We start from the raw sequence: 54,043 nt of genomic DNA, 5'->3' as shown, positions 1-54,043 counted from the left end.
CCGAGGTCCAGAAGGTGCTCTCCGTCTTCTCCGCCGTCGCAGGCCCCGTCGGAGCCGCAGCCGCGACATACGCCTATACCCGCTGAAACAGCACCCGGAAGAAGAGCCGCCTTCGACCAAATCCCCCTTGCCAAGCTGCGTGGCCTTGCCGTTTCCTCTGTGCTTCCGGACAGGGACGAGGCCGCGGGCTTTGTGCCGGCAGGGGCGTAACGTCTAGAAGGGGCCCGATGAACATCAGACGTGTCGCCCCCCTGCTCGCCCTGGCAGCCGGTCTCTGCGCGCTCGCGCGCCCGGCCGCGGCCGAGATCGTGATCGGGGTGGCGGTGCCGCGCTCCGGGGCCTACGTGGCGGTGGGCGAGCAGGTGCTGCGCGGGGTCGAGGCGGCGGCGCGCGATGCCAACGCCCGCGGCGGCCTCGACGGCGAGACCATCGTGCTCGACGTGCAGGACGATGCCTGCGATTCCAACAAGGCGACGGCCGTGGCCAACCACTTCGTCCAGGCGAAAGTCGGACTCGTGGTCGGCCATGTCTGCTCGAACGCCTCGATCGCGGCCTCCGAGGTCTATGCCCAGAACGGCGTCCTGATGATCACGGCGGCGTCCGTCGCGGCGCGGCTCACCGATCGCGGCCTGCCCACGATCTTCCGGGTCTGCGGCCGCGACGACGACCAGGCCCGGCTCTCGGCCACCGTGCTGGCCGAGCGCTTCCGCGACCGCAAGATCGCGCTGATCCAGGACCTCACCCCCGCCTCGCGCACCCTCGCGGCCGCCACCAAGGACAACCTCAACCGCATCGGCATCAACGAGACCATGTCGGTGGCCTTCTCGCCGAGCGACGCCGACGACGCGGCGCTGGCCGACCGGCTCAAGGCGGCGGGCATCGACGTGGTCTATTACGGGGGCGACGCCGCCGAGATGGGGCGCCTCGTGCGCATCGCGGCCGAGCGGGGCTTCCGGCCGCAATGGTTCGGCACCTCGGCCATCGCCACCCAGGACTTCGCCAGGATCGCCGGGCCGGCGAGCAACGGCGTCCTGATGACCTTCTACCTCGACCCGAGCCGCCAGCCCGCCGCGGCGAGCGTGGTCCAGGCCTTCAAGGGCGAGGGCGTCGACCCGACGGGCTCGACGATCTACGGCTACGCCGCCCTCCAGGCGCTGGTCGCGGCGGGCGACTTCGCCCGCTCGACCGACCCGAAGACGATCGCCGCGACCCTGCACCGGGAACGCTTCGACCTCGTGCTCGGCCCGGTCGGCTTCGACGCCAAGGGCGACGTCACCGCGCAGGGCTACGTCCTCTACGTCTGGAAGGACGGGGCCTTCACGCCGGCGGGGAAGTGACGCCCGGAACGCGGGCCCGGAGGCTCGCACCGAGGCTCTCGGCCGCGTCGACCTCGGCGCCCCGGCCGAGCTCGCGCAGGAGGCCGGCGAGGTGGGGACGCACGCCGAGCTGGCGCGCGTGGAGCCGGCGCACCGCCGCGCTGAGGGAGCCGCCGCGGCCAAGCATCCCGTCCGCGAAGGCGACCATCCGCGCGTTCGGCCAGGCGGGCTCGCGCAGGGCGTGGAGCCTGTCCACCAGCGCCTCCGACGCGGCGCCGGGCTCGGCCTGCGCGAACAGGATCAAGAGGGCCGCGGTCGAGCGCGAGAGCCCGTAATGGCAATGGACGAGGAGATGGCCCGCCCCCGCATTCTCCGCCCCGAAGGCCAGGATCGCCGCGATGTGCTCGGGCTCGGGCGGCACCAGGCCCTCGCCCGGCCCCAGGCAATCGTGGAAGCGCAAGGTCGTGCGGTGATGCGCGCCGTAGGCCACGAAGGCGTCGGGCTCGGGCGTGCCGGGATCGAGGAGCGACAGGACGTGGCTGACGTCTCGCCCGGCATGGCCGGCGAGTTCCTCGAGGCCGCAGACGGTATGGAGGGCGATGCTGTCGGGTGTCATGCGAAATCCGGATGATCGCGTCGCGACGCGGATCTCGGCGTCGCTCGGACGCCGCGCGGGCTGCCTGAAACCGCCGCCCCTATCACGCCCCGGCCCCGGTTTCGAGGCCGGGCGCGACGTGCTAGGGGCGCCCCGCCCGCTGGAACCGCGCGCATGTCGAGGATCGTTTCGGCGCCTTCCCCGTTCGTGATCGGCGGTCGCGTGGCCGAGAACCAGCCTGTGAGCGAGATGTGATGGCTTCCACCCTGCAGAGACGTGCCCTGCTCACCGCCGGGCTCGGCGGCGCCGCGGCCGCCTCGCTCGCCGCGCCCGCCATCGCGGAGGGCGCGCCGGAGCTGCGCTGGCGGCTCGCCTCCGCCTATCCGAAGGCCCTCGACATCCTGTTCGGGGCGACCGAGTCGCTCGCCCGGCTCGTCGCCGAGGCCACCGACGGGCGCTTCCAGATCAAGCCGCTCGCGGTCGGCGAGGCGGTGGGGGCCGAGGGCATGATCGACGCGGTCGCGGCCGGGACCGTCGAGATGGGGCACGGGCCCGCGACGCTCGCGACGCAGAAGGACCCGACCTTCGCGCTCGCCACCGCCCTGCCCTTCGGCCTCAACGCCCGCGGCCAGAACGCGTGGTGGCACGCGGGCGGGGCGGCCGACCTCTTCGCCGAGGTCTTCGCCAAGCAGGGGCTGGCCAGCCTGCCGGGCGGCAATACCGGCGCCCAGATGGGCGGCTGGTTCCGCCGCGAGATCAAGTCGGCCGCCGACCTCCAGGGGCTGAAGATCCGCATCGCCGGCCTCGGCGCCCAGGTCCTCGCGAAGTTCGGCGCCCTGCCCCAGGCCACGCCCGGCCCGGAGATCTACGGCGCCCTCGAATCCCGGGCGATCGACGCGGCCGAGTGGATCGGCCCCTACGACGACGAGAAGCTCGGCTTGCAGAAGGTCGCGCCGATCTATCACTATCCGGGCTTCTGGGAGGGCGGCGCCATGCTCCACTTCTGGCTCAACGCCGAGAAGTGGAAGGCCCTGCCCAGGACCTACCGGACCGTCCTGCAGAGCGCCGCCGCGCAGGTGAGCGCCGAGGTGCAGGCCCGCTACGATGCCCGCAATCCCGGCGCGCTGCGCCGCCTCGTCGCGGGCGGCGCGCAGCTGCGGCCCTTCCCCCAGGATCTGATGGAGGCGGCCCTCAAGCAGGCCAACGAGGTCTACGGCGAGATCGCGGGCAAGAATCCCGACTTCAAGCGCATCTACGAGGCGATGAAGACCTTCCGGAACGAGGAATACCTCTGGTTCCAGGTGGCCGAGTACACCTACGACAACTTCATGATCCGGGCGCGCGCCAGGGGCTGACCTCGCGGGGCGCGGTCAGGCTTCCGGCCGACGCGACTCATCCGCCTCGTCGAGCCGGCGGACCACGTCGCGCACCTCCGCGATCGCCGTGAGCGACCGGTTCTCGAGGAGCGTGATGTCGCCGCGGATCGCGTTGAGCGCGCGGTCCACCTGAGAGAAGCGCCCCTCGATCTGCGCGCTCATCGTGTCCAGGCGGTTGCTCACGCGGCCGATAAGCTCGATCACCCGCGCCTCGCGCTCGAACATCTCGTGCACGTCGCGCCGCACGCCCTACATCGTGCGCAGGACGAGATCGTTGTCGGGGTTCGGCGCTTCGCCGGCCATGGCGCCATGCTACGCCGCGCCTGCTGGGGCCGCCAAGCGGACCGCAGGTTGAAGGAAACGGACCGCGAGTCGAAAGAAAAAAGGCCACTCCCGAAGGAGCGGCCCGAAGTCTAGGGAGGAAACGCCCAAGGAGGGCAGCGGAACCGCGACGCCATCGCGATCCCGCAATGCACAATCTGAACCTACCGCGGCGGAATTCAAGGGCATTGGGGCAGCAGGACTGTCGTTTCCGGTGCGGCTGCGCACATTGAACACGGGCTGTGCTCAAAATGTCGCATGCAGTCGGCCCCTGATTTCAGGCGCCGGCCCGCGCGGCACGATCAAGTTCCGGCGGGATAAAGGCCTGATCGCGCAACTATTTCGGGCGCCGGACAGCTGCCCCTCACTTGGCGGGACTTTCCGCCCGCCGCCGACCGCGCCCGCGGACGCCGCCGCGGCGCGCCCTAGCTTGTCATCGCGGACGCCCCGGCCGATGTCTCGGCAGGTCCCGGGGCGAGGACGGGGCCGGTCTCGGGGGCGACGGCGCATCATGGCGATTCAGGCGGGACGGATCCGCATCCTCCACGACGCGGCGCCGCGGCGAGGCGGGGCCTACGTGCTCTATCTCCTGCAGCAGGCGAACCGCGCGCATTTCAACCCGGCCCTCGAATACGCGATCGAGGAGGCGAACCGCCTCGCGCTTCCGGTGGTCGCCTGCTTCGGCCTGCTCGACGGCGCGAGCGGCTTCCCCGAGGCCAATGCCCGGCACTACGCCTTCCTGCTGCAGGGCCTCGCCGACGCGCGGGCGGGGCTCGACGAGCGCGGCATCGGGCTCGTGGTGCGGAAAGCCTCGCCGGCCGAGATCGCCATCGACCTCGCGCGGGACGCGGCGCTCCTCGTCCTCGACCGGGGCTACCTCGCGATCCAGAAGGGCTGGTACGCCGAGATCGCCGGGCGCGTCGATACCCGCATCGTGCAGGTCGAGGGCGACGTCGTGGTGCCGGTCGAGGCCGCCTCGGGCCGGCACGAGTACGGCGCCCGCACGCTGCGGCCGAAGCTGCACCGGGTCTGGGACGAGTACATCCAGCCCCTGCGGCCGCGCCGGGTCGCCCGGCGGGCGGATGGGCTCGGGCTGACGAGCGCGGTCGACGTGTCGGATCCCGACGCCGTGCTCGCCGGGATGAGCCTCGACCGCTCAGTGCCGCCGGTGAAGCGCTTCCGGGGCGGGGAGAGCGCGGCGCGTGCCCGCCTCGCGGCCTATCTCGCGGGGCCCTTCGCCGATTACGGCACGAATCGCGGCAAGCCCGAGGCCGGGGCGGCCTCCCATATGAGCCCCTACCTGCATTTCGGGCAGATCTCGCCCGTCGAGATCGCGCTCGCGGTGCGGGCCGCGAAGGCGGGTGCGGCGGAGGACCGGGCCTCCTACCTGGAGGAGGTCGTCGTCCGGCGCGAGCTCGCGATGAACCATGTCTTCTACACCGAGCGCTACGATGCCTACGCGCAGGCGGTGCCCGACTGGGCCCGCAAGACCCTCGCCGCGCATGAGGGGGACCCGCGCCCGCACCTCTATTCCGAGGCCGAGCTCGCCGAGGGGCGCACGCACGACCGCCACTGGAACGCCGCCCAGGCCGAGATGCGCGAGACCGGCTACATGCACAACCACCTGCGCATGTACTGGGGCAAGAAGATCCTCGAATGGTCCCCCTCCCCCGAGGAGGGCTTCGCCAGGACGCTGCGCCTCAACAACCGCTACTTCCTCGACGGGCGCGACCCCAATTCCTTCACCAACGTCGCCTGGGTCTACGGCCTGCACGATCGTCCCTGGGCCCGCCGCAAGGTGTTCGGCACGGTCCGCTACCAAAGCGAGAACTCGCTCCGGAAAATCGACGCCAAGGCGTATCTGCGGAGCGTCGAGGCGCTCTGCGCGGCGGAGCGCTGAGGCGAGGCCGGCAGACCCCTCCCCGTGCCGGTGATCCCCGCCGCACGGCGACCCGCAACGGCTTGACGCGTGCGACAGGCCCCTTCCCGACCGACGCAGGATCATGGCGCGACGCATCCTCCACCACCGCTCGATGGCGCGCCTGCGCGGGGCCTCCGCCGATGCCTTCGCGATCTGGCGGCGGCGCCTCCTGTTCCTCGTCGGAGGCATCTGCGTCGGGCTCGCCGCCGTGCTGATGGCGAAGCTCGCGGACGCGGCGCAAGCGGTCTTCAAGGGGATCCTGTCCGTGTCGCCCCTGATCGCGCTGGCGATGACCCCGATCGGCTTCGGCCTCGCGGCGCTGCTCGCGCTCACGGTCTTCCCGAACTCGCAAGGCTCCGGCATCCCGCAGGTGATCGCGGCGCGCCACACCCGGGATGCCGGCCTCCGGCACGCCCTGATCTCGCTGCGGGTCGCCGTCGGCAAGATCGCGGTGATGACGCTCGGCCTCCTCTGCGGCGCGGCCGCCGGCCGCGAGGGGCCGACCGTCCAGGTGGGGGCGGCCATCATGGCGGCGGTGGGCCGGCTGACGCCGCAGCGCCTGCCGGGCCTGATCCTGGCGGGCGGCGCGGCCGGCGTGGCGGCGGCCTTCAACACGCCGCTCGCCGGCATCGTCTTCGGCATCGAGGAACTCGGCCGCACCTACGAGGCCCGCACCACCGGCCTGATCGTGGCGGCGATCGTGGCGGCGGGCCTGACCTCGCTCTGGCTCGTGGGCAACTACACCTATTTCGGCACGACCGACGCGACGCTCGCGATCGGGGCGGGCTGGATCCTGGTGCCGCTGATCGGCGGGCTCGGCGGGCTCGCCGGCGGCCTGTTCAGCCGCGTCGTGATTCTGTTCGGGCGCGGCCTGCCGGGCCGGGCGGGCGCCCTGATCGGGCGGCGTCCGGTCGCCTTCGCGATGCTGTGCGGGCTCGGCGTCGCGCTCTGCGGGCTCGCCTCGGGCGGCGCCGTCTACGGCACCGGCTACGAGGAGGCCCGCGCCATCCTGCACGGGGATGCGCCGGCCCGCCCCGACTTCGCGCCGCTGAAGTTCGCCGCCACCGTGCTCTCCTCCATCAGCGGCATCCCGGGCGGCCTGTTCGCCCCCTCGCTGGCGGTCGGGGCCGGCCTCGGCGCCGCGTTCCACGACCTGTTTCCCGGCGTCTCGATCGGCGCGCTCGTGCTGGTCGGCATGGTCTCCTACCTGACGGGCGTCCTGCAGGCGCCGATCACCTCCTTCGTCATCGTCACCGAGATGACCCAGGACCACGCCATGATGATCCCCTTGATGATCGCCGCGCTCATCGCCGACGCGGCCTCGAAGCTCGTCTGCCAGGGCGGGCTCTACCACGCGCTCGCCGACCTCATCCTGGCGCGGGCCGACCCCGCGGCCCTGCCGGCGAAGCCGGCGGCGTGAGACAGGACGCACGGCGCTCGGCCGTGTTCCGGAACGGTTGAGCTTCGGCCGGGTTGACCGGTCGAATCGGACGCCGGAATTCGCGCATGACCCTCCTGAAATGGGCCCTCATCTGCTTCGTGATCTCGCTGATCGCGGGCGCCCTCGGCTTCACCGGCATCGCCTCGGGCGCGGGCTCGCTCGCCCGCATCCTGTTCGGCCTGTTCCTCATCGTCGCGATCGTGATCGTGGTGGTGGCCTTCGCCATCGGGCAGGCGGTGTTCTGAGCGATGGCCGAGATCCGCTCAGGGTCGATGGCCGGCAAGGTCTGCCTCGTCACGGGGGCGACCTCCGGGATCGGCTACGAGACGGCGCTCGGCCTGACGAGGGCCGGCGCCCAGGTCGGGATCGTCGGGCGCGATCCCGCCAAGGTCGAGCGCGCGATCCGCGCGATCGGCGCGGCCGTGCCCGGCGCCGTGCTCGACCCGTTCGTGGCCGATCTCTCGGCGCAGGCCGAGATCCGGCGCCTCGCCGCCGCGGTGCTGGCGGCCTATCCCCGGCTCGACGTGCTGGTGAACAACGCGGGCGCGATCTTCGACCGCCGCGAGGTCACCGTCGACGGCATCGAGCGGACCTGGGCCCTCGACCATCTCGGCTATGTCCTGCTGACCCTGGAGCTTCTCGATCGGCTCAAGGGCAGCGCGCCCGCCCGCATCGTCAACGTGGCCTCGGCCGCGCATCTGCGCGGGCACGTCGACTTCGCGGATCTCGAGGGCGCGCGGTCCTACGGCGCCATCAGGGCCTATTCCCAGGCCAAGCTCGGCAACGTGCTCTTCACCTACGCGCTCGCCCGGCGGCTTGCCGGCAGCGGCGTCACGGTCAACGCGCTGCATCCGGGCGTCATCAACACAGGGTTCGCCAAGAACACGCGCGGGCTTCTCGGCTTCGGCTGGGGCCTGATCCGGCCCTTCCTGAGGCCGCCCGCGGAGGGCGCGGCGACCTCGCTGCACGTCGCCACCGCGCCCGAGCTCGCGGGCGTCAGCGGGCGCTACTTCTCCCGCTGCCGGGAGGAGCCATCCTCGCCCGAGAGCCGGGACGAGGCCGTGCAGGAGCGGGTCTGGGAGGCGAGCCTGCGGCAGATCGGGCGGGCGGTGCTCTGAGGCACGCAGGATCGGGCGCGCCGCCTCACCCCGTCCCGGCCGCGCCTCCGGCGAGCCCGGCCTTGAAGGCCTCGTGCGCGCGGGCGAGATCGCCCGAGAGCGCCCTCGCGATCAGCGCCCGGGTCTCGTCCACGCCGTAGAGGGCGACGAAGGAGCCGAAGCGGGGGCCGCGGGCCTCGCCGAACAGGATGTTGTAGATCGTGGTGAACCACGCCTGCGACACGCCGGGGCGCCCGTCGGGGCTCTTGGCCTTGCCGGACAGGTCCGGGAAATGGCGCCGTCCCACCTCGTAGACCGCAGCCTGCAGCGCCTCGGGATCCGTCGATCCCGCGTGCCCGGCGAGCGTGGCCGAGAGGTCCTCCAGCGCCGCGCGCTCCTCGGGCGTCGGCGCCCGGTAGGTCTTCTGCGGGCGCACGAAGTCCCGGTAATAGGCGAGCGCGCGGTGCACCAGCCGATCGAGGCCCGGATGCGTGCCAGGGCCGACATCGGCCGCGTAGCGCCGGATGAAGCCCCAGAGCACGCCCGCATCCTCGGCATTGGCCACGGCCACGAGGTTGAGGAGCATCGCGAAGGTCAGCGTCGTGCCGGTCCCGCCCTCCCCGCCCCCGATCGTCTCGGGCGGCGGCGGCTCGCCGGCATGCAGGTGCCAGACCGGGTTGCCGAGCCGCAGCTTGGCGTCCTGGGCCGGGTAGCGGTCGAGGAAGTTCAGGTACTCGTCGACGTGGCGCGGGATCACGTCGAAGAACAGGCGCTTCGCCTCGCGCGGCTTGCTGTACATGAACAGGGCCAGGCTCTCGGGGGTGCCGTAGGCCAGCCACTCGTCGATGGTGAGCCCGTTGCCCTTCGACTTCGAGATCTTCTGGCCCTTCTCGTCGAGGAACAATTCGTAGTTGAAGCCCTCCGGCGGCTCGGCGCCGAGCGCCTGGGCGATCCGGCCCGAGAGCTTGACCGAATCGATCAGGTCCTTGCCGGCCATCTCGTAATCGACGCCGAGCGCGACCCAGCGCATCGCCCAGTCGGGCTTCCACTGCAGCTTGGCGTGGCCGCCGGTGATCGGGGTCTCGTAGGCCTCGCCGGTCTTCGGATCGCGCCAGACGAGCGTGCCGCGTGCCGCCCGCATCTCGTCGATCGGCACCTGCATGACCTCGCCGGTGACGGGGTGGAGCGGCAGGAAGGGCGAGTAGCTCGCCGAGCGCTCGGCGCGCAGCGAGGGCAGCATGATGTCCATGACCGCGTCGTAGCGCTCGGCGACCCGCATCAGGGCCGCGTCGAAGACGCCGGAGCGGTAGCACTCGGTCGCCGAGCGGAACTCGTAGTCGAAGCCGAAGGCGTCCAGGAAGCGGCGCAACTCCGCGTTGTTGTGCGCGCCGAAACTGTCATGCGTGCCGAACGGGTCGGGCACCCGCGTCAGCGGCAGGTTGAGGGCGCGCGTCAGCATCGCGCGGTTCGGCACGTTGTCGGGCACCCTGCGCAGCCCGTCCATGTCATCCGAGAAGGCGATGAGCCGCGTCGGCACCGCATCCTTCGTGAGCACCCGGAAGGCGTGGCGCACCATCGAGGTGCGCGCCACTTCGCCGAAGGTGCCGATATGAGGCAGGCCGGAAGGCCCGTAGCCGGTCTCGAACAGAACCTCGGCCTTGGGCCTGCGCTCCAGCCGCGCCACGAGTTTGCGGGCCTCCTCGAACGGCCAGGAGGCGGCCTGGGCGGCGGCCTCGATCAGGGCGGGGTTGGGGGAGAGCGGGGACGGCATGGCGGACATTGTCGGTCTGGATGGGGGTCTGTCGCGAAGGGCGGCACCCTAGAGCATGCTGCGAAAAAGTGGCAACGGTTTTTCGCTCAAAGCATGCTCTAACTTATTGAATCGATCATGTTTTCTGCGTTTTGACCGATTCGGTCGAAACGCAGTATGATCGCGTGCGCTTTGCCGCGCTGCGAAATTCCCGGGGCGCTTTTTTGTGGCGCGACGCCTGCGTCAGAACGGGCTGATGGGGAAGAACCGGAGATACAGCTCCGCGTACTTTCCGTCGTCCCAGATCCGCTGGAGGGCGTCGTCGAGCGCGCGCGAGAGGGCGGCGTCCTCCTGGCGGGTGACGAGGCCGATGCCTTCCCCGAAATAGCGGTTCTCGAGGTAGTCGCCGCCGATCAGCGCGCAGCAATGGCCGGCCTCGAAGCCGCCGACCCAGAGGGCGAGGTTCAGCCCGTCGGCGAAGACGTAGTCCGTCTCGCCGCGCCGGAGCGCCCCCTCCGCCGCCGAGAGGTCGGTGAACTCCCTCGGGGCGGCCTTCGGGAAGAACGCCTTGAGATAGGCCGCGTGCGCGCTGCCGCCGATCACGCCGACGCTGCGGCCCGCGAGCGCCTCGGCGGAGGGCGCCGGCAGGCCGCGGTCGGTGCGGGCGACGAAGCGGGCGGGCCAGCGGAAATACGGCCGGGTCGCCAGGAACTTGGCGCGCAGCGTCGGGGTCAGCGGGATCGCGGCGGCGACGACGTCGCCCTGCCGCTCGTTGAGCGCGTCGAGGAGCGTGTCGAAGCGGCGCGCCTGCACGGTGCAGGAGATCGCGAGGCGCTCGCAGACGGCGCGCGCGAGCTCCACCACGAAGCCGGTCGGGTTGCCGTCGGGACCCGCGAAGTGCATCGGCGGGAACTCGTCGTCCGTGAGGAAGCGGACGGGGCGGCCGGTCTGCGGCGCCTCGACCCGCTCGCCGCGGCTGCGCGGGTTCCAGAAGTTCGGGATGGCGACCCGCTCGGCGGCGGGCGGCGGGGGCGGATCCTCGGCCCGGGCCGGCGGCGCGACCGTTGCGCCGGCAACGACAAGAATCACAAACGCGAGATCCCGCCCGGAAAGCCGGCGCGGTCGCCTTGACGGTGTGTCGGCGCCCATGATGCGTTGGCGCAATGCGGAGAAGGTTCGGCTCACCTCCTCCCCCTAGCACGTTCCGGGGCCGGCGGGAGCGGGCTCGTGTCGTTCCTCGGGCTACGGTCGCCCTGGTCGGGTACGCTGGCGCTGCCGCCCGAGCTTGGCTTCCTGCTGGCGGAGGGCACGCCGCCCGCGACGCTGCTGCGGGCCGCCGCCCTCGCCCGCGAGAGCGGAACCGACGGGGCGACCGCCCTGATCCAGGCCGGGCTGATGGGCGAGGAGGCCTATTACCGGGCGCTCGCCCGCACCCTCGGCGCCCCCTTCCTCGATCGCGCCGTCGCGCTGCGGGCGAGCGTGCGCTTCCCCGAGAGCCTCGCCGCCGGCATCGCGCCGCTCGCGGCCGGCGCCCCCGCTGCCTTCGTGCTCGCGCCGCGCGGGCCCGAGATCGCCGAACTCCTCGCCGGGCGCAGCCCTCCGGGCCGCGTACCCGCCATCACCACGCCGTCCCGCCTGCGCGCGGCCGTCTTCGCCGCCCTGCCGGACCGGATCGCGGCCTATGCCGCGGACGAGCTGCAGGTGCGACGGCCGGACTGGGCCTTCCGGCCGGGCCCGCGTGCGAGCCACATGGCGCTCGCCGGCCTCCTCGTCGTCACGGCGCTCGCCGTCTTCGCCTGCCTGCCGGGCTGGCTCGCGCTCGCGCTCGTCGCCGCGGTCCAGAGCGCCTTCCTGGCGATGGCGACCTTCCGGATCGCCGCCCTCTGCATCCGCGCGCCCGTCGCCGCCCCGGCGGCGGACCTGCCGGAGGCGGAGCTGCCGGTCTACACGGTGCTCGTCGCCCTCTACCGGGAGGCCGCGGTGGTGCCGCGCCTCGTCGGCGCGCTGTCGCGGCTCGACTACCCGGAGGCGAAGCTCGACATCAAGCTCGTGATCGAGGCCGACGACGCCGAGACCGCCGCCGCTCTCGCGGCCGAGGCGCTGCCCGCCTGGTTCGAGGTGGTGGTGGCCCCGCCCGGCCTGCCGCGCACCAAGCCGCGGGCGCTCAACGTCGCGCTGCCGCTCGCCCGCGGCGCCTGCCTCGTCGTCTACGACGCCGAGGACGTGCCGGATCCGCGGCAGTTGCGCCTCGCGGCCGGGATCTTCGCCGGATCCGGGCCGGACGTCGCCTGCCTGCAGGGGCGCCTCGTCATCGACAACGCCCTGGATTCCTGGCTCACGCGCTGCTTCGCCCTCGAATACGCGGCCTTGTTCGACGTGCTCGGGCCGGCGCTCGCCCATTGGCGGCTGCCGACGCCGCTCGGCGGCACCTCGACGCATTTCCGCACCGAGGTCCTGCGCGCCGTGCACGGCTGGGATGCCTGGAACGTCACCGAGGACGCCGATCTCGGGATGCGGCTCGCGCTCGCCGGCTACGCGGTCGGCGACCTGCCGAGCGCCACGATCGAGGAGGCGCCGGCCGCGGTGAAGCCTTGGCTGCGCCAGCGCACCCGCTGGATGAAGGGCTTCATCCAGACGAGCTTCACGCATCTGCGCAGCCCGCTCGCCAATCTCGGCCGCCTCGGGCCGATGGAGGCGCTCTGCGCGCTGGCGATGCTGCCCGGCACCGTGGTCTCGGCCCTGGTCTATCCCGTACTCACGGCCGGCGCGGCGGTCGCCTTCCTGCTGCGCGAGGTCGAGTCCGGCCCGGCCTTCTGGCCGAACCTGCCGACCGGCCTCGCGCTCACGATCTTCGCCACGGGCCTCGCCGCGATGCTGCTGCCGGCCGCGCTCGGCGCGATCCGGCGGGGCTGGTTCGATCTCGTGCCCTTCGTGCTGGTGCTGCCCGCCTACTTCGTCCTCGTCAGCCTCGCGGCCTGGGCCGGCCTGATCGAGCTGATCCGGGCGCCGAACCGCTGGAACAAGACCGAGCACGGGCTCTCGCGCACCTCGCGCTCGGGGGCGCTCGGCCGGGCGCCGGGCGCGGTCAGATCCGCTTCGCGAGCTCCGCCGCGGTCTCGTCGGCCGGCCGCTGCAGGTTGAGGGCGCCGAGGAAGCGGTTCTTCCCGTCCATCACGTAGACGAGGGCCGTGTGCTCCATCGTGTAGTCCTCGCCCTTGGTCGGCACCCGCCGGGCATAGGCGCGGTAGGCCTTGACCGTTGCGGCAACCTGCTCGGGGCTGCCCGTGAGGCCGACGATGCGCGGGTCGAAGCTCTCCAGGTAAGTCTTCAGGCTCGCGGGCGTGTCGCGCTCCGGGTCGACCGTGATGAAGGCGACCTTCATGCCCTTGGCCCTGTCGCCGAGCGCCGCCAGCACGTCGGAGATCTGCTGCAGGGTGGTCGGGCAGATGTCCGGGCAATGCGTGAAGCCGAAGAAGACGAGGTGGGTGGCCCCGGCGAAATCCCGCTCGGTGACGGTCCTGCCGTCCTGGTTCACCAGCGTGAAGGGGCCGCCGACGCTCGCGGTGGCGACGCCGCCGCGGTCGGGCGCCAGGGTCAGAACCGCCACCGCGGCAAGCCCGATCAGGCCGAGCAGGAAGGCTCCGAGCGGCAGGAGCAGGCGGCGCGTCCGGTCGGACAGCATGGGAAACCTCTACGCGGACGGCCGCGCGAGGAGCGGCGGCCCGGGCGGCTGCGAACCACGGCGAGGCCGGGCTGGCAAGGGGGCACGGGGTCGCCCCGGGGCAACCGCCCCCGAAGGAGCGAACGGGATGGGGAGGCCTCCTTCGAGGCCTCCGCCGCGCTCCGGCGCCTCGGGACGGGGAAGCGGGTTGGAGCTCGGCCGCCTCGCCCCGTCAGGATGCGGCGGCGGCCTCGCCCGATTCCGCCGGCAGCGCGGCAACGCCGCGGGCGAGCGCCTCGCCCACCATCAGGATCGCCGGGCCCTCGTGGCCCGAGGCCTCGACCCGGTCGGCGAGGCTCTCGGCGCTGCCCCGGACCACGGCCTGGCCCGGCCGCGTCGCGTTGAAGACGACGAGGGCCGGGGTGGCGGGCTCGAGCCCCTCGGCGATCGCCCGCGCCAGCAGCGCCGGCAGGGTGCGCTTGGGCATGTAGACGACGGTGGTCACGCTCGGGTCGGCGAGCGCGCCCCAGTTCAGGTCGTCGGGCAGCGCCCCGCGCCGGTCGTGGCCGGTGACGAATTGCAGGCGGCGCGCCGCGTCGCGGTGGGTCAGCGACACGCCGAGGGCGGCGGCCGCGCCCTGCGCCGCGCTCACCCCCGGCACCACCGTGACGGGGATGCCGGCCGCGCGGCAGGCGTCGATCTCCTCACCGGCCCGCCCGAAGACCAGGGGGTCGCCGGACTTCAGCCGCACCACCTGCTTGCCGGTCCGGGCGAGCGACACCATCAGGGCGTTGATGTCGTCCTGGCGGCAGGAGGGGCCGTGCCCCGTCTTGCCGACCAGCATGGTGCGGGCCTCGCGCCGGGCGTAGTCGAGGATCTCGGGGGCGACGAGGTCGTCGTACAGGATCACGTCGGCGTTGCGGAGCGCGCGCAGCGCCTTGAGCGTCAGGAGCTCGGCATCGCCCGGCCCGGCGCCGACCAGGGTGACGGCGCCGCCGCGCGGGGCGGCCTGCATCTGCCCGATGAGGTCGGCGAGGTCGGCCTCGGTCGGCGCCCGGTCGGGCTCCGCGAAGGCGCGGTCGCTGAAGCGCTCCCAGAAGGCGCGGCGCTCGGCGAAGGCGTGGAAGCGGGCCTGGATGCCCTCGCGCCAGTCGCGGGCGGCGGCCACCCAGGCCGCGAAGCCGCGCGGCAGCATCGCCTCGATGCGGGCCCGCACGGTCTGGCCGAAGACCGGCGCCGCTCCCTCGGTCGAGATGCCGACGACGAGGGGCGAGCGGTTGACGATGGCGCCGAACTTGACGTCGCAGAGATGGGGCCGGTCGATCGCGTTGACGATGCAGCCTGCCGCGCGCGCGGCCTCCACGAAGGCGACGCACTCGGCCTCGTCCTCCATCGCGCCGATGGCGAAGGCGGCGCCGGCGAGGTCCGCCGGCGTCCAGCGGCGCGCGTGCAGCGTGACGCGGCCCGCCACGATCTCCGAGGGGACGGCGGCGAGTTCCTCGCCCGGCTCCGGCGCGTAGACGTCGACCTCCGCGCCCGCGGCCGCGAGCAGCTTCACCTTCCAGGGCGCGCCGCCGCTCGAGCCGGCCAGCACCGCGCGCCGCCCCTGGAGCGGCACGAAGACGGGCAGGACCGCCAGGGGTTCGAGGCCGGGACCGCGCGTCTCGCGGGGCTGGCGGGGTGTGCTCATGGTGTCGATGCCGGTTGGACTTGAGAACGCAGGCGGTGCCGGACGATGCTCGGGTCCCCTCTCCCGTGCGGGAGAGGGACAGGGCTCGGGTCCCCTCTCCCGTGCGGGAGAGGGACAGGGCTCGGGTCCCCTCTCCCGTGCGGGAGAGGGACAGGGTGAGGGGTGCGACCTCTCCGAATGCGTCGTACCCCTCACCCTGTCCGCGTGAGGCGGACTCGACCTCTCCCGCACGGGAGAGGTGGCGCGTCGCGCCACGCGGCACCGCCCCGCACCATGGGGCTCAAGCCGCGCTGCGCGCAAGCGTTTCGGGCAGGAGCTTGCGGATCTCGGGTATGCAGGAGCCGCAATTCGTGCCCGCCTTGCAGGCCGCGCCGACCGCCTCGACGGTGCCGGCGCCGGCCGCGATCGCGCCCGCGATGGCGTCGAGGCCGACGCCGTGGCAGGCGCAGATCGTGGGGCCGGCCGCCGCGGCGGCGGCGCGGCCGGAGAGCAGCGCGCGCCGCACCGGCGCCTCGGGCTGATCCTCGGCGAACAGGGCCTTGGCGGCTTCCCAGTCGGGCTTGTCCTCGGCGGGCGCGAGCGACAGGCTGGCGACGAGGCGGCCCTCCCGGTAGACGGCGCAGCGGTAGCGCCCGCGGGCATGGTCGGCGTACTCGGCGAGCTCCAGCCCCTGGAAGGCGCCCCGCATCAGCAGCGCGATCTCGCGGGAGCCGTCCTGCGCGGCGAATTGCAGGCCCGAGCCGCCCTGGATCGCGGCGCGCGCCCACCACCAGCCGGAGGGCGCCGCGAGCGGCTCGCGGGTCAGCAGGAAGCCGCGCGAGCGGTAGGCGACCGGCCGGATCCGGGCCGGCGTCGCCTTGAGCTCGGGCTGGCCCGAGACGGGATCCGGCACGCCCCGCACCACGGCGCCGACCCGGGCCTTCGAGGCGTTCATGTCGCTCCAGTGCATGGGCATGAACAGGGTGCCGGGACGGATTCCCGCCGTGACCACCAGCTCGAGCTCGGCCGTGCCGTGGGCCGTCGCCACCTCGGCGATGCCCCCCTCCGCGAGGCCGAAGGCGGCCGCGTCGTCCGGGTGGATCTCCACGAAGGGGACCGAGCGGTGCGCCGAGAGGCGCTGGCTCTTCCCGGTGCGGGTCATGGTGTGCCAGTGGTCGCGCACGCGGCCGGTGTTGAGGACGAGCGGGTACTCCGCGCTCGTCTCCTGCGCGAGCGCCGGCGGCTGCACGGCGACGAAGCGGGCGCGCTGGTCGAAGGTGTAGAAGCGCCCGTCCGCGAAGAGGCGGGCGCGGCCCTTGGCCGCCCCGCGCTTCGGCAGCGGCCACTGCACGGGGGGATTGGCCGCGTAGGCCGCGTCGCTGAGGTCGCTCAGGGCGCCGATATCGAAGTCGCGGCTGCCGTTGTTCTCGAAGCCCGAGAGCGCCGCGTGCTCGCGGAAGATCGCCGCCGCCGAGAGGTAGGCGAAGCTCTTGCCGTGCCCGAGGCGGCGCGCGACGTCGCTGACGATCGCCCAGTCGGGCCGGGCCTCGCCGGGAGCCTTCAGGAAACTCCGCTGGCGCGAGATGCGCCGCTCCGAGTTCGTGACCGTGCCGTTCTTCTCGCCCCAGGCGAGCGCGGGCAGCAGCACCGTGCGCTTGCCCGCGGCCCTGGCCGTGTCGCTGTCGGAGACGGCCTCCGAGACCACGTAGAGGTCGAGCTTCTTGAGCGACGCCCTGATGGCATCGGCGCGGGGCATCGACACGAGGGGGTTCGTGCCCATCACCCAGAGCGCCCTGATCTTGCCCCGGTCGATCGCCTCGAACAGCGCCACCGCCTTCATGCCCTCGCCCGTGATGATGCGCGGCGCCCCCCAGAAGCGGCGGACGCGGTCGACCTCCTCGGGCGCGAAGTGCATGTGGGCCGCCAGCATGTTGGCCAGGCCCCCGACCTCGCGCCCGCCCATGGCGTTCGGCTGGCCGGTCAGCGAGAACGGCCCCTGGCCGGGCTGCCCGATCCGCCCCGTGGCGAGGTGGCAGTTGATGATGGCGTTGCCCTTGTCGGTCCCCTGGGCCGACTGGTTGGCACCCTGCGAGAAGGCGGTGACGACCCGCTTCGTCCGCGCGAACAGGTCGACGAAGCGGGCGATCTCGGCCTCCGCCAGGCCCGTGGCGGCGGCGGTGGCGGCAAGGCTCGGCGCGATGAGGCGGGCGCGGTCCAGCGCCGCCTCGAACCCGGACGTGTGCTCGGCGATGAAGCGCCGGTCGAGGCCGCCCGTCTCCGCGAGGTGCACGAGGAGGCCCGAGAACAGGGCCGTGTCGGTGCCGGGCCTCAGCCCGAGGAACAGGTCGGCCTCCTCGCCCGTCTGGGTGCGGCGGGGATCGATCACCACGAGCTTGGCGCCGCGCCTCATGCGCGCGTCCGCCATGCGGCGGAACAGGATCGGGTGGCACCAGGCCGCGTTCGAGCCGACGAGCACGATGAGGTCGGCCTCGTCGAGATCCTCGTAGCAGCCCGGCACCGTGTCGGAGCCGAAGGCGCGCCGGTGCGCCGCGACCGCGGAAGACATGCAGAGCCGCGAGTTGGTGTCGACGTGCGGCGTGCCGATGAAGCCCTTCGCGAGCTTGTTGGCGACGTAGTAATCCTCCGTGAGCAATTGACCCGACAGGTAGAAGGCGATCGCGTCGGGCCCGTGGGCCTCGGCGGTCCGGCGGAGGCCGCCGGCGACCGCGCCGAGCGCCGCCTCCCAGGAGACGCGGGCCCCGTCGAGCATCGGGTGCAGCAGGCGGTTCTCCAGCGACAGCGTCTCGCCGAGCGCCGAGCCCTTGGAGCAGAGGCGGCCGAAATTCGCCGGATGCTCGGGATCGCCCGCGATCCCGGCACCGCCCCGGCCGTCCGGGGTGGCGAGCACCCCGCAGCCGACGCCGCAATACGGGCAGGTGGTTCGCACGGCGGACGGCGTCTCCGGCTGAGGTGCGGTCATGGAGAATCCTCGGGTGCGTCTTGGGGTGCGTCTTGGGGTGCGTCTCGCGGCGTTCAGGTGAGCAAGAGTCGGGCCGGGGCGCCCCACCTCTCCCGTCCGGGAGAGGTCGAGTGCGCGTCAGCGCGCCGGGTGAGGGGGGCGACTTTTCCGGGCGCCTCGCACCCCTCACCCCAACCCTCTCCCGAACGGGAGAGGGGGCGTTGCTCAAGTCAGTACACGTCGGCCTGGTAGCGGCCGGCTTTCTTGAGGGCCGCGAGGTAGGCCACCGCCTCGTCGGGGGTCTTCCGGCCGTGCTCGGCCGCGACGTCGATGATCGCCCGCTCCACGTCCTTGGCCATGCGCTTGGCGTCGCCGCAGACGTAGAAATGGGCGCCGCTCTCGAGCCACTTCCACAATTCAGGCCCGTTCTCGCGCATGCGGTCCTGCACGTAGGTCTTCTCGGTGCCGTCGCGCGACCAGGCGAGCGACAGGCGGGTGAGCACACGCGCGTCCTTCAGCCCGTTGAGTTCGTCCTTGTAGAAGAAGTCCGAGGCCTGGCGCTGGTGGCCGTAGAACAGCCAGTTGCGGCCGGGCGCCCGGGTGGCGGCGCGCTCGCGCAGGAAGGCGCGGAACGGGGCGATGCCGGTGCCCGGCCCGCACATGATCACATCCTTCGAGGGGTCGTCGGGCAGGCCGAAGCCGTGCGCCTTCTGCAGGTAGACCTTGACGCGGGTCCTCTCGGGAACGCGCTCGCCGAGATGGGTCGAGGCGACACCGAGGCGCAGCCGCGAGCGGTGGTTGTAGCGCACCGCGTCGACGGTGAGCGACACCCGGCCCGGATCGGCCTTCGGCGAGGAGGAGATCGAGTAGAGCCGTGGCTGCAGTTCGTCGAGGGATTCGAGGAAGACCTCGGCGTCGGGGCGTGCGCCCGGGAACTTGTGGAGCGCGCCGAGCACGTCGAGATGGGCGGCGTCCCCGTCCGGATCCTCGCCGGCGGCCAGCGCCTGCGCCTTCCTGCGCGCCTCCCCGCTCGTGAGCAGCGAGAGGAGCTGGTAGAGCCCGTCGGGCGCCGCGCCGAGCGCGTAGTCGGTCAGCAGCGCCTGCCGCAGGATCTTGGCCCCGATGATCCGCTCCGGCCGGGCGCCGAGCTCGGCGATCACCGCGTCGACGAGAGCCGGGGCGTTCGCCGGGAACAGGCCGAGCGAATCGCCGACGACGTAGGTAATCGGCGTCTCCGTCAGGTCGATCTCGATGTGCCAGGTCTCCTTCTCGCCGCCCGGCGCGTTGAGGCGCGTGCGGGAGACGAAGGTCGCCTCGACCGGGTTCTCGCGGCAGAAGCCGAGCGGCCCGAGCGCGGCCTCCTTTCTCGGGGCGGCCTCGCCGTCGGCGGCGGGCGCCTTGGCCGCGCCACCGCCCGCGCCGAACTCCTCCCCCAGCTTCTTCAGCATCCGCAGCGTGTCCTTGCCGCCGGGCTGGCAGAGGTTCAGCCGCTCCTCGCTCTTCAGGAAGATCGCGTTGGCGTAGTCCGCGCAATTGTAGCCGCACTGGCCGCAATCCTGCTGGGCCATGGCGGCCATCAACTTCTGCGGCTCGGAGCGGTCCTTCGCCAAGTCCATGCGCTCGCCGATCCCGATCGACGGGTCGTGCCAGGGCGCGTCGCCGTTGTCGGCGAGCTGGGGACCACCCGGCGCCTCGCCGGGGGCGAGCGCGGTCGCCCCCTCCACCGCAGGGCCGAGGAGTGCCGCGAAGTAGCCGGACAGCCAGGAGCGCTGGTCCGCCGAGAACGGGGCGCTCTCGGGGATGAGGACGAGAGGGGGCGCGACGTGCTCGCTCATGCTGCGGCCTTCAGGACGGGCTGGTCTTCGGCCAGCGAACGGAGGGTTTCGGGACCGGTGCGGGCGGTGAAGGCCTGGAAGCTCTCGGACATGCCCTCGCGGCCCGCGAGATAGGCGCGCAGCAGAGCCTCGACGCGGCCGGGGCAGTCATCGGCCTTCACGGCCTTCCAGATCTCCGTGCCGATCCTCGGGCTGTCGCCGAAGCCGCCGCCGACCACGATGTCGTAGCCCTCGACCGTGTCACCCTCCTCCGAGACCACGACCTTGGCGCCGATCAGCCCGATATCGCCGATGTAGTGCTGGGCGCAGCTGTGGTGGCAGCCCGTGAGGTGCAGGTTCACCGGCACGTCGAGCTCCTTCACGCGCGCCTCGATGTAGTCGGCGATGAGGAGCGCGTGGCCCTTCGTGTCGGAGGCCGCGAACTTGCAGCCGCGGTTGCCCGTGCAGGCGACGAGGCCGGCCCGGATGCTCGACGCGCGCGTGGTGAGGCCGAGCGCGGCGACCCGCGCCTCGACCTCGGCGAGCTTGGCATCGGGCACGCCCGAGAACAGGAAGTTCTGCCAGACGGTCAGGCGGATCTGCCCGTCGCCGCAATCGCGGGCGATCCCGGCGAGCACCCGCATCTGGTCGGTGGTCATCCGGCCCACCGGCAGGATCACCCCGACCCAGTTCAGGCCCGCCTGGACCTGGGCGTGGACGCCGACATGCGCGAAGCGGTCCATCGGGCCGCGCGGCGCGATCCGCGCCGGATCGACCCGGTCGAGCGGATGCCCGAGCTTCTCCTCGACGGCGGCGAGGTACTTGTCGAAGCCCCAGGCGTCGAGGACGTACTTCATCCGGGCCTTGTTGCGGTTGGTGCGGTCGCCGTTCTCGATGAAGACGCGCAGGATCGCGTCGGCCACCCGGTTGCAATCCTCGGGCCTGAGGACGATCCCGGTGTCGCGGGCGAGGTCGCGGTGGCCCGAGATGCCGCCGAGCACGAGGCGCATCCAGATGCCGGGCTCGACCGTGGCGCCGTCGAGGACCCGCACGGCCTGGAAGCCGATGTCGTTCGTCTCCTCGAGCACCGGCATGACGCCGCCGCCGTCGAAGGCGACGTTGAACTTGCGCGGCAGGCCGAAGAGGGAGCGGTCGTTCAGGATCCAGTTGTGCCAGGACTTGGCCAGCGGCCGCGTGTCGATGAGTTCCCGCGCGTCGATCCCTGCGACCGGCGAGCCCGTCACGTTGCGGATGTTGTCGGCGCCCGCGCCCCGGGCGGTCAGGCCGAGGTCGACCAGTCCGTCGAGGAAAGGCTGGCCGTGCTCGGGCGCGATCTCGCGGACCTGGAGATTCGCCCGCGTCGTCACGTGGGCGTAGCCGCCGCCATGCGCGTCGGCGAGGTCGGCGACCCCTGAGAATTGCCAATGCTGCAGGATGCCGTTCGGGATGCGCAGGCGGCACATGTAGGAATTCTGCGCGGGCGCCACCCAGAACAGGCCGTGATAGCGCCAGCGGAAATTGTCCTCGGGCTTCGGCGCCTTGCCGGTCGCGGCCTCGCCGATCAGCCGGTTATGGCCCTCGAACGGGTTCTCGGCCCGCTTCCACTTCTCCTGGTCGCAGAGCTTGCCGCCGTCCCGGACGGTCCGGTCCTGCGCCTTGATGTGAGGCGCGTCGGGTCCCGTCGGCTCGGTCGGCGGCACGCCCGCCCCCTGGCCGGCGCTGAGGCCGCCGGTCATCCGGGCGGCGGCGATGCCGGAGGCGAAGCCTTCGAGATAGCGCTTCTGCTCGGCGTTGAAGTCTTCGGGCACGCGCGGCCTCCGTTACGCTGCGAGGGTCCGGGGCGGCGTGCGCCCGAACATGAGATCGTCGAGATGGCCGGTGACCGGCTCGCCGGAGCGGATCAGGGCCTTGCACCAGCCCTGCTCGCCGATGTCGCCGACGAAGACCGCGCCGATCAGGCGCCCGCCCTCGACGAGGAGCTTCCGGTAGAGGCCCGCGCCCGGATCGCTCAGCACGATCGCCTCGGCGCCCTCCGGCGTGTCGACGGCGCCGGCCGAGAAGACGGGCAGCCCCGAGACCTTGAGGCTCGTGGAGAGCGCCGTGCCGAGATAGGCCGCGTCGTCCCCCGCCAGGTGGCGGCTCAGGGTCTCCGCCTGCTCGTAGGCCGGCTCGACGAGGCCGTAGACCTGGCCCCGGTGCTCGGCGCACTCGCCGAGCGCGAAGATGCGGGGGTCGGAGGTGGTCATCCGGTCGTCGACGGTGATGCCGCGGCCGGTCGCGAGGCCCGCCCCCCTCGCCAGCGCGACCGAGGGGCGCACGCCGACCGACATCACCACGAGGTCTGCCGGCAGCACGGTGCCGTCGGCGAGGCGCAGGCGCTCGACGCGGGCTCCGCCCTCGATGGCGGCGGTATCGGCCCCGAGCATCACCTTGACGCCGCGGGCCTCCATCGCCCGCTTCACGAGGCCGGCGGCCGCTTGGTCGAGCTGGCGCTCCATCAGGCGGTCCATGACGTGCAGCAGCGTCGTGTCGATGCCGAGGCGCGCCAGGCCGACCGCCGCCTCGAGCCCGAGCAGGCCGCCGCCGATGACGACCGCCCTGGCGTGCCGGACGGCCGCCTTGCGGATCGCCGCCACGTCGGCGAGATCCCGGAAGGTGATGACGCCCGGCAGGTCCATGCCGGGCCTAGCCAGGCGGATCGGGGCGGAGCCGACGGCGAGGATCAGCTTGTCGAAGGGCAGGACGTGGGTCTCGCCGGCGATGGCCAGGGCGCTCTCCCGGTCGATCGCCGTCACGGGGGCGCCCGTGATCAGGCGGATGCCGTGCTCGGCGTACCAGTCGAGGCTCCGGAAGGCGCAGGCCGCCTCGTCGACCTCGCCGCCGAGCAGCGAGGACAGCAGGACCCGGTTGTAGGCGGCCACCGGCTCGGCGCCGACCACCGTGACGTCGTAGCGGCCGGGCGCGCGCTCGGTCAGGCGCTCGAGGAAGCGCAGGGAGGCCATGCCGTTGCCGACGACGACGAGGCGCTCGCGCGCCCTCGACTCAGGGTCCGTCCGGGTTATCGCCATCGCGTGTCGGGTCTCGTCCTCGGGTGTGGGTTGGCGGGCCGCCGGATCGGAAAGAAAAAGCCGCTGCCGGTCGTCCGCCGCGGGTCGCACCCGCGAGATGACCGGATCAGCGGCCTCGCTGACGGTGCTGCCCGTCGCCGTTGACGGACCCGTGAGGAACAGCAGGTTCCGTGCCAAGCCCGGCGGGCGGCTACCTTGAGGATTGAGCGCCCTCGGGAATTCCGGTGCGGGCGCGGCCACGCTCAGGCGCCCGCGCCGAGCGCGTGCACTGCACAAAATTCAGGCGATTGGAGTCGAAAGATGCAGACCGGCGCGGGCGGGCGACGGTGTCGCCCGCCCGGGGTCGCCCGATCAGATCAGGATCGAGAGAGCGAGCGCGATGCCGATGGTGGGGGCCGTGCCGATCGCGAGCGCCCAGTGCCACAGCTTCGGTGCGGAGGACCGCCGGTTCTCGTTGGCAGGGCGCGGCGGCACCGCCCGCAATCGCACGTAGCGCGACAACTCGACCCGATCACGCCGGATCGGAGGCAGGTTCGCGCTGATGGTGCTGCGGCAGCCGGGCATTGCGCGCAATCAACGGCGAGCCGTTCTTTCCGTTCCCCGGCGGCGGCGGATTTGCGCGGCTTCGTACGCTCCCTCTCAGGGCGGCGCCGCGACGGCCTAATCTGTCGCCACGGCCGCCTCGAACAGGTCCGGCCGGAACAGGGATTCGGCGGCCCCCGCGAGGTCGCGCCCCGGGGGAAGCTGCCCGGCCGGGGCCATCTCGGCCATCAGCCGGCGCGCCTGCGTGCGGGCCGGGGCATGCGCCGCCGCGCCGAGGCGCAGATAGGCGGGCGCCGTGCGCCGGCGGCCGGCCGCGTCGAGGACGATCTCGCCTTCGAGGCAGCGGGCGATCAGGCCCGCATCCTGCCCGAGATGCGAGCGGCGGGCGAGGCGATGCGCGAGCTCCGTCCGGTTGGCGCTCTGCGCGCACCAGAGCCCCGCCCGGGCCACCGCACGCACGAGCGGCACGGCCGCCTCGCCGAGGCGTCCGGACAGCGCCAGGACCTTCTCGGGGCAATCGGGCGTGATCTCGCAGCCGAGGGCGGCGATCCGCCCGATCCCCGCCGCCACCGCCACCGAGTTCCAGGGCGCGCCCGCGCAGAACCCGTCGACGAGGCCGCGCGCGAGCGCCTCGACGCTGTGCTGCGGCGGCACGGCCACGAGGCGGATCGCCGACAGGTCGAGCCCGCCCCGCGCGAGCAGGTGGCGCCATTGGTAGGTGTGGCACGAGAAGGGATGCACGGTGCCGAGTGTCAGCAGGCGGCCCTCCCGGCGGCGCGCCGCGACGATGCGCGCGAGAGCGCGGGCGACGCTGTCGAGCCCGTCGTCGCCCGGCTCCATCGCGTCCCAGAGGGCGTTCGACAGGGTGACGGCGTTGCCGTTCAGGCTGAGGCCGAGCGGCACCGCGAGGTCGGCGGGCGGGCCGCTGAGGCCCAGCGCGCTCGCGAGCGCGAGCGGTGCCAGCATGTGGGCGGCGTCGAGGTAGCCGAGCGCCAGCCGGTCGCGCAGGGTCGCCCAGGAAGGCTCGGGCGAGAGGTCGAGGTCGAGGCCCTCCTCGCGCCCGAACCCCATCTCGGCCGCCGCGATCAGCGGGGCGGCGTCGCAGAGGGGGATATAGCCGAGATGCAGCCTCATCCGAGCAGGTCCGCGGTCGTCACGATGGCGCGGGCGATGTCGGCGATCTTGCGCTTCTCGTTCATGGCCTTGCGGCGCAGCTGCTTGTAGGCCTCGTCCTCCGACAGGCCCTTCACGCTCATCAGGATGCCCTTGGCGCGCTCGATCATCTTGCGGTCGGCGAGTTCGCTGCGGGCCTCGGACAATTCGCGCTGCAGCCGCGCGAAGGCGTTGAAGCGCAGGATCGCGATGTCGAGGATCGGCTTGATGCGCTCGGGGCGCAGCCCGTCCACCACGTAGGCCGAGATGCCCGCGTCGACCGCGGCCTGCATCATGGTGGCGTCCGAACGGTCGACGAACATCGCCACCGGCCGCTCCACCTGCCGGGAGACCCCCGACATCTGCTCGAGGATGTCCCGGCTCGGGCTCTCGAGGTGGATCACCACCACGTCGGGCCTCAGCGTGGAGACGCGCTCCAGGAGGTCGGCGGTGTCGGGGATGATGGCGACGCGTCCGATGCCGGCGGCGCGCAGGCCCTCTTCCAGGATGGCGGCCCGGGCCCGGCTCGGGTCGATCACGGCGACGGTCAGGTTCGATTCGGTCATCGGGGCCCGGCTCGGGCGGCGTCCTCGGTTGCGGCGGCCGGCGGTGGCCCGGCGCCGCTGCCGGACGCAAGCGGCGTGCCCGGGCCGGCGGGACCCGCGCAAGCCCGTGACCGAAGGTTACCGAGCGGAAAGGAAACGGCCCCGCTTCCGCCGCAAATCGCGACGCACTCTCGCCCCGGATGCGAATGCTGGCGAGGTTTGGTGTGAGTCGCAGCTCCGACCACAGCCCGAAGCACAGCCCGAAGCACAGCCCGAAGCGCGGCCCGGTCGGGGCGATGCCGGACGGTCTCGCCACCGCCGAGCGCTCGGGCGTCGCGCTCCCCTTCCTGCCGACCCTCGTCACCGCCGTCCTGGTGGCGGCCCTCTCGCTCCTCTGCCGCGAGCCGGCGCGCCCCGAGGCGCCCCCGGCGGCGCCCGCGGCCCCGGCCGCCGCGCAGGCCCGGATCATCGACGCCGAAGCCTTCCACCCGGCCGCCCCGGCGGGTTCCGGGCCGCATGTCCCCGCCGCCCTGGCCTTCGCCCAGGCCTATCCGCTGGCTCCCGTCGAGACGCGGGCGGCGGCCTCGGCGCCGCGCCCGGCCGCCCGCATCGCCGCGATGCCGTCCCGGCGCGGCCCCTGCCAACGCTGCGAGGCCGCGGGCCAGCGCCGCCCCGATCCCATCATGGCCATGAAGGCGTCCGCGCCGGTGGGCGAGCGCGCCGGGGCGGAGCAGCCGCAGCGTCCGGACCCCGCCGTTCCCGACCCTGCCCTGCCCGACCTCGCCCTTCCCGACTTTGCCCTGCCCGACCTCGCTCTGCCCTTCGCGCCGGCCGCCCGAGCTGCCGATCGGGCCGCCGACCGGGCCGCCGGCCTCCTGCGCACGGGCGCCGCCGCGCTCGGCGGCTCCGTCGCCGTCCTGGTCGACCGCCTGCGCTGACGCGCACTGGTCGACCGCCTGCGCCGACGCCCACTGGTCGACCGCCAGCGCCGACGCGGACCGGGATCCGCCTCCGACCCGGCCGTTCGTGCGGCCACGCGCAATCGCGTGAGCAGGCTGGACCCTGGCCCCCGGCAGGATTACGTGGACGCCGTCGAGCCTTGGCGGTGCGGCGCCGCGGGACAGGGACCAGGATGGCAGCCAGGATCGAGGATTACGCGCTCGTCGGCGACTGCCGGACCGCCGCGCTGATCAGCCGGGACGGCAGCGTCGACTGGCTGTGCTGGCCGCGCTTCGACGCCTCCGCCTGCTTCGCGGCGCTGCTGGGCACGCCCGAGCACGGCTTCTGGCGCCTGGCGCCCGTGGCGAAGCACGTCAAGACCAGCCGCTGCTACCGCGACGGTACCCTCGTTCTCGAGACCCGCCACGCGACCCGCGAGGGCGAGGTCCTCGTCACCGACTACATGCCGGCCGGGGACGGCTCGCACCTGATCCGCCTCGTCGAGGGCGTGCACGGGCGGGTCGCCATGCGGATGGATCTGGCGATCCGGTTCGACTACGGCTCGGCCGTGCCGTGGGTCTCGCACAACGAGTGGGGCGACCTGCGCGCCATCTCGGGGCCGCACAAGCTCGTCCTGCGCACGCAGGCCCATCTCCACGGAGTCGACCAGACCACGGTCTCGGAATTCACCGTCCGGGCCGGCGAGAGCGTGGCCTTCACCCTCAGCTACGCCGCCTCGCATGAGGAGGACCCGGCCCCGGTCGAGCCCCGCAAGGTGCTGGCCGCCACCGACAGCTTCTGGCGGGACTGGTCGCGCCACTGCGCCTGCGGCACTCCCTGGGACGACATCCTCCGGCGCTCGCTCCTGACGCTGAAGGCGCTGATCTACGCGCCGACCGGCGGGATCGTGGCCGCGCCCACCACCTCGCTGCCCGAGCAGCTCGGCGGCGTGCGCAACTGGGACTACCGGTTCTGCTGGCTGCGCGACTCGACCTTCACGCTGCTGGCGCTCATGGATGCCGGCTTCGTCGAGGAGGCGCGCGCCTGGCGCAACTGGCTCCTGCGGGCGGTCGCCGGCAACCCGGAGCAGGCTCACATCCTCTACGGCATCGCGGGCGAGCGCCTGCTGCCCGAGATCGAGCTCGACTGGCTGCCCGGCTACGAGGGGTCGAGGCCGGTGCGGGTCGGCAACGCCGCGGTCGCGCAGTTCCAGCTCGACGTCTACGGCGAATTGTTCGACGCGCTCTACCAGGCGCGGCGCCGCGGCCTGTCGGACGACCGGGACGGCTGGCGCGTCGGCCTCGCCCTGATGGGCCACCTGGAGAAGGTCTGGCACGAGCCGGACGAGGGCATCTGGGAGGTGCGCGGCGGGCGCAAGCACTTCACGCACTCGAAGGTGATGGCCTGGGTCGCCTTCGACCGGGCGATCCGCGCCCACGAGGAGGCGCGACACCTCGCCCCCGACGCACCGCTCGACCGCTGGCGCGGCATCCGCGACCGGATCCACCGGGAGGTCTGCGAGAAGGGGTTCGACGCGGAACTCGGCAGCTTCGTGCAGTATTACGGCTCGAAGAGGCTCGATGCGAGCCTGCTCCTCATCGCCCATATGGGCTTCCTGCCGCAGGACGATCCCCGCGTCGTCGGCACCGTCGCGGCGATCGGCAAGCACCTGATGCGGGACGGTTTCGTCCTGCGCTACGACACCGAGGGCCAGAAGACGGACGGCCTGCCGGGGGGCGAGGGCGCCTTCATCCCCTGCAGCTTCTGGTATGCGGACAATCTCATCGGCCTCGGCCGGCGGGAGGAGGCGCGCGAGCTCATCGAGCGCCTGATAGGGGTCTGCAATGACCTCGGGCTGGTTGCGGAAGAGTACGATCAGGAGGAGAAGCGCCTCGTCGGGAACTTCCCGCAGGCCTTCAGCCACGTCGCGCTCGTGAACACGATCCTGAACTACAGCCGGGCCGAGGGGCCGGCGCGGGAGCGGGGCGGCGCGGCGGGGACGGGCGAGGGGAAGCACCACGGGCACCACCGCGCGGGCGCCGTGCCGCCCGTGCCCGTCGCCGCCGAGGCGCCGGCCGGCGCCTGACAGACAGAACGTGACGCGACAGACCTTTAGGAAGACGAGACCATGAGCGGAGCAGAGACCGGACCCAAGGCGGCCTTGAGCGAGGTCGAGAAGCTCAGCATCGACACGATCCGCACGCTGGCGATCGACGCGGTGCAGAAGGCGAATTCCGGCCACGCCGGCGCCCCGATGGCGCTCGCCCCCGTCGCCTACACCCTGTGGAACCGCTACCTGCGCTACGACCCGGCCCACCCGCACTGGCCGAACCGCGACCGCTTCGTGCTGTCCGCCGGCCACGCCTCGATGCTGCTCTACGCGCTCCTTCACCTGGCGGGCGTGGCGCGCGAGGACGGCGGCAACGCGCCGGCCGTCTCGCTCGACGACATCAAGCAGTTCCGCCAGCTCGACAGCCGCACGCCCGGCCACCCCGAGCACCACTTCACCACCGGCGTCGAGACCACCACCGGGCCGCTCGGCCAGGGGGTGGCGAACTCGGTCGGCATGGCGATGGGCGGCCGCTTCCTGGGCGAGCGCCTCAACAAGCCGGAATTGCCGCTGTTCGACTACAATGTCTACGCGATCTGCTCGGACGGCGACCTGATGGAGGGCGTCTCGGGCGAGGCCGCCTCGATCGCCGGCCATCTGCGCCTGTCGAACCTGTGCTGGATCTACGACAACAACACCATCACGATCGAGGGCCACACCGAGCTCGCCTTCGGCGAGGAGGTGGCAACCCGCTTCCTGGCCTATGGCTGGCAGGTGCTGCGGGTCGCCGACGCCAACGATGTGCACGCGATCGCGTCCGCGCTCGAGACCTTCCTGCAATCCTCCGACCGGCCGACGATCATCATCGTCAACTCGATCATCGGCTACGGCGCGCCGAGCAAGCAGAACACCGCCAAGGCCCATTCCGACGCGCTCGGCGAGGACGAGGTCCGGGGCGCCAAGCGCGCCTACGGCTGGCCGGAGGAGGCGCAGTTCCTCGTGCCCGACGGCGTCGTCGAGAATTTCCGCGGCGGCATCGGCGCGCGCGGCGCCGCGCTCTACGCCCAGTGGCAGGGCTTCCTGAAGGCGGCGAAGGAGGGAGATCCGGAGCATGCCGAGGACGTCTCGGCCTTCCTCGAAGGGCGCCTGCCCGAGGGCTGGGACCGCGACATTCCGGTTTTCCCCGCCGACGCCAAGGGCCTCGCCACCCGCGAATCCTCCGGCAAGGTGCTGAACGCCATCGCGCAGCACGTCCCCTTCATGCTCGGCGGCTCGGCCGACCTCGCGCCGTCCAACAAGACCAAGCTCGAATTCGAGGGGGCCGGCACGCTGGCCCCGTTCGAGCCGGGCGGGCGCAACATCCATTTCGGCGTGCGCGAGCACGCGATGGGCTCGATCGTGAACGGCCTCGGCCTCGTCGGGCTTCGCGCCTACGGCGCCACCTTCCTCGTCTTCGCCGACTACATGCGGCCGCCGATCCGCCTCGCCTCGCTGATGGAATTGCCGATCTTCCACGTCTTCACGCACGACTCGATCGGCGTCGGCGAGGACGGGCCGACCCACCAGCCGGTGGAGCAGCTCCTGTCGCTCCGCGCGATTCCCGGCCTGGTGACGCTGCGCCCGGCCGACGCCAACGAGGTGGCGGAAGCCTACCGGATGATCTTCTCGCTGAAGGACCAGCCGGCGGTGCTCGCCCTCTCCCGCCAGCCGCTGCCGACCCTCGACCGGGCGCGCTACGCGAGCGCCGCCGGCGTGGCGCGGGGCGCCTACGTTCTGGCCGACAGCGACGGCACGCCCGACGTGATCCTGATCGGCTCGGGCTCGGAGGTGCAGCTCTGCATCGGCGCCTACGAGGCGCTGAAGCAGGAGGGCGTGCGGGCGCGCGTCGTCTCCATGCCCTCCTGGGACCTGTTCGAGCGCCAGGACGAGCGCTACCGCAACGCGGTGCTGCCGCCGGACGTGCTGGCGCGCGTCGCCGTCGAGCAGGGCTCGGTGATCGGCTGGGACCGCTACGCGGGCTCCTCCGGCACGATCATCGGCATGCACACCTTCGGCTCCTCGGCCCCGCTCAAGGACCTTCTGAAGAAGTTCGGCTTCACGCCCGACAAGGTGCTGGAGGCGGCCCGCGACCAGGTGCGGAAGCACAGGCGCTGACAGGCCGCCCCGCCTCAACTCCTCCCGGCCCGGAACGGGCTTGCCCGATCCCGGAGAACGGGAGCAGATCTCGGGCAGGCCCGAGACCTGCGGGCCGGAGAGCCCCGTTTCAGACTGCGAGGATCGATCGGCATGAACGCGCTCAAGGCCCTTCACACCGAACAGGACCAGGCCGTCTGGCTCGATTTCGTGGCCCGGGGATTCATCCAGGAGGGCAGGCTCAAGGCCCTGGTGGAGGAGGACGGCCTGCGGGGCGTGACCTCGAACCCCGCCATCTTCGAGAAGGCGATCGGCGCGTCGAACGAGTACGACCCGGCTCTCAAGGCGGCGCAGGACGCTGGCGACTCCCGGGTCATCGACCTCTACGAGGGCCTCGCCATCGCGGACATCCAGGCTGCGGCGGACGTGCTGCGCCCCGTCTACGAGGCGAGCGACGGGGCCGACGGCTATGTCAGCCTCGAAGTCTCCCCCTACCTCGCCCTCGACACCGAGGCGACGCTCGCCGAGGCGCGCCGCCTCCACAGGGCGGTCGGCCGCGACAACCTGATGGTGAAGGTGCCGGCGACCCCGGAAGGCCTGCCGGCGATCCGCCGGCTCACGGCCGAGGGCATCAGCATCAACATCACGCTCCTGTTCTCGCAGAGCGTCTACGAGGCGGTGGCCCGCGCCTTCATCGAGGGCCTGACCGAGCTCGACCGCAACGGCGGCGACGTCTCCCGCGTGGCGAGCGTGGCGAGCTTCTTCATCAGCCGCATCGACTCCGCGGTCGACAAGGCGCTCGACGAGGCGATCGCGCGGGCCAACGACCCCGACGAGAAGGCGGCGCTCGAGGCCCTGAAGGGCAAGGTCGCGATCGCCAACGCCAAGCTCGCCTACCAGAGCTACAAGCAGATCTTCGCCGCGCCCGAATGGCAGGCGCTGGCGGGTAAGGGCGCCAAGGCGCAGCGCCTGCTCTGGGCTTCCACGGGCACCAAGAACAAGGCCTACTCGGACGTGCTCTACGTCGAGGAGCTGATCGGCCCGAACACCGTCAACACCATGCCGCCGGCCACGATGGACGCGTTCCGCGACCATGGAAAGGTGCGGGCCACGATCGAGGAGGACGTCGCGAGCGCGCGCGCCGTGATGGAGCGGCTCGCGCGCGCCGGCATCGACATCGAGGCGGTGGCCCGGCAGCTCGTCCAGGAGGGCGTGCAGCTCTTCATCGACGCGGCCGACAAGCTCCTCGGCGCGGTGGCCGACAAGCGCGCCGCGCTCCTCGGGGCGCGCCTCGACGGGCAGACCCTCTGCCTCGCCGACGGCCTCCGGACGGAGGCCGCCAAGGCGGTCGAGGAATGGCGGGCGGGCGGCGCCATCCGCCGGCTCTGGGCGCACGACAGGACGGTTTGGTCGGGCGCCGACGAGGATCGCTGGCTCGGCTGGCTGCGCATCGTCGAGGACGAGCTCGCGAAGGCCGGCGCCTACGCCGATCTCGGTGCCTGGGTGAAGGGGCGCGGCTTCACCGACGCGGTCGTCCTCGGCATGGGCGGGTCGAGCCTCGGTCCGGAAGTGCTCGCCGAGACCTACGGCCATCGCGAGGGCTTCCCGCGGCTGCGCATCCTCGACTCGACGAACCCGGACGAGGTGCGGGCCGTCGAGGCGGCCGTGGACCTCGCCTCGACGCTGTTCATCGTGGCGAGCAAGTCCGGCTCGACGCTCGAGCCCAACGTCTTCCGCGACTACTTCCTGGCGCGGATGAAGGAGGTCGTCGGCGACCGGGCCGGCTCGCACTTCGTGGCGATCACGGATCCCGGCTCCGCCATGGAGCAGGCCGCGAGGGCGGACAAGTTCGAAAAGATCTTCCACGGCGTGCCGCAGATCGGCGGGCGCTACTCGGTTCTGTCGGCCTTCGGCCTCGTGCCGGCGGCCGTGATCGGCATCGACGTGCCCGAGTTCCTGGCGGCCGCCCGCGTCATGGTTCGCTCCTGCGGCCCGGCCGTGCCGCCCGCCCACAATCCGGGCGTGCTGCTCGGCACCGCGCTGGGCGCCGCCGCGGTCACGGAGGGGCGCGACAAGGTCACGATCATCGCGTCCCGGCCGATCGCCACCTTCGGGGCCTGGGCCGAGCAGCTCATCGCGGAATCGACGGGCAAGCAGGGCAAGGGCCTGATCCCGATCGACGGCGAACCGGTCGACGTGCCGGCCGTCTACGGGCACGACCGCTTCTTCGTCTACCTGCGCCTCGACGGCTTCGCCGACGCGCAGCAGGACGAGGCCGTGCGCAACCTCGAGCGCGAGGGGCACCCGGTCGCCCGGATCACGCTTGAGAAGGCGGAGCAGCTGCCGCAGGAATTCTTCCGCTTCGAGATGGCGACCGCGGTGGCGGGCGCGGTGCTCGGCATCAACCCGTTCGACCAGCCGGACGTCGAGGCGAGCAAGGTCGAGACCAAGAAGCTGTTCGCGGCCGCCGAGCAGAGCGGCGCGCTGCCGCCCGAGACGCCGCTGTTCGAGGACGAGACCATCGCGCTCTACGCCGATCCGAGGAACGCCGGGGCGCTGCCCGAGGCGGCCGAGGGGCTGGAGGCGGGCATCCGCGCCCAGCTCGCGCGCCTCAAGGACGGCGACTACCTCGCGCTGCTGGCCTACCTGCCCCGCAACGCGGCCAATCAGGCCGTCCTGCAGCGCGCGCGCCTCGCCGTGCGCGACGCGCGCCGCGTCGCGACCTGCCTCGAATTCGGGCCGCGATTCCTGCACTCGACGGGCCAGGCCTACAAGGGCGGGCCGGATTCGGGCGTGTTCGTGCAGATCACCGCCGATCCGGCGGAGGATCTCGCGATCCCCGGCCGCAAGCTCGGCTTCGGCACGGTGGTCGCCGCGCAGGCCCGCGGCGACTTCGCGGTGCTGGCCGAGCGCGGCCGGCGGGCGCTGCGGGTCCATATCAGGGGCGGCGACGTGCCGGCGGGCCTCAGGCGCATCGTGGCCGCGATCGAGGGGGCCGTCGGCTAAAGAGCGCGCCCGCGCCCCTTCCCTCCCCCTTGCGGGGGGATCGAGGGTGGGGGGCCGGAGAGACCTCGGCGGCGCATCCTGGACCACCAATTCCTCCCCGCCCGGATCGGGCCTGCCCGGCCTAGGAGAGCTGAGGCAGATCTCGGGCAGGCCCGAGATCTGCGGGGGAGGCGAGAACGGGGAGAACGGGCATGCAACTCGGGATGATCGGCCTCGGCCGGATGGGCGGCAACATCGTGCGGCGGCTCATGCGGGACGGGCACACCGCCGTGGTGTTCGACCAGAGCCCGGAGGCCGTGGCCTCCCTCGTGGCCGAGGGGGCGACGGGCGCCGACAGCCTGGAGGACCTCGTCGCCCGGCTGGACCTGCCCCGGGCCGCCTGGGTGATGCTGCCCGCGGGCGCGATCACGGAAGGCACCGTGCAGCGCCTCGGCGCCCTGATGCGGGCCGACGACGTGATCATCGACGGCGGCAATTCCTTCTACAAGGACGATCTCCGCCGCGCCGCGGAGCTGCGGGAGAAAGGCATCCACTACGTCGACGTCGGCACCTCGGGCGGCGTCTGGGGGCTCGAGCGCGGCTACTGCATGATGATCGGCGGCGACACGTCGGCCGTCGACCGGCTCGACCCTGTCTTCGCGACGCTGGCGCCCGGCCTCGGCGAGGCGCCGCGCACGCCCGGCCGCGAAGGCCGCGACCCCCGCGCCGAGCACGGCTACATCCATGCGGGCCCGAGCGGTGCCGGCCACTTCGTCAAGATGGTCCATAACGGCATCGAGTACGGCCTGATGCAGGCCTATGCCGAGGGCTTCGACATCCTGAAGCATGCGGGCTCGAAGGACCTGCCGGAGGCGCAGCGCTTCGACCTCGACATCGGCGACATCGCCGAGGTCTGGCGCCGCGGCAGCGTGGTCTCGTCCTGGCTCCTGGACCTGACCGCGCAGGCGCTCGCGGGCGACGAGGGGCTCGAATCCTTCTCGGGCTTCGTCTCGGATTCCGGCGAGGGACGCTGGACGCTGAATGCGGCCATCGAGGAATCGGTGCCCGCCACCGTCCTGTCGGCCGCCCTCTACGCCCGCTTCCGCTCCCGCGAGCACGCGAGCTTCGCCGACAAGCTGCTCTCGGCCATGCGCAAGGGCTTCGGCGGCCACGTCGAGCCGACGTGAGCGGTCCGCACGGCCGGCCCATCCCCTCCTTGTGGGCTTGGCGGTTCGCACGTCCCCACGCGGCTCTCCTCCCCCGCAGATCTCGGGCCTGTCCGAGATCTGCCCTTGCCGGCCCAGATCGGGCAGGCCCGATCCGGATGGGGAGGTGGGGGTGGTGCAGAAGGCACCGCTTCGATCTATCCGGCACCACCCCACCCCTGACCCCTCCCCGCAAGGGGGAGGGAAACGCGTCGTGCTTCACATGAGTATCGCCCGCCGCGATGTGCGAAACGCCAAGCCTCGCACGGGCGAGGGGGCGGCCCGCGCCTGGCGGAGCCGGCGGCCGGCCTGAACGGAGACCCGCGATGACACTTCCCCTACCCCCCGGCGCCCAGGTCCTGCCCGATGCGGAGGCGGTCGCGCGCGCGGCCGCCGACCATCTCGTGGCGGTCTGCGCGGATCGGCCAGGCGAGCGGGTCGCGGTCTGCCTGTCCGGCGGCTCGACCCCGAAGCGGCTCTACGCGCTTCTCTCCGGGCCGGACTACGCCGCGCGGGTGGCGTGGGCGCGCATCCACTGGTTCTTCGGCGACGACCGGGTCGTGCCCTGGGACGATCCTCTGAGCAACGTCCGCATGGTGCGCGAGGCCTTCGGCCACGGCGCGCCGATTCCGGCGACGCACCTGCACTTCATCCCGTCCGACCTCGGGGCCGAGGCGGGCGCGGCCGCCTATGCCCGGACCCTGCAGGACTATTACGGGGCCGACGCCCTGGAGCCGGGCCGTCCGCTGTTCGACCTCGTCCTGCTCGGCCTCGGCGAGGACGGCCACACCGCCTCGCTGTTCCCGGGCAAGCCCGCCCTGCGCGAGGCGGCGGCCTGGGCCGCGCCGGTGCCGGAGGCCGGCATGACGCCGTTCGTGCCGCGCATCACCCTCACCTACCCGGCGCTCGCCTCGTCCCGCCGGGTGCTGTTCCTCGTCACCGGGGCGGGCAAGCGCGACCCGCTGCGCCGGCTCGCGGCCGGCGAGGACCTGCCGGCCGCGCGGGTGACGAGCCAGGGCCAGGTGATCTGGCTGCTCGACGCGGCCGCCGCCGAGGCCTGAGAGCGGTCTTTCGTGCGGTTTTTGACGGTCCGCGGGCCGTCCGCCATTAATTCGCCGCAGGGCTTCCGGCTCCGTCGATCCGAGCATCGAGGCTCGCTGAGCCGGGAGTGGCCCCGTGGCGCGCAATGGGCTGGCCCAATCCGTGACAAGATTCACCCGACGGCTGGCCCCCCGGCGCAGCCGGGTCGCCCCCGGCCCGCTGCGCATCGTGCGGCGCCGGCCCGGCCCGAGCGTCGGCGGCGGCGCCCTGTTCGGCGGGCTTCTCGGCCTCGCGGTGCTGGCCGCCTTCAGCCTGCCCCTCGCCGTCTCGTACGGCCCGGCCCGTGACGATGCGGCACAGGCCGTCACCGCCTATGTCGGGACCTCCGCAGACGAGGGCGGCGAGCCCGAGCCGGCCGGGGTCCAGGCCGCCGCGGCGATGCCCGCCCCTGCCCCCGGAACCGAGCCGGCGCCCGCCCGGCCCGAGCCGCCGGCCGCCTCCGCGGCGCGGTTCGAGCTGCCGGTGCTGCAGGACGAGGCCGCCGAGGTCGAGCCGGAGGTGGCGTCAGCCGCCCCCCCGGTCGCGGCGAAGCCCGCGGCCCGCAAAGCCGCCCCGAAGCGTGGGCCCGCGAACCTGGCGCGGGCCGCGAACCCGTAAGGCCTCACCGTCGGCCCGTAAGGCCCGGAAAGCCCGCCCTACTCGTTGTCGCCCTGGACAGCGGCGATGACGGCGTCCGTGACCTTGCGGGTCGTCGCCGTCCCGCCGAGGTCGGGCGTGTGAAGGTCCGGATCGGCCGTCACGCGCTCCACCGCCCGCATCAGCCGGTCGGCCGCGGCCTTCTCGCCGAGATGCTCCAGCATCATCGTCGCCGTCCAGAAGGTGGCGACCGGGTTGGCGATGCCCTTGCCGGTGATGTCGAAGGCCGAGCCGTGGATCGGCTCGAACATCGACGGGAACTTGCGCTCCGGGTTGATGTTGGCGGTCGGCGCGATGCCGAGCGAGCCGGCGAGCGCGGCGGCGAGATCCGACAGGATGTCGGCGTGGAGGTTCGTCGCCACGATCGTGTCGAGGGTCTCCGGCTTCATGGTCATGCGCATCGTCATGGCGTCGACCAGCATCTTGTCCCAGGTCACGTCGGGGAAGTCCCGGGCGACCTCGGCGGCGATCTCGTCCCACATCACCATGGCGTGGCGCTGCGCGTTCGACTTCGTCACCACGGTCAGGTGCTTGCGCGGCCGCGACCGGGCCAGCTTGAAGGCGAAGCGGATGATCCGGTCGACGCCGGCCCGGGTGAACATCGCGACGTCGGTGGCGACCTCCTCGGGCAGGCCCTTGTGGACGCGGCCGCCGACGCCGGCATACTCGCCTTCGGAGTTCTCGCGCACGATCACCCAGTCGAGCTCGGGGCCAGACACGTTGCGCAGCGGGCTCACGATGCCCGGCAGGATCCGGGTCGGGCGCACGTTGGCGTACTGGTCGAAGGGCTGGCAGATCGCGAGCCGCAGGCCCCAGAGCGTGATGTGGTCCGGCACGTCCGGCGCGCCGACCGCACCGAAGAAGATCGCGTCGTGGTCCTTGATCTGCTCGCGCCCGTTCTCGGGCATCATCACGCCGTGCTTCTTGTAATAGTCCGAACCCCAGTCGAAGTGATCGAACTTGAACCTGAAGCTGCCGGTCTTCTCGGCGAGCGCGTCGAGCACCTCGATGCCGGCGGCGATGACTTCGACGCCGATGCCGTCGGCAGGAATGGCGGCGATGTTGTAGGTCTTCATGACAGGTCTCCGTTCGACGAGGGGAAGTTCAGCGCGTGACGGCGCCGGCGGGCTCGGCGCGCCGCCCGGAGCGGGCGACGACCAGAGTGAGGATGGCCGAGAGGACGAGCAGCCCGGCCACGAAGATCAGGCCGCCGGTGAAGCTGCCCGTCTGGTCCTTGATCCACCCGATCGCCCAGGGGCCGACGAAGCCGCCGAGATTGCCGATCGAGTTGATCGTGGCGATGCCGACCGCCGCGGCGGAGCCGGAGAGGAACATCGTCGGCATGGCCCAGAGCGGCGGCTTGGCCGCGCTGATCCCGACATTGACGAGGCTGAGCGCGGCGATGACCGCGGCGACCGAGGCGGCGCCGCCAGCGAGCATCAGGCCCGCGGCCGCCACGAGGCAGGCGATGACCACGTGCCAGGTGCGCTCGCCCGTCGCGTCGGAGTGGCGCGCCCACAGGATCATGGCGATCACCGCGATGGTCGGCGGCACGGCGTTCAGGAAGCCGACCGCAAACGTGGACAGGCCGAAGCTCTTGATGATCTGCGGCGCCCAGATGCCGAGCGTGTAGAGGCCGGCCGAGGTGCCGAAGTAGATCAGCGCCAGCGCCAGCACGCGCAGGTCGGTCATCCCGCCCAGGAGGCTGTGCTTGGCGGTCGTCTGCTTGCGGGCACGCTCCTCGTTCATCTCCGCGACGAGCCAGGCGCGCTGGTCGTCGGCCAGCCACTTCGCCTTCTCGGGCCGGTCGGTCATGTAGAACAGCACCATGACGCCGAGCAGCACGGCGGGGACAGCCTCGACGATGAACATCCACTGCCAGCCGTGGAGGCCGAGGATGCCCTCCATCTCGAGCAGCGCGCTCGAGAGCGGCGAGCCGAGCAGCACGGAGATCGGCGCTGCCGCCATAAATAGCGAGACGACGCCCGCGCGGTAGCGGGCCGGGAACCAGTAGCTCAGGTAGAGGATGATGCCGGGAAAGAAGCCGGCCTCCGCCGCGCCGAGCAGGAAACGCAGGATGTAGAAGCTCCACTCGCCCTTGATGAAGGCGAAGGCGCCCGAGAGCATTCCCCAGGTAATCATCACGCGGGCGATCCAGAGCCGGGCGCCGACCTTGTCGAGGATGATGTTCGACGGCACCTCGCACAGGAAGTACCCGAAGAAGAATACCCCCGCTCCGAAGCCGAACACGGCCGAGGTGAAGCCGAGATCCTTGTTCATCGTCAGAGCCGCGAAGCCGATATTCACGCGGTCGATGAAGGCGACGAAATAGAGAAGGCAGATAAAGGGGATCAGGCGCCACGCGACCTTGCGCATGGTGGCCTGCTCGAGCGAGCGGTCCATCGTTTCCTCCTGACATGTCCAGCATGCGTTGGTCTTTGAGCGCCAACTTGCATGCAAGGTAGCATTAACTGCGCTCATCCACCGTCCGGTGTCAACCACTTATTGCAGCTTGCATGGAAGCTGGTACGAATGTGGGCAGAGTGGAGGGTGCGATGGCGCGGACGCGGGCGGTTGCGGCGGAGCAGGAGACCGAGCGGCGTCCCTCGCTGGTCGACGACGCCTACGCGGCCATGAAGCGGGCCATCCATGATTCGAGCTTCGCGCCCGGCTACCAGGCCTCGGAGCAGGAGATCGCGCTGCGCCTCGGCATGAGCCGCACGCCGGTGCACGAGGCTGCAATCCGGTTGCAGGAGGACGGGCTCGTCCGCGTGCTGCCCCGGCGCGGCGTCCTGATCTGCGCCCTCGCGCCGGACGACATGCGCGAGATCTACGACGTCATCATCGCCATCGAGGGACGCGCGGCCGAGCTTCTCGCCAGCCTGCCGGATGGGGAGCGCGAGGCCGTGGCGGCCGAGCTGGCCGGGCACACGCACGCCATGGCCGAGGCCTGGGAGGCGCGCGATCTGCCGGAATGGGGCCAGGCGGATGCCCGCTTCCACCGGGCCCTCGTCGAGCGTGCCGGGAACGGCCGGATGACGCGGATCATCCAGACCATCAACGACCAGTCGCACCGCGCCCGGATGCTGACGCTGAAGCTCCGCCGCGAGCTCGGCGCCTCGGTGGCCGAGCATCGGCAGATCATCGACGCGATCCGCCTCGGCGACCCGGCCGGGGCCCAGGCCGGCGCCCACCATCACCGCCTACGCGCGCGCGACGAGCTGCTGCCGCTTCTGGAGAGCTTCGGGCTGAAGCATCTCTAGCGCCGCGCGCCGCCGAGCCGAAGCTGGGCGGCGCACCGGGCCTTTCAGGGCAACGCGTCCTCGCGCGCTGGACCGCCGACTTCGGCGGAAGGCGCTGGAGCATTTTCCGTGATTCCTAGATCACGGAAAATGCTCCAAATCCTTGATCTGGCGCGCTTTCTGATCGCCAAACCGGCAACCACTTCGGCGGAAAGCGCGCTAGAAGTCGCGCTGGATGCGCGCCCGGACCTGGAAGATGTCCTGGGACGACACGGTGAGGCCGGGGCGCGTCAGGTCCGGGGTGCGTCCCTGGGCGAGCCAGGCGCGCGTATAGAGCCCCTCGGCGCCGATATCGAGATCCTTCACGGGCGACCAGATCAGGCTCGCGCCGGCGACGACCTGATTGACGTCGCGCAGGATCGGGCTGAGCGCGAAGCCGCTCGGATTCGTGATGAAGGAGGGCGGGGTGTTGCCCGGCACCGCACCGTTGGCGACGCTGAGCGCGGCCCGCGCGCTCTTGCTGAACGCGACCTGACCGTAGGACCCGTAGAAGGCGGATCGCCACTCGGGGGACCAGTAGTGAAGGAACGATGCGACGGTGGTGAAGCTGTTCGAGAGTTCGAGCTTGCCGGTGATGGGGTTCAGCGTCGCGTCGTTTAGGAACATCTCGAAGGGCGAATTCTGGCCGAGCCGCGACGACTGGATGAAGGTCGCGGTGTAGAATTGGAAGCCCGTATAGGACATCGCGCCCTGGCCGTAGGCACCCTGCAGGTACAGGCCGTCCCCGGGGGCCAGGAAGGGCAGGTTGAACTTCACGCCGCCCTGCACGGCCCATCCGTACTGATTCGCTGGCCGCCGCACGGGTGCGGTCGAGGCCAAGCCACCGTTGAGCCCGAAGGGGGCGCCCGTCGGCGTCCCGATGCCGACCTCGTGCACGGCGGCCGAGAGCTGGGCCGACCCCCAGGCTTGGTCGAGGCGCAGGGCGCCGACGACGTCCGGGGTTCGGTTCTTCTGCGTCACGTCGAAGTAGACGGCCGAGCTCGGTAGGCCGGCCGCGTTGAAGCCGTTGGCCACCGGCGAGAGGGCGCCATTGTTCACGAAGGCGGAGAAAGCGGAGTTCGCCGTCGCCGGATTCGAGATGGACGAGTAGACCGGCTGGAAGCGGAAGGTCGGGTCTTCCATCGAGAGCGTGGCCGACCAGCCCTCGCCGAACTTGGCAGTGTAGGCCAGCAGGTTCGTGGACGCCATGTCCGAGCCGAGGCTGATGCCCATGATCTCGAAGTCGTGCGCGTAGAAGTCGAAGAACGAGGAAGCGCGGCCGGCCGTGAGGCCGGCGAACTGCACGAAGGCCTTGTCGACGTTCACGTATTGCTGCGCGCGGCCGAACTGGTCCTGGCCGAGGGCCGGAAAGGCGTTGCCGACCCGCTGCTGCGAGCCCGAGGTGACGAAGTTGCCCGTGCGGCTCATGACCTCGAGGCGGGTGAAGGCGCGGAGCGTTCCGTAGGCGGTCTGCGTCCGCGCATCGACGTTGATGCGCATCTGCCCGCGATAGTTCGCCAGATCGCTGCCGCGGACGTAATTCGAGCTGACGTAGCCGGCCTCGTAACGGGCGCGGCCCGACAGACGCAGGCACGTGTCGGTGCTAAAAATGTAGAATAAACCGGCGCCGTAGGCAGTGCAGACCCGGACATACTCGATCGGAATCGATTTCTTTGCCGGAAGATCCGCCGCGCCGACGGAGGTCGCGGGTATGAAAGCTGCCGTCGAAAGCAGGATTGATTTAATGAGTTTCATCGTCAGCCCCCCAAAAACTAGAATCGAGGGTGCCGACGAGGAGGATTTTGGTCAATACAGTTTATAGATGATTACATGCCGCGTACGGCGTTTTGAATACTATGTATCATGAAGATCACAGGCATTTTTTGTTCAATTGTTCTGAGCATTTTTTGTGTTAACGCTTTGTTAATATTTGGCCATGCGTCTTGGGGCCGTGTCCCGACCACGCAAGTCGTGTCACGGCCCCACGGCCCGGTGCGATGCGCGACCCCTTCGCCGAACGGCCTCCGCTCTGGTCGGTCGTTGGCAGGCTGGATCCCCGCGAGCGTCGGCCGCCCGTCGGCCGGCGAGCGATGCGCGCTATCGCGGCCCGCCGGCGCATGGCGCGCCCCGCACGCGTCGGGGACGATCCGCGGCAGGGCGTCGGGGCGCGTCCTCGGAATCCGCGATCAGGCGGCGCGTCCCGCGCCCTCGCCGGCCAGCCGTCCTCGAAGGCGCGCCCGCGCGGCCTCCGCCACCGCGATGGCGGTGATGCCGAAATGCTCGAACAGCGCTTCTCCGGGGCCGGACGCCCCGAAGCCGGTCATGCCGACGAATCCCCCGTCCTCGCCGATCCACCGGTCCCAGCCGAGCCGGATGGCGGCCTCGACGGCCACGCGGACTGTGCCGCGCGGGATCGTGCGCTCGCGGTAGGCGTCGTCCTGCGCCGCGAATGCCTCCCAGGAAGGCATCGACACGACCGCGGTCGGGATGCCCTCCGATTGCAGTAGCTCGCGCGCCGCCAGCGCGACGGAGACTTCCGACCCGGTCCCAATGAGCGTCACCGCTTGCGGGCCGCCTTCGGGCCGCGCGAGCACGTAGGCGCCGCGGGCACAGAGATTCTCGTCGGAATCCGTCCGCAAGGCCGGCAGCGGCTGGCGCGAGAAGATCAGCGAGGTGGGGCCGTCGCGGTGCGACAGCGCCATCTCCCAGCACTCCACGGCCTCGACGGCATCGGCCGGACGCAGCACCCGCATATTGGGGATCGCGCGCAGGGAGGCCAGGAACTCCACGGGCTGGTGGGTCGGGCCGTTGCGCCCGATGCCGATCGAGTCGTGGCTGTAGACCGTGACGACCGGAAGCCCCATGAGCGCGGACAGGCGCAGGGACGGCCGCATGTAGTCCGAGAACACGAGGTAGGTCGCGCCGACCGGCACCAGGCCCCGATGCGCCGCGATGCCGTTCATCATCGCGCCCATCGCGTGCTCGCGCACGCCGTAATGCAGGTAGCGCCCGCCCCGGTCCTGCGCCGTGAAGGCCGCGAGACACTGCTTGTGGCGGGTCGGCCCTTCGAGGTCCGGCGCCCCGCTGAACAGCTCCGGGATCGCGGCCGCGAGATCGGCGAGGATCTCGGCGGAGACCTCGATCGTCGCGCGCGCCTCCCCGGCCCGGGCGTAGCGGTGCTTGGCCGGGCGGAGCGCCGCCCGCCAGCCCTCCGGCAGCTCTCCGCGCGCGCCGCGTTCGAAGGCGGCCCTGCGCGCGGCGGGCTGCCCGTTCAGGCGCTCGAGCCAGGCCCAGTAGGCCCGCGCGTTGCGCCCGCCGACGGCCGAACGCCAGCTTGCCGAAACCTCGCTCGGCACGGTGAAGGCGGGGTGGTTCCACTCCCGCGCCGCACGCGCCTCGGCGAGGTCGGAAGCGAGCACGCGGCCGCCATGGGCGCCGCGCTGCCCTTCGAGCCGCGGCAGGCCCCGGCCGATCACGGTGCGGCAGGCGATCAGGCTGGGGCGCGGATCGTCCTTCGCGTCGGCGATCGCCGCCGAGACCGCCTCGACGTCGTGCCCGTCCGCCTCGATCACGTGCCAGTCCGCCGCGCGGAAGCGCGCGCACACGTCCTCCGAGATCGACAGCTCGGTGCTCCCGTCGTCGGTGATGCGGTTGTCGTCCCACAGGAAGATCAGCTTGCCGAGGCGCAGGTGCCCGGCGAGCGAGATGACCTCGTGCGCGATGCCCTCCATCAGGCAGCCGTCCCCGACGAGCGCGTAGGTATGGTGGTCGACGAGGTCGGAACCGAACTCGGCCGCGAGCCGCGCCTCCGCCACGGCCATGCCGACGGCGTTGGCGATGCCCTGGCCGAGCGGCCCGGTGGTCGCCTCGATGCCGTGGCGGACATCGAACTCGGGATGGCCGTGGCAGTTCGAGCCGAGCTCGCGGAAGCTGCGGATCTCATCGATCGCCATGGCCTCGTAGCCGGCCAGATGCAGCAGCGCGTAGAGCAGCATCGAGCCGTGCCCGTTGGACAGGACGAACCGGTCCCGGTCGGGCCATTCCGGATCCTGGGGGTTGCATTTGAGGTGGCGGGTGAAGAGGGCCGTCGCGATCTCCGCGCAACCGAGCGGCGCGCCGGGATGCCCGTCGCCCGCCCGCTCGATCGCATCGAGGGCAAGGAAGCGGATCGCGTCCGCCCTGCGCGCATCCAGGCTGCGGATTGGGCTCGTCGCGACGTCGGGATTGTTCATGGCAGGGCCTCGCGGCAGCGTGTGTCGGCTCGGGGTTGAGCGGAGGCGGGCCGGCGCGCGTGCGGCGCCGGCCGGTCGGCGTCAGAGGAAGCCGATCGAGAACCAGGGGATAAGGATGATGATGGCGAGGCCCGCGAGGAGGGCCGCGATGTAGCCGACGATCGGCCACATGCCCGCATCCGGATGGATCCGGCTGATCGCGCAGGCCGAGTAGTAGCCGACGCCGAAGGGCGGAGCGAAGAGGCCCACGCCCATGGCCAGGATCACGACCATCGCGTAGTGGACCTCGTGCACGCCGAGGGAGCGCGCGATCGGGAACAGCAGCGGCCCGAAGAGCACGATGGCCGGGATGCCCTCGAGGACCGAGCCGAGCACGATGAAGGCTAGCGCCGAGGCTACGAGGAAGCCGAGGGTGCCTCCGGGCAGGCTCTTCATCGCCACGGCGAGCGCCTGCGAGAAGCCCGATTGCGTGAGCGCCCAGGCCATGCCGGTCGCCGCGCCGATGATCAGCAGGATCGCGCCCGACAGCGTCGCCGTCGTGACCAGCATCGGGAAGAGGCGGCGCCAGGCGAAGCGCCGGTAGACCAGCAGCCCGGTCAGCGTCGCGTAGACGATGCCGATGGTGGAGACCTCCGTGGCCGTGGCGACGCCTTCGACCACCGCGACGCGGATGACGAAGGGAAGCGCCAGGGCCGGCACCGCGACGAGGAAGCTGCGGGCGATCTCGCGGCCGGAGGGCCGGGCCACATGGCTCAGATCCTCGCCGCGGTAGCGCCACCAGACGAGGCAGCACAGGGTCACGCCGAGGACGAGGCCGGGCAGGAGGCCGCCCGTGAACAGGGCCGTGATCGAGACGCCCGTGATCGAGCCGATCGTGATGAGCACGATCGAGGGGGGGATGGTCTCGGTCTGCGCGCCGGTGGCGGCGAGCAGGGCGACGAGGTCTCCCTCCTTCGCGCCCCGCGCCCGCATCTCGGGAAGCAGCACGGGGGCGACGGCGGCCATGTCGGCCGCCTTCGAGCCGGAGATGCCCGAGACGAGGTACATGGCGCCGACGAGCACGTAGTGCAGGCCGCCACGCACGTGGCCGAGCAGGCTCGCCAGGAAGCCGACCATGGCGCGGGCCATGCCGGTCATCTCGATGAGCAGACCGAGGAAGATGAAGAGCGGGACCGCCAGCAGGATCAGGTGGCTCATGCCCTCGTCCAGGCGCCCGACCACGACCGTCGCCGGCGCGCCCGTGGTCAGGGTGACGTAGGCGAAGGTCGGCAGGCCGAAGGCGAAGGCGATCGGCACCCCGGCGAACACCAGGATGCCGACCCCGACCACGAAGAACAGGATCAGGTTCAGGTTGCCGAGGCCTGCGAACAGGGGCTGGGCCAGCGCCAACGCGCCCGCCGCGAGGACGCCGAGCGCCAGGGCCCCGACGGCGTCGCGCCAGTCGCTCGTGTCGAGCAGACGGAGCACCGCGACGAGCAGCATCAGCCCGAAGCCGACCGGCAGCGCCGCCGCGCGCCAGGCGTTGGTGATCTCCAGCGCCGGCGTGACGACCCAGACCTCCTCCTGCGCGAACTCGTAGGACGGCCCGAGGACGAGCGCGACGAAGATCAGCCCGGCGACCAGCGCGACCATCTCCAGGAAGGCGCGGAGCCTGGGCGAGGCCATGCCGACGATCGCGGTCATGCGCATGTGCTCGGCCCGGCGGAAGGCGGACGCCGCCCCCAGCATGGCGAGCCAGATGAACAGGATGGAGGCGAGCTCGTCGATCCAGACGATCGGCGCGCGGAAGACATAGCGGCTGACGACGCCCATCAGGAGCACGGCGACCTCGACGACGACGAGGATCGCGGCCGGCACCTCGATGAGGAGGCCCACGCCCCGCTCGAGGGACCTCAGACAGGAGCGGTCATCCCGGACCGCGCCGTCGAGGGCTGCCGGAGCGGCGAGTTCGACTTGCATCACCGCCTCCTCAAGCCAGCTTGCCGGACACGGCCTCGAGATGGGCCCAGGCAGCCTCGCCGAACTTGTCCTTCCAATCCCTGTAGAAGCTCGTCTTCCTGAGCGCGTCGCGGAAGGCGGCGCGGTCGACGTCGACGAAGTTGAGGCCGCTCTCGGAGAGCTTGGCCCGCAGCGTGTTCGTCAGGGCCGCCACGTCGTTGCGCTCGTCGAGGGCCGAGCGGTCCAGCTCCCTGGACACGATCTGGCGGAGCCCCTCGGGCAGGCGCTGCCAGGCCCGCTTGTTGCCGAGGATCCAGTAGCCGTCCCAGACGTGCCCGGTCAGGCTGCAGGATTTCTGCACTTCGTAGAGGCGCGTGGTGGCGGTGATCGCCAGCGGGTTCTCCTGCCCCTCGACCACCTTGGTCTGCAGGGCGGAATACAGCTCGTTGAAGTTGATCGGCGCCGCGCCGGCCTCGAATCCCTTGAAGAGCGAGGTGAGCATCGGCGCGGGGGGGACGCGGATCCTGAAACCTTTCAGATCCTCGGGCGCGCGGATCTCGCGGGTCGACGAGGTGATGTGGCGAAAGCCGTTGTCCCAGACCTTCGAGACGGTCAGCAGCGGCGTCTTGGCGATCTCGGCGCGGACGTAGTTGCCGAGGTCGCCGTCCATCGCCGCCCAGACCGCGGCGTAATCCTGGAACGCGAAGCCCGTATTCGGCAGGCTCGCGGCCGGAACGAAGATCGCCAGGATGGAGGTCGCGAGGTTGAAGAACTCCACGCCGCCGCTGCGCACCTGGTTCAGGAGGTCCGTGTCAGAGCCGAGCTGGTTGGCGGGGAACAGCTTGATCTCGAGCCGACCCCCCGACGCCTCCCGGATCCGATCGAGCGCTTCCTGCGCCCGCAGGTTGACCGGGTGCGTCGGGTCCTGGCCCGTCGCCAGCTTGTAGGAGAATTCGGCGGCCGAACCGGGCTTCGTCAGGATGCTGAAGAGCGGAATCGAGGCCGCTCCCGCAAGAAGATTCCGGCGGCTCAGACGTATGCGAGACATGTTTTCCTCCCAGATCGAAACAGCGGTGAATTCGAACGCCGCCGCTCACGCCCTCGATCAGGGATCGAAGTGTTCACGAGGGGTCCGGGACACGGAGGAACTTGTCGCAGGCCCGATTCTCGGTTTTTCTCGCCTGCAGTTCTCTTGTTCTTGTCCTGACGTTTCTATGCTCGCCCTCCGAGCATTCGGTAGCAGCGGATGACTTGGCTGTCGTCGCAACCGCCGGCCCCGCTGCCCGAGGCCGCGAGGAAGAGCTGGTGGGCGAGCGCGGCGAGCGGCAGGGCGGCCTTCGCCTCGCGGCCCGCCCCCAGCACGATGCCGAGGTCCTTCACGAAGATGTCGACCGCGCTCGTCGGCTGCGGGTCGGGTTCGAGCATCCGCGGGCCGCGGTCCCGCAGCATCCAGCTCGCTGCGGACGATCCCACCACGATCTCGAGGACCGTGGCCGGATCGAGGCCCGCGCGCTCGGCGAGGGACAGGGCCTCGGCCGCGGCCACGATGTGCACGCCGCAGAGCAGCTGGTTCACCGCCTTCACGGTCGCCGCCTGGCCCGGCTGGCGGCCGACATGGACGACGCGCTCGGCGAACGCGTCCAGGATCGGCCGGACGCGGTTCAGCGCGGCGGGATCGGCCGCCGCCATCACGGTCAGGCAGCCCGCCTCGGCGCCCGTCCGGCCGCCCGAGACAGGCGCGTCGACGAAGCCGCGCCCGGTTGCCTCCACCCGCCGCGCGAGTGCCGCGACGGCCTCCGGCGGGCAGGTCGCCATCAGGACCACGATCCCGGTCGGCGCGAGGCCGGCGAGGGCGGCCTGACCGAACAGCACCTGCTCGGCCTGCCCGGCATCGACCACCATCAGGATCAGCACCTCGGCACCGGCCGCGACCGCGGCCGGCGTCTCCCCCGTCGATCCGCCCGCCGCGACGAGCGCCGCCCGCGGCTCGGCGCGCAGATCGTGGCCGCGCACCGCGAAGCCGGCGGATGCCATGTGCCGCGCCATCGGCAGGCCCATCGAGCCGAGGCCGACGAACGCGACGGTCGCGCCCGGCGCGCTCACAGCCAGGCCCGGATCGACCGGACCATGGCCTCGGTCGAGATTCCGTAGCGCTCGTGCAGCGTCGGCAGCGCGCCGGCATCGAGGAACGCGTCCGGGAGGCCGATCTGCCGGAAAGCGGGCGGGACCGTGCCGCTCCGCACGAGCAGCCCCGCGACGGCCTCGCCGAGGCCGCCGACCACGGAATGGTTCTCCGCCACCACCACGAGGCGGCCGCCGCGGCCGGCCTCGGCCAGGATGGTCGCCTCGTCGAGGGGCTTGATCGTGGGGACGTGCAGGACCGCCACGTCGATCCGGTCGTCGGCCAGCGCCTGCGCGGCCTCGAGCGCCCGCATCGTCATCAGGCCCGAGGACACGATCAGGACGTCGCGGCCGTCGCGGATCGTCTTCGCGCGCCCGAGCTCGAACGTGTAGCCGTACTCGTCGAGGACGAGCGGAACGTTCCCGCGCAGCAGCCGGAGATAGACCGCGCCCTGGTGGGCGGCCATGGCCGGCACCACCTGCTCGATCTCGTGCGCGTCGCACGGATCGATGATCGTCAGGTTCGGCATGCCGCGGAAGATCGCCAGATCCTCGGTGGCTTGGTGGCTCGGTCCGTAGCCCGTGGTAAGACCGGGCAGCGCGCAGGCGATCTTGACGTTGAGGTTCTCCTCCGCGATCGCGAGGCAGATGAAGTCGTAGGCCCGCCGCGCGGCGAAGACCGCGTAGGTCGTGGCGAAGGGCACGAAGCCCTCCCGCGCAAGGCCGGCGGCCGCGCTCATCAGCAGCTGTTCGGCCATGCCCATCTGGTAGAAGCGGTCCGGATGCGCGGCCGCGAAGACGTGCAGGTCCGTGTACTTGGCGAGGTCTGCCGAGAGGCCGACGATGTCGGGGCGCGTCCCGGCCAGCGCGGCCAGCGCGTGGCCGAAGGGCGCGGCCTTGGTGCGCTGGCCCGGCGCGGCCAGCGAGGCGATCATCGCCGACGTCCTCGGCCCGCTGCCGGCCCTGCGCTCGGGCCTGACGTATTTCGAGCGTCTCAACGCGACCTCCCCTCGTCCAGAACGTCCAGGGCTTGGCGCCACTCGTCCGCCTCGACCCGCAGGAAGTGGTTCCTCTCGCGCGCCTCCAGGAAGGGCACGCCCTTGGCCATGCGCGTGTCGCAGATCACGAGGCGCGGGCGCGGACCGGCATAGGCACGGGCCGCGTCGAAGGCCGCCGCCACGGCCGCGATGTCGTTGCCGTCGACGCGTTGCACGAACCAGCCGAAGGCCTCGAATTTCGGGGCGAGCGGCTCGAAGTCGAGGACGCCGCGCGAGGGCCCGTCCGCCTGCATCCCGTTGACGTCCACGATGCCGATCAGGTTGTCGAGGCCGTGCGAGGCGGCCGACATGGCCGCTTCCCAGGTCGAGCCTTCGTTGAGTTCGCCATCGGAGAAGAGGTTGTAGACGAAGGCCTCGGATGACTTGCGCTTGAGCCCGAGCGCCATACCGACCGCGATGCCCAGCCCGTGGCCGAGCGAGCCGCCGGTGATCTCCATGCCCGGCGTGTAGGCCGCCATGCCGGACATCGGCAGGCGGCTGTCGTCGCCGCCGTAGCTCGGCAGCTCGTCCTCCGGGAGGATGCCCGCCTCGATGAGCGCGGCGTAGAGCGCGATCGCGTAATGACCGATCGAGAGGAGGAAACGGTCGCGGCCCTCCCATGCGGGGTCCTCGGGCCGGTACGTCATCGCGTGGAAGTAGCTCACCGCGAGGACGTCGGCGATGCCGAGCGCCTGCGCGATGTAGCCCTGGCCCTGGACCTCGCCCATCAGGAGGGCGTAGCGCCGGATGCGGTAGGCGCGCTCCGCGAGCGAGACGTTCGAGCCTTCCTGCGCCCGCAGGACCTGTTCGGCTGGCATGATGATCGCTCCTGCCGGTCAGTGGATCAGCATGCCGCCGTTGACGTCGACGACGGCGCCGGTGACGTAGGCGGACAGGTCGCAGGAGAGGAACAGGCAGGCGTTCGCCACGTCGTCGGCGACCCCGAGCCGTCCGAGCGGAATGCCCTTGGCGATCTCGACCTTCAGGTCATCCGTCAGCTTCCCGCCGGTGATGTCGGTCTGGATGAGGCCGGGCGTGACGGAGTTGACGCGGATGCCGTCGGGCCCGAGCTCGCGGGCCATCGCCTTCTGGAGGCCCAGCACGCCGCCCTTGGCTGCGCTGTAATGGGGGCCGCCGAAAATGCCGCCGCCGCGCTGGGCTGAGACCGACGACATGCACACGATGGATCCGCTCCGCTGCGCGCGCATCGCCGGGATCACGGCCTGGCTCATGTAGAGCGTGCCGCGCAGGTTCACGTCCGTGACGGCCTCGTAGTTCGCCGCCTCGATGTCCATGATCTTCAGGGGCTGGGTGATGCCGGCGTTGTTGACGAGGACATCGATCCGCCCGAAGCGGGCGAGGATCTCCCGGGCGGCATCCTGGCAGGCCGCCTTGTCGGTGACGTTGCAGGCGAGGCCGAGATGGCCCGCGCCGACGTCGCCGGCCGCCGCCTCCGCCTGGCCCGCATCGAGGTCGAGGATCACGACGCGGCCGCCGTGCTCGGCGAACAGGCGCGCCGTGGCCTTGCCGATCCCGCGGGGGGACGCGGCACCCGTAATCACGCAGACTTTTTCTCTCAGCAGCATGCAACCCTCCAGGCGGATCGCCGAGCCGGCGAGCCGTGCACCATCGCGAGGAGGTATCTGCAATTTGAGCGATCCGATTTGAGTCGAGAACAACTCAGAAGAACGCTTTGCAATCTCCTGCGGACTCGCAATCTTGCCCGCTTCCCCACGAACTTTTCTTGTCCGGAGAGGATGATGCGCCCCGCGTTCGTACACAAACGCGAATATTGCAGCCTGAGATGAATTCGATTCATCTCGCGCCGCGAACCTGGCCGGATGCGTCGACCCCCAGGCTCAGATCAGTATTGGGCAGGGATCCACGGCGAGTTCGCGCGCGAGCCAGCCCGCGAAGACCCGCAGAGGCGCGCGCCGGTGCCCGTCGTTCGGGAAGACGAGGTGATGACCGACATAGGTGACGTTCTCGGCGCGCGACGCCAGCGGGGCCACGAGGCGGCCGTTGGCGAGCTCGCGCTCCGCGAGCAGCGTCGATTCGAGGGCAACGCCGAGCCCGTCCGCCGCCGCCGCGATGGCCAGGAAGCTGCGGTCGAACCGGATGGCCGCCTGCGGCACGCTGCGGATGCCGTTGCGCTCGAACCAGTGCGGCCAGCGCACCAGCTTGTTGTCGCTCTGGATCAGCACGCGGCCTTCGAGATCGGAGGCCTGGCGAATGCCGGCCGCGAGCTCCGGCGTGCAGAGCGGCGTGACCGTCTCGACCTTGAGCGGCATCGCGGCGAAGCCCTCCACGCGCGGCCGCCCGTAGACGATGTCGGCGTCGAACTCGTCATCCGTGAAGCGCGCGTACTCCGCTCCGGCCGCGAGGCGCACTTCGAAGCCGGGATGCTCGGCCAGGAAGCGCGCGAGGCGCGGCGTGAGCCATTGCGCGGCGAAGCTCGGAGCGCAGTGCAGGCGCAGGAGTTGCGGCGCGCGCGTCGAGACCAGCTCAAGCCCGCGGTTGAGTTCGGTGAAAGCGCGCGAGACGTGGTCGAGCAGCGCCTCCCCGGCCGGGGTCAGCGCGACGCCTTGCCCGTTGCGCTCGAACAGCACGACGCCCAGCGCCTGCTCCATCTTGCGGACGGCATGGCTCACGGCGCTCGGCGTGAGATGGATCTCACCCGCCGCGGCTTTGAAGGAGCGCCGCCGCGCGGCGGCCTCGAAGACGCGGACGGCGGAGAGCGGTGCGAGAAAGTGCATCGGTACCGGTTAAGACTTGTGGACACCCGCCTCAAGGCCAGACGCCCGGCGGAGAGACTGATGAGCGCCGCGAAGCGCCCCGTCCGGACCTGTTTTCGCGGGCGCGGCTCGTCGTCGTGACCTGTGTAGGAGAGCGCCTTGCGGGCGCGGCCGGGAGCGGGACTCTCGGCGTCGGCCGCGCGGCGGCCGTTTAAGACCGGTGACCTGATGGGCGGGCGGGATGCCGGAAGCGGTCCGCCATCAGGTGGCTCAAGGCGTTCTGAGCCATTTTTGCGACGGATGGGGCGGCCTTCGCGAATTCATGAGCTTTTTGTGAGCATAGGACGCGGGCGTATAGAGGACAAAATCCATCGATGGCGCGCAGTTGCGGGTTGTATTCAAGGAATTTACCATCGAAACCATTTAAATCGCCACAGATTAACTGACGGTTAACTGTTTCGACACTATCGTCTGCCATCAAGATTTCGGGAGTGGACGCCGTGGATCGAAGGCAGTTTCTCCGGGGCTGCGGGGCCGCGGTCTCCTCGGTCGGCCTGCTGGCACGGCCTGCGAACGCGAGCACGCGAGCGAAGGTCTTCCGCCTCGGCGTGACGAACGGCAACCTGTCGCAGATGGGCTCCGGCGCGGTGAGCTTCGCCGAGCGGGTGACGGCCCTGTCCGCTGGCCGGATGCGGGTCGACGTCTACCCGTGCGGGACGCTCGGCGGCGAGGCGGAGACCACGCAGGACGCAGCCAAGGGTGCCCTCGAGCTCGTCGTCACCTCGAGCGCGGGCTACGAGCGCTTCGCGCCCAAGCTCAGCGTCTTCGACATTCCGTTCCTGTTCCGCGACGTCGCCCATGCCCGCGCGGTCCTCGACGGGCCGATCGGGCAGGCGGCGCTCGCCTCGTTCGACAATACGGGCCTGGTGGGCCTGGCCTGGTGCGAGAACGGCCTGCGCCACCTCACGACCACGACCGTGCCGGTGACGACGCCGCGGGACCTCGCGGGACTCAAGGTGCGGGTGCCGCAATCCGAGGCCATGCTGGCCGGGTTCAAGGCGCTGGGCGCGGATGCCCAGCCGCTGCCGTTCCCGGAACTGTTCGGGGCACTCAGCGCGGGCGAGTTCCAGGGGCAGGAGAACCCGCTGGCCAACATCATGGGCGGCGGATTCTACCGGGTTCAAAAGTATCTGAGCCTGACCGGGCACGTCTACTCCACGGGAATCCTGCTGATGTCGCGCCGCGCGAGCGATGCGCTGACGGAGGACGAGCGGGCCGTGTTCAGCGCCGCGGCCCGTGCGGCCGGGCCGGCCTCGCGCGAGGCCGGCGACCGGACGGCCAACGACAACATCGCCGAGCTCAAGCGGCGCGGCATGACGGTCCTGTCCGAGATCGACCGCGCGGCCTTCATCGCCGCCTCGCAGCCGGCCCTGAAGCAGTTCGAGGCCAAGTTCGGCAAGGCGACGCTCGACGCGATCCGTTCCTACGGCACCTAGAGCACGCTCGGCCGAGGCGGATACCGGTTCGGCGCGAGGCGGCGTGGCGCCGTGAGGGGTTGGAGTGCCGTCCGTGACCCCGGGACCGGGGACGCGGCGCTCCGAGGGCCGCCGTGGGGCCCGACCCGCCGCCTGATCGCGGGATAAGGGACCGCGCAGGGACAAGAGGCATTCGCCGCCGCGGACCATCGATTCGATCTAAAGGCAGACTGATGATGTCGTTGTACGCTCGCCTCGCCCATCGCCCGATCGGCACCAGGATCAATTTCGGGTTCGGCCTGATCCTCCTGCTCCTGTGCGGCATCGCCGTGTTCAACGGCCTGAGCCTGCGCACGGTGGGAGCGAACGTCTCCGAGATCGACGCGGCGGCCACGCGATCGGAAGCCCTGTCCGACTTCGCCAGCGCCCTGAGCGACGACGAGGTGCAGGTGACGCGCTACATGCGCTCGCCCGGCGGTGCCGAGCTCACGGCCGTTCGCGGCGCGCAAAAGGAGGTGCAGGCCCGTCTCGCGAAGCTGGACGGTTTGCTGGCCGAGGGCTCCGACGGCCTGAAGCGGGACATCGCGACGCTCGATCAGCGCTTCGACAAGATCGTCGCGGCGACGAAGCTGCGCGATGCCACATTGTCCGGGATGGTCGCTGCCGCGGCGCGCCTGACCAACCACTACACGACGGTGACGCTTCAGATGGTGGCCGCGAGCGATGCCGCCACCGGCACGGCGTTCCGCGTCCAGCAGGCGCTGCAATCCCTGATCGCGTCGGCCCGCCGATACGTCACGCGGCCGACGGCCGACGAGCTCGATATCCTGACCGCCGCGGAGCGTCGGACCCGGTCCGAGACGGCCGAGATGAAGGCGAACCCGCCCGCCTCCGGCGCGGTGCGGGACCTCCTCGGCGAGACCGGCCCGACCCTGGACCGGCTCCTC

42 protein-coding genes (1 of these 42 cut by a window edge) are annotated in these 54,043 nt (G+C 71.6%); 17 read left to right on the top strand and 25 right to left on the bottom strand.

Annotation, left to right across the window (positions count from 1 at the left end; all coding sequences use genetic code 11):
* Positions 1–227 precede the first annotated feature (227 nt).
* Complete coding sequence (locus tag WDW90_RS08045) at positions 228–1,337, top strand: branched-chain amino acid ABC transporter substrate-binding protein (protein ID WP_336486841.1); 1,110 nt, start codon at positions 228–230, stop codon at positions 1,335–1,337.
* On the opposite strand, the gene WDW90_RS08040 is transcribed toward WDW90_RS08045, so the two are convergent.
* A complete protein-coding gene (locus tag WDW90_RS08040; protein ID WP_336486839.1) occupies positions 1,318–1,932 on the bottom strand; it encodes a tyrosine phosphatase family protein in 615 nt (204 codons plus the stop codon). The genes WDW90_RS08045 and WDW90_RS08040 overlap by 20 nt on opposite strands.
* Positions 1,933–2,165: 233 nt before the next feature.
* Between WDW90_RS08040 and WDW90_RS08035 the strand changes: the two genes are divergently transcribed.
* Positions 2,166–3,266: a TRAP transporter substrate-binding protein gene (locus WDW90_RS08035; RefSeq protein ID WP_336486837.1), complete on the top strand. Its 1,101-nt coding sequence runs from the start codon at positions 2,166–2,168 to the stop codon at positions 3,264–3,266.
* 15 nt (positions 3,267–3,281) lie between these two features.
* Here the strand turns inward: WDW90_RS08035 and WDW90_RS08030 are convergent, their stop codons facing one another.
* Entirely contained in the window at positions 3,282–3,512 is a 231-nt protein-coding gene (locus WDW90_RS08030) for a hypothetical protein (protein ID WP_336486835.1), read from the bottom strand.
* Between the two features lie 607 nt (positions 3,513–4,119).
* On the opposite strand from WDW90_RS08030, the gene WDW90_RS08025 reads away from it, so the two are divergent.
* The 4 genes from WDW90_RS08025 to WDW90_RS08010 all read left to right on the top strand — a co-directional run bounded on the left by WDW90_RS08025 (position 4,120) and on the right by WDW90_RS08010 (position 8,088).
* Positions 4,120–5,508, top strand: coding sequence for a deoxyribodipyrimidine photo-lyase (locus WDW90_RS08025; protein WP_336486834.1), 1,389 nt, complete (start codon positions 4,120–4,122; stop codon positions 5,506–5,508).
* 103 nt (positions 5,509–5,611) lie between these two features.
* A complete protein-coding gene (locus WDW90_RS08020; RefSeq protein WP_336486833.1) occupies positions 5,612–6,949 on the top strand; it encodes a chloride channel protein in 1,338 nt (445 codons plus the stop codon).
* 86 nt (positions 6,950–7,035) lie between these two features.
* Entirely contained in the window at positions 7,036–7,215 is a 180-nt protein-coding gene (locus tag WDW90_RS08015; protein WP_336486832.1) for a DUF1328 domain-containing protein, read from the top strand.
* Positions 7,216–7,242: 27 nt separating this feature from the next.
* Positions 7,243–8,088 carry an SDR family oxidoreductase gene (locus tag WDW90_RS08010; protein ID WP_336486850.1) on the top strand — a complete coding sequence of 282 codons (846 nt, stop codon included), beginning with the start codon at positions 7,243–7,245 and terminating at the stop codon, positions 8,086–8,088.
* A 25-nt stretch (positions 8,089–8,113) separates the two neighbouring features.
* Here WDW90_RS08010 and WDW90_RS08005 read toward each other — a convergent pair whose 3' ends face one another.
* Both WDW90_RS08005 and WDW90_RS08000 read right to left on the bottom strand, forming a co-directional pair.
* Entirely contained in the window at positions 8,114–9,838 is a 1,725-nt protein-coding gene (locus WDW90_RS08005; protein ID WP_336486831.1) for a lysine--tRNA ligase, read from the bottom strand.
* Positions 9,839–10,060: 222 nt separating this feature from the next.
* The gene (locus WDW90_RS08000) at positions 10,061–10,906 is read right to left on the bottom strand and encodes a transporter substrate-binding domain-containing protein (RefSeq protein WP_336486830.1); all 846 of its coding nucleotides are present in this window, start codon (positions 10,904–10,906) and stop codon (positions 10,061–10,063) included.
* A gap of 138 nt (positions 10,907–11,044) precedes the next feature.
* On the opposite strand from WDW90_RS08000, the gene WDW90_RS07995 reads away from it, so the two are divergent.
* A complete protein-coding gene (locus WDW90_RS07995; protein ID WP_336486828.1) occupies positions 11,045–12,958 on the top strand; it encodes a glycosyltransferase family 2 protein in 1,914 nt (637 codons plus the stop codon).
* Here the strand turns inward: WDW90_RS07995 and WDW90_RS07990 are convergent.
* The 9 genes from WDW90_RS07990 to WDW90_RS07950 form a co-directional block, all read right to left on the bottom strand.
* The gene (locus WDW90_RS07990; RefSeq protein WP_336486827.1) at positions 12,903–13,499 is read right to left on the bottom strand and encodes an SCO family protein; all 597 of its coding nucleotides are present in this window, start codon (positions 13,497–13,499) and stop codon (positions 12,903–12,905) included. The two genes, WDW90_RS07995 and WDW90_RS07990, sit on opposite strands and share 56 nt — an antisense overlap.
* Before the next feature lie 211 nt (positions 13,500–13,710).
* On the bottom strand, positions 13,711–15,168 hold the full coding sequence (gene cysG, locus WDW90_RS07985) for a siroheme synthase CysG (RefSeq protein ID WP_336486826.1): 1,458 nt from the start codon (positions 15,166–15,168) through the stop codon (positions 13,711–13,713).
* Positions 15,169–15,448: 280 nt separating this feature from the next.
* A complete protein-coding gene (locus tag WDW90_RS07980) occupies positions 15,449–18,127 on the bottom strand; it encodes a molybdopterin-dependent oxidoreductase (RefSeq protein WP_336486825.1) in 2,679 nt (892 codons plus the stop codon).
* A gap of 209 nt (positions 18,128–18,336) precedes the next feature.
* Positions 18,337–19,941, bottom strand: a complete 1,605-nt coding sequence (locus WDW90_RS07975; RefSeq protein ID WP_336486823.1) for a sulfite reductase subunit alpha — start codon at positions 19,939–19,941, stop codon at positions 18,337–18,339.
* A complete protein-coding gene (locus tag WDW90_RS07970; RefSeq protein ID WP_336486822.1) occupies positions 19,938–21,728 on the bottom strand; it encodes a NirA family protein in 1,791 nt (596 codons plus the stop codon). The genes WDW90_RS07975 and WDW90_RS07970 overlap by 4 nt, the downstream gene beginning before the upstream one ends.
* 12 nt (positions 21,729–21,740) lie before the next feature.
* Positions 21,741–22,988 carry an NAD(P)/FAD-dependent oxidoreductase gene (locus WDW90_RS07965; RefSeq protein WP_336486821.1) on the bottom strand — a complete coding sequence of 416 codons (1,248 nt, stop codon included), beginning with the start codon at positions 22,986–22,988 and terminating at the stop codon, positions 21,741–21,743.
* Positions 22,989–23,339: 351 nt separating this feature from the next.
* The gene (locus WDW90_RS07960) at positions 23,340–23,552 is read right to left on the bottom strand and encodes a hypothetical protein (RefSeq protein WP_336486820.1); all 213 of its coding nucleotides are present in this window, start codon (positions 23,550–23,552) and stop codon (positions 23,340–23,342) included.
* Positions 23,553–23,648: 96 nt separating this feature from the next.
* Positions 23,649–24,665 (bottom strand): CmpA/NrtA family ABC transporter substrate-binding protein, encoded by a 1,017-nt coding sequence (locus tag WDW90_RS07955; protein WP_336486819.1) that lies wholly within the window; start codon positions 24,663–24,665, stop codon positions 23,649–23,651.
* On the bottom strand, positions 24,662–25,249 hold the full coding sequence (locus WDW90_RS07950; protein WP_336486818.1) for an ANTAR domain-containing response regulator: 588 nt from the start codon (positions 25,247–25,249) through the stop codon (positions 24,662–24,664). The genes WDW90_RS07955 and WDW90_RS07950 overlap by 4 nt, the downstream gene beginning before the upstream one ends.
* Positions 25,250–25,452: 203 nt before the next feature.
* Here WDW90_RS07950 and WDW90_RS07945 point away from each other — a divergent pair, with 203 nt between their 5' ends.
* The 7 genes from WDW90_RS07945 (at position 25,453) to WDW90_RS07915 (ending at position 36,238) form a co-directional block, all read left to right on the top strand.
* Positions 25,453–26,166, top strand: coding sequence for a hypothetical protein (locus WDW90_RS07945; protein WP_336486817.1), 714 nt, complete (start codon positions 25,453–25,455; stop codon positions 26,164–26,166).
* A 194-nt stretch (positions 26,167–26,360) separates the two neighbouring features.
* Complete coding sequence (locus tag WDW90_RS07940; RefSeq protein WP_336486816.1) at positions 26,361–28,253, top strand: glycoside hydrolase family 15 protein; 1,893 nt, start codon at positions 26,361–26,363, stop codon at positions 28,251–28,253.
* A 42-nt stretch (positions 28,254–28,295) separates the two neighbouring features.
* Positions 28,296–30,371 (top strand): transketolase, encoded by a 2,076-nt coding sequence (gene tkt, locus WDW90_RS07935; protein ID WP_336486815.1) that lies wholly within the window; start codon positions 28,296–28,298, stop codon positions 30,369–30,371.
* A gap of 132 nt (positions 30,372–30,503) precedes the next feature.
* Positions 30,504–33,356 (top strand): bifunctional transaldolase/phosoglucose isomerase, encoded by a 2,853-nt coding sequence (locus tag WDW90_RS07930; protein WP_336486814.1) that lies wholly within the window; start codon positions 30,504–30,506, stop codon positions 33,354–33,356.
* A 191-nt stretch (positions 33,357–33,547) separates the two neighbouring features.
* Entirely contained in the window at positions 33,548–34,522 is a 975-nt protein-coding gene (gene gnd, locus WDW90_RS07925; RefSeq protein WP_336486813.1) for a phosphogluconate dehydrogenase (NAD(+)-dependent, decarboxylating), read from the top strand.
* Positions 34,523–34,866: 344 nt separating this feature from the next.
* Positions 34,867–35,601, top strand: coding sequence for a 6-phosphogluconolactonase (gene pgl / locus WDW90_RS07920; RefSeq protein ID WP_336486812.1), 735 nt, complete (start codon positions 34,867–34,869; stop codon positions 35,599–35,601).
* A gap of 142 nt (positions 35,602–35,743) precedes the next feature.
* On the top strand, positions 35,744–36,238 hold the full coding sequence (locus WDW90_RS07915; RefSeq protein WP_336486811.1) for a hypothetical protein: 495 nt from the start codon (positions 35,744–35,746) through the stop codon (positions 36,236–36,238).
* Positions 36,239–36,276: 38 nt separating this feature from the next.
* On the opposite strand, the gene WDW90_RS07910 is transcribed toward WDW90_RS07915, so the two are convergent.
* Together WDW90_RS07910 and WDW90_RS07905 are read right to left on the bottom strand one after the other, a co-directional pair.
* Positions 36,277–37,353: a tartrate dehydrogenase gene (locus tag WDW90_RS07910; protein WP_336486810.1), complete on the bottom strand. Its 1,077-nt coding sequence runs from the start codon at positions 37,351–37,353 to the stop codon at positions 36,277–36,279.
* Positions 37,354–37,381: 28 nt separating this feature from the next.
* On the bottom strand, positions 37,382–38,680 hold the full coding sequence (locus tag WDW90_RS07905) for an MFS transporter (protein ID WP_336486809.1): 1,299 nt from the start codon (positions 38,678–38,680) through the stop codon (positions 37,382–37,384).
* A 152-nt stretch (positions 38,681–38,832) separates the two neighbouring features.
* Here WDW90_RS07905 and WDW90_RS07900 point away from each other — a divergent pair, with 152 nt between their 5' ends.
* Positions 38,833–39,540, top strand: coding sequence for a GntR family transcriptional regulator (locus WDW90_RS07900; RefSeq protein ID WP_336486808.1), 708 nt, complete (start codon positions 38,833–38,835; stop codon positions 39,538–39,540).
* A 198-nt stretch (positions 39,541–39,738) separates the two neighbouring features.
* Here the strand turns inward: WDW90_RS07900 and WDW90_RS07895 are convergent, their stop codons facing one another.
* The 10 genes from WDW90_RS07895 to WDW90_RS07850 form a co-directional block, all read right to left on the bottom strand.
* Entirely contained in the window at positions 39,739–41,313 is a 1,575-nt protein-coding gene (locus WDW90_RS07895; RefSeq protein ID WP_336486807.1) for a porin, read from the bottom strand.
* Between the two features lie 431 nt (positions 41,314–41,744).
* A complete protein-coding gene (gene tkt / locus WDW90_RS07890; protein ID WP_336486806.1) occupies positions 41,745–43,790 on the bottom strand; it encodes a transketolase in 2,046 nt (681 codons plus the stop codon).
* Positions 43,791–43,871: 81 nt separating this feature from the next.
* Positions 43,872–45,749, bottom strand: coding sequence for a TRAP transporter large permease (locus WDW90_RS07885; protein ID WP_336486805.1), 1,878 nt, complete (start codon positions 45,747–45,749; stop codon positions 43,872–43,874).
* Between the two features lie 10 nt (positions 45,750–45,759).
* On the bottom strand, positions 45,760–46,776 hold the full coding sequence (locus WDW90_RS07880) for a TRAP transporter substrate-binding protein (protein ID WP_336486804.1): 1,017 nt from the start codon (positions 46,774–46,776) through the stop codon (positions 45,760–45,762).
* Positions 46,777–46,940: 164 nt separating this feature from the next.
* The gene (locus WDW90_RS07875) at positions 46,941–47,831 is read right to left on the bottom strand and encodes an NAD(P)-dependent oxidoreductase (protein WP_336486803.1); all 891 of its coding nucleotides are present in this window, start codon (positions 47,829–47,831) and stop codon (positions 46,941–46,943) included.
* Complete coding sequence (locus WDW90_RS07870) at positions 47,828–48,847, bottom strand: transketolase family protein (protein WP_336486802.1); 1,020 nt, start codon at positions 48,845–48,847, stop codon at positions 47,828–47,830. Before WDW90_RS07870 ends, WDW90_RS07875 begins: the two co-directional genes overlap by 4 nt.
* Positions 48,844–49,704 (bottom strand): transketolase, encoded by an 861-nt coding sequence (locus WDW90_RS07865; protein WP_336486801.1) that lies wholly within the window; start codon positions 49,702–49,704, stop codon positions 48,844–48,846. Before WDW90_RS07865 ends, WDW90_RS07870 begins: the two co-directional genes overlap by 4 nt.
* An 18-nt stretch (positions 49,705–49,722) precedes the next feature.
* A complete protein-coding gene (locus WDW90_RS07860) occupies positions 49,723–50,472 on the bottom strand; it encodes an SDR family NAD(P)-dependent oxidoreductase (protein ID WP_336486800.1) in 750 nt (249 codons plus the stop codon).
* A gap of 273 nt (positions 50,473–50,745) precedes the next feature.
* Entirely contained in the window at positions 50,746–51,642 is an 897-nt protein-coding gene (locus tag WDW90_RS07855) for a LysR substrate-binding domain-containing protein (RefSeq protein WP_336486799.1), read from the bottom strand.
* 190 nt (positions 51,643–51,832) lie between these two features.
* Positions 51,833–52,099, bottom strand: a complete 267-nt coding sequence (locus WDW90_RS07850; protein ID WP_336486798.1) for a hypothetical protein — start codon at positions 52,097–52,099, stop codon at positions 51,833–51,835.
* A gap of 22 nt (positions 52,100–52,121) precedes the next feature.
* On the opposite strand from WDW90_RS07850, the gene WDW90_RS07845 reads away from it, so the two are divergent.
* Together WDW90_RS07845 and WDW90_RS07840 are read left to right on the top strand one after the other, a co-directional pair.
* Complete coding sequence (locus WDW90_RS07845; RefSeq protein WP_336486797.1) at positions 52,122–53,117, top strand: TRAP transporter substrate-binding protein; 996 nt, start codon at positions 52,122–52,124, stop codon at positions 53,115–53,117.
* A 212-nt stretch (positions 53,118–53,329) separates the two neighbouring features.
* Positions 53,330–54,043, top strand: the 5' portion of a protein-coding gene (locus WDW90_RS07840) for a methyl-accepting chemotaxis protein (protein WP_336486795.1). The gene runs 1,290 nt beyond the window's last position; only the first 714 of its 2,004 coding nucleotides appear in the window; it begins with the start codon at positions 53,330–53,332; its stop codon lies beyond the right edge, outside the window.

Source organism: Methylobacterium nigriterrae (assembly GCF_037106235.1).
Lineage (GTDB): Bacteria > Pseudomonadota > Alphaproteobacteria > Rhizobiales > Beijerinckiaceae > Methylobacterium > Methylobacterium nigriterrae.
This window is presented reverse-complemented; position numbering and strand designations above follow the sequence as displayed.

Bases quoted from the DNA above. Each gene is read 5' to 3' on its own strand.
- WDW90_RS08045 (WP_336486841.1), top strand. From the start codon at position 228: ATGAACATCAGACGTGTCGCCCCCCTGCTCGCCCTGGCAGCCGGTCTC.
- WDW90_RS07865 (WP_336486801.1), bottom strand. From the start codon at position 49,704: ATGCCAGCCGAACAGGTCCTGCGGGCGCAGGAAGGCTCGAACGTCTCG.
- WDW90_RS07965 (WP_336486821.1), bottom strand. From the start codon at position 22,988: ATGGCGATAACCCGGACGGACCCTGAGTCGAGGGCGCGCGAGCGCCTC.
- WDW90_RS07900 (WP_336486808.1), top strand. From the start codon at position 38,833: ATGGCGCGGACGCGGGCGGTTGCGGCGGAGCAGGAGACCGAGCGGCGT.
- WDW90_RS08040 (WP_336486839.1), bottom strand. From the start codon at position 1,932: ATGACACCCGACAGCATCGCCCTCCATACCGTCTGCGGCCTCGAGGAA.
- WDW90_RS07855 (WP_336486799.1), bottom strand. From the start codon at position 51,642: ATGCACTTTCTCGCACCGCTCTCCGCCGTCCGCGTCTTCGAGGCCGCC.
- WDW90_RS07910 (WP_336486810.1), bottom strand. From the start codon at position 37,353: ATGAAGACCTACAACATCGCCGCCATTCCTGCCGACGGCATCGGCGTC.
- WDW90_RS08010 (WP_336486850.1), top strand. From the start codon at position 7,243: ATGGCCGGCAAGGTCTGCCTCGTCACGGGGGCGACCTCCGGGATCGGC.
- WDW90_RS07895 (WP_336486807.1), bottom strand. From the start codon at position 41,313: ATGAAACTCATTAAATCAATCCTGCTTTCGACGGCAGCTTTCATACCC.
- WDW90_RS07955 (WP_336486819.1), bottom strand. From the start codon at position 24,665: ATGAGGCTGCATCTCGGCTATATCCCCCTCTGCGACGCCGCCCCGCTG.
- WDW90_RS07930 (WP_336486814.1), top strand. From the start codon at position 30,504: ATGAACGCGCTCAAGGCCCTTCACACCGAACAGGACCAGGCCGTCTGG.
- WDW90_RS07850 (WP_336486798.1), bottom strand. From the start codon at position 52,099: ATGGCAGACGATAGTGTCGAAACAGTTAACCGTCAGTTAATCTGTGGC.
- WDW90_RS08035 (WP_336486837.1), top strand. From the start codon at position 2,166: ATGGCTTCCACCCTGCAGAGACGTGCCCTGCTCACCGCCGGGCTCGGC.
- WDW90_RS07885 (WP_336486805.1), bottom strand. From the start codon at position 45,749: ATGCAAGTCGAACTCGCCGCTCCGGCAGCCCTCGACGGCGCGGTCCGG.
- WDW90_RS07880 (WP_336486804.1), bottom strand. From the start codon at position 46,776: ATGTCTCGCATACGTCTGAGCCGCCGGAATCTTCTTGCGGGAGCGGCC.
- cysG (WP_336486826.1), bottom strand. From the start codon at position 15,168: ATGAGCACACCCCGCCAGCCCCGCGAGACGCGCGGTCCCGGCCTCGAA.
- WDW90_RS08025 (WP_336486834.1), top strand. From the start codon at position 4,120: ATGGCGATTCAGGCGGGACGGATCCGCATCCTCCACGACGCGGCGCCG.
- tkt (WP_336486806.1), bottom strand. From the start codon at position 43,790: ATGAACAATCCCGACGTCGCGACGAGCCCAATCCGCAGCCTGGATGCG.
- WDW90_RS08015 (WP_336486832.1), top strand. From the start codon at position 7,036: ATGACCCTCCTGAAATGGGCCCTCATCTGCTTCGTGATCTCGCTGATC.
- WDW90_RS08020 (WP_336486833.1), top strand. From the start codon at position 5,612: ATGGCGCGACGCATCCTCCACCACCGCTCGATGGCGCGCCTGCGCGGG.
- WDW90_RS07980 (WP_336486825.1), bottom strand. From the start codon at position 18,127: ATGACCGCACCTCAGCCGGAGACGCCGTCCGCCGTGCGAACCACCTGC.
- WDW90_RS07860 (WP_336486800.1), bottom strand. From the start codon at position 50,472: ATGCTGCTGAGAGAAAAAGTCTGCGTGATTACGGGTGCCGCGTCCCCC.
- WDW90_RS07950 (WP_336486818.1), bottom strand. From the start codon at position 25,249: ATGACCGAATCGAACCTGACCGTCGCCGTGATCGACCCGAGCCGGGCC.
- WDW90_RS07940 (WP_336486816.1), top strand. From the start codon at position 26,361: ATGGCAGCCAGGATCGAGGATTACGCGCTCGTCGGCGACTGCCGGACC.
- WDW90_RS08030 (WP_336486835.1), bottom strand. From the start codon at position 3,512: ATGTTCGAGCGCGAGGCGCGGGTGATCGAGCTTATCGGCCGCGTGAGC.
- WDW90_RS07975 (WP_336486823.1), bottom strand. From the start codon at position 19,941: ATGAGCGAGCACGTCGCGCCCCCTCTCGTCCTCATCCCCGAGAGCGCC.
- WDW90_RS07905 (WP_336486809.1), bottom strand. From the start codon at position 38,680: ATGGACCGCTCGCTCGAGCAGGCCACCATGCGCAAGGTCGCGTGGCGC.
- tkt (WP_336486815.1), top strand. From the start codon at position 28,296: ATGAGCGGAGCAGAGACCGGACCCAAGGCGGCCTTGAGCGAGGTCGAG.
- WDW90_RS07990 (WP_336486827.1), bottom strand. From the start codon at position 13,499: ATGCTGTCCGACCGGACGCGCCGCCTGCTCCTGCCGCTCGGAGCCTTC.
- pgl (WP_336486812.1), top strand. From the start codon at position 34,867: ATGACACTTCCCCTACCCCCCGGCGCCCAGGTCCTGCCCGATGCGGAG.
- WDW90_RS07960 (WP_336486820.1), bottom strand. From the start codon at position 23,552: ATGCCCGGCTGCCGCAGCACCATCAGCGCGAACCTGCCTCCGATCCGG.
- WDW90_RS08005 (WP_336486831.1), bottom strand. From the start codon at position 9,838: ATGCCGTCCCCGCTCTCCCCCAACCCCGCCCTGATCGAGGCCGCCGCC.
- gnd (WP_336486813.1), top strand. From the start codon at position 33,548: ATGCAACTCGGGATGATCGGCCTCGGCCGGATGGGCGGCAACATCGTG.